General features: G+C 72.4%; 53 protein-coding genes (2 of these 53 cut by a window edge). 14 read left to right on the plus strand and 39 right to left on the minus strand.

Annotated features, from left to right (window positions below; translation table 11 throughout):
* From recO to ACFVYX_RS00755, 3 genes are all read right to left on the minus strand, one after another.
* A protein-coding gene (gene recO, locus ACFVYX_RS00745; RefSeq protein WP_389679102.1) for a DNA repair protein RecO crosses the window boundary here: on the minus strand, positions 1 to 352 show its 5' end (the start). 398 nt of this gene lie to the left of the window's left edge; only the first 352 of its 750 coding nucleotides appear in the window; it begins with the start codon at positions 350 to 352; its stop codon lies off the left edge, out of view.
* Positions 353 to 455: 103 nt separating this feature from the next.
* On the minus strand, positions 456 to 674 hold the full coding sequence (locus tag ACFVYX_RS00750; RefSeq protein ID WP_389679103.1) for a hypothetical protein: 219 nt from the start codon (positions 672 to 674) through the stop codon (positions 456 to 458).
* Positions 671 to 892 (minus strand): hypothetical protein, encoded by a 222-nt coding sequence (locus tag ACFVYX_RS00755; RefSeq protein WP_389679104.1) that lies wholly within the window; start codon positions 890 to 892, stop codon positions 671 to 673. Before ACFVYX_RS00755 ends, ACFVYX_RS00750 begins: the two co-directional genes overlap by 4 nt.
* 420 nt (positions 893 to 1,312) lie before the next feature.
* On the opposite strand from ACFVYX_RS00755, the gene ACFVYX_RS00760 reads away from it, so the two are divergent.
* The 4 genes from ACFVYX_RS00760 to ACFVYX_RS00775 all read left to right on the plus strand — a co-directional run bounded on the left by ACFVYX_RS00760 (position 1,313) and on the right by ACFVYX_RS00775 (position 6,316).
* Positions 1,313 to 1,513, plus strand: coding sequence for a hypothetical protein (locus ACFVYX_RS00760; protein ID WP_389679105.1), 201 nt, complete (start codon positions 1,313 to 1,315; stop codon positions 1,511 to 1,513).
* Between the two features lie 146 nt (positions 1,514 to 1,659).
* A complete protein-coding gene (locus ACFVYX_RS00765; protein ID WP_389679106.1) occupies positions 1,660 to 3,030 on the plus strand; it encodes an FAD-dependent oxidoreductase in 1,371 nt (456 codons plus the stop codon).
* Between the two features lie 94 nt (positions 3,031 to 3,124).
* Positions 3,125 to 4,867, plus strand: a complete 1,743-nt coding sequence (locus tag ACFVYX_RS00770) for a LuxR C-terminal-related transcriptional regulator (protein WP_389679107.1) — start codon at positions 3,125 to 3,127, stop codon at positions 4,865 to 4,867.
* Between the two features lie 78 nt (positions 4,868 to 4,945).
* Positions 4,946 to 6,316, plus strand: a complete 1,371-nt coding sequence (locus ACFVYX_RS00775; RefSeq protein ID WP_389679108.1) for an FAD-binding oxidoreductase — start codon at positions 4,946 to 4,948, stop codon at positions 6,314 to 6,316.
* A gap of 6 nt (positions 6,317 to 6,322) precedes the next feature.
* Here ACFVYX_RS00775 and ACFVYX_RS00780 read toward each other — a convergent pair whose 3' ends face one another.
* Positions 6,323 to 7,015, minus strand: coding sequence for a TerB family tellurite resistance protein (locus ACFVYX_RS00780; protein ID WP_389679109.1), 693 nt, complete (start codon positions 7,013 to 7,015; stop codon positions 6,323 to 6,325).
* A gap of 324 nt (positions 7,016 to 7,339) precedes the next feature.
* A complete protein-coding gene (gene leuA, locus ACFVYX_RS00785; RefSeq protein ID WP_389679110.1) occupies positions 7,340 to 9,103 on the minus strand; it encodes a 2-isopropylmalate synthase in 1,764 nt (587 codons plus the stop codon).
* A 294-nt stretch (positions 9,104 to 9,397) separates the two neighbouring features.
* On the opposite strand from leuA, the gene ACFVYX_RS00790 reads away from it, so the two are divergent.
* Positions 9,398 to 10,450, plus strand: a complete 1,053-nt coding sequence (locus ACFVYX_RS00790) for a M4 family metallopeptidase (protein WP_389679112.1) — start codon at positions 9,398 to 9,400, stop codon at positions 10,448 to 10,450.
* A gap of 20 nt (positions 10,451 to 10,470) precedes the next feature.
* Entirely contained in the window at positions 10,471 to 10,734 is a 264-nt protein-coding gene (locus ACFVYX_RS00795; protein WP_389679113.1) for a protealysin inhibitor emfourin, read from the plus strand.
* Between the two features lie 40 nt (positions 10,735 to 10,774).
* On the opposite strand, the gene ACFVYX_RS00800 is transcribed toward ACFVYX_RS00795, so the two are convergent.
* The 9 genes from ACFVYX_RS00800 to ACFVYX_RS00840 form a co-directional block, all read right to left on the minus strand.
* Positions 10,775 to 11,662 carry a hypothetical protein gene (locus ACFVYX_RS00800; RefSeq protein WP_389679114.1) on the minus strand — a complete coding sequence of 296 codons (888 nt, stop codon included), beginning with the start codon at positions 11,660 to 11,662 and terminating at the stop codon, positions 10,775 to 10,777.
* 4 nt (positions 11,663 to 11,666) lie between these two features.
* Complete coding sequence (locus ACFVYX_RS00805) at positions 11,667 to 12,023, minus strand: peptidase inhibitor family I36 protein (protein WP_389679115.1); 357 nt, start codon at positions 12,021 to 12,023, stop codon at positions 11,667 to 11,669.
* A gap of 98 nt (positions 12,024 to 12,121) precedes the next feature.
* Positions 12,122 to 13,108 (minus strand): helix-turn-helix domain-containing protein, encoded by a 987-nt coding sequence (locus tag ACFVYX_RS00810; protein ID WP_389679116.1) that lies wholly within the window; start codon positions 13,106 to 13,108, stop codon positions 12,122 to 12,124.
* Positions 13,109 to 13,299: 191 nt separating this feature from the next.
* Complete coding sequence (era, locus tag ACFVYX_RS00815; RefSeq protein ID WP_389679117.1) at positions 13,300 to 14,250, minus strand: GTPase Era; 951 nt, start codon at positions 14,248 to 14,250, stop codon at positions 13,300 to 13,302.
* A gap of 21 nt (positions 14,251 to 14,271) precedes the next feature.
* A complete protein-coding gene (locus ACFVYX_RS00820) occupies positions 14,272 to 15,240 on the minus strand; it encodes a WxL protein peptidoglycan domain-containing protein (RefSeq protein WP_389679118.1) in 969 nt (322 codons plus the stop codon).
* Positions 15,241 to 15,303: 63 nt separating this feature from the next.
* Positions 15,304 to 16,635: a beta-xylosidase gene (locus tag ACFVYX_RS00825; protein ID WP_389679119.1), complete on the minus strand. Its 1,332-nt coding sequence runs from the start codon at positions 16,633 to 16,635 to the stop codon at positions 15,304 to 15,306.
* Positions 16,636 to 16,826: 191 nt separating this feature from the next.
* On the minus strand, positions 16,827 to 17,306 hold the full coding sequence (locus tag ACFVYX_RS00830) for a hypothetical protein (protein ID WP_389679120.1): 480 nt from the start codon (positions 17,304 to 17,306) through the stop codon (positions 16,827 to 16,829).
* 229 nt (positions 17,307 to 17,535) lie between these two features.
* Positions 17,536 to 17,898 (minus strand): cytidine deaminase, encoded by a 363-nt coding sequence (locus ACFVYX_RS00835; protein WP_389679121.1) that lies wholly within the window; start codon positions 17,896 to 17,898, stop codon positions 17,536 to 17,538.
* Positions 17,899 to 17,965: 67 nt separating this feature from the next.
* The gene (locus ACFVYX_RS00840) at positions 17,966 to 18,787 is read right to left on the minus strand and encodes a helix-turn-helix transcriptional regulator (protein ID WP_389679484.1); all 822 of its coding nucleotides are present in this window, start codon (positions 18,785 to 18,787) and stop codon (positions 17,966 to 17,968) included.
* A 157-nt stretch (positions 18,788 to 18,944) separates the two neighbouring features.
* Here ACFVYX_RS00840 and ACFVYX_RS00845 point away from each other — a divergent pair, with 157 nt between their 5' ends.
* Positions 18,945 to 20,351 (plus strand): MFS transporter, encoded by a 1,407-nt coding sequence (locus ACFVYX_RS00845; protein ID WP_389679122.1) that lies wholly within the window; start codon positions 18,945 to 18,947, stop codon positions 20,349 to 20,351.
* 43 nt (positions 20,352 to 20,394) lie between these two features.
* Here ACFVYX_RS00845 and ACFVYX_RS00850 read toward each other — a convergent pair whose 3' ends face one another.
* The 5 genes from ACFVYX_RS00850 to ACFVYX_RS00870 form a co-directional block, all read right to left on the minus strand.
* Positions 20,395 to 20,748 (minus strand): MmcQ/YjbR family DNA-binding protein, encoded by a 354-nt coding sequence (locus ACFVYX_RS00850; protein WP_389679123.1) that lies wholly within the window; start codon positions 20,746 to 20,748, stop codon positions 20,395 to 20,397.
* Positions 20,745 to 22,040: a hemolysin family protein gene (locus tag ACFVYX_RS00855; protein WP_389679124.1), complete on the minus strand. Its 1,296-nt coding sequence runs from the start codon at positions 22,038 to 22,040 to the stop codon at positions 20,745 to 20,747. The genes ACFVYX_RS00850 and ACFVYX_RS00855 overlap by 4 nt, the downstream gene beginning before the upstream one ends.
* Before the next feature lie 4 nt (positions 22,041 to 22,044).
* Positions 22,045 to 22,542 carry an rRNA maturation RNase YbeY gene (ybeY, locus tag ACFVYX_RS00860; protein ID WP_388896603.1) on the minus strand — a complete coding sequence of 166 codons (498 nt, stop codon included), beginning with the start codon at positions 22,540 to 22,542 and terminating at the stop codon, positions 22,045 to 22,047.
* A gap of 13 nt (positions 22,543 to 22,555) precedes the next feature.
* On the minus strand, positions 22,556 to 24,658 hold the full coding sequence (locus ACFVYX_RS00865) for a PhoH family protein (RefSeq protein WP_389679125.1): 2,103 nt from the start codon (positions 24,656 to 24,658) through the stop codon (positions 22,556 to 22,558).
* Positions 24,659 to 24,764: 106 nt separating this feature from the next.
* On the minus strand, positions 24,765 to 25,889 hold the full coding sequence (locus ACFVYX_RS00870) for a carbohydrate kinase family protein (protein ID WP_389679126.1): 1,125 nt from the start codon (positions 25,887 to 25,889) through the stop codon (positions 24,765 to 24,767).
* A gap of 270 nt (positions 25,890 to 26,159) precedes the next feature.
* Here ACFVYX_RS00870 and ACFVYX_RS00875 point away from each other — a divergent pair, with 270 nt between their 5' ends.
* Entirely contained in the window at positions 26,160 to 27,497 is a 1,338-nt protein-coding gene (locus ACFVYX_RS00875) for an MFS transporter (RefSeq protein WP_389679127.1), read from the plus strand.
* 100 nt (positions 27,498 to 27,597) lie between these two features.
* Here ACFVYX_RS00875 and ACFVYX_RS00880 read toward each other — a convergent pair whose 3' ends face one another.
* A complete protein-coding gene (locus ACFVYX_RS00880; protein ID WP_389679128.1) occupies positions 27,598 to 28,029 on the minus strand; it encodes an RICIN domain-containing protein in 432 nt (143 codons plus the stop codon).
* Positions 28,030 to 28,150: 121 nt separating this feature from the next.
* Here ACFVYX_RS00880 and ACFVYX_RS00885 point away from each other — a divergent pair, with 121 nt between their 5' ends.
* Positions 28,151 to 28,456, plus strand: coding sequence for a hypothetical protein (locus ACFVYX_RS00885; RefSeq protein ID WP_389679129.1), 306 nt, complete (start codon positions 28,151 to 28,153; stop codon positions 28,454 to 28,456).
* A 145-nt stretch (positions 28,457 to 28,601) separates the two neighbouring features.
* On the opposite strand, the gene ACFVYX_RS00890 is transcribed toward ACFVYX_RS00885, so the two are convergent.
* The 9 genes from ACFVYX_RS00890 to hrcA all read right to left on the minus strand — a co-directional run bounded on the left by ACFVYX_RS00890 (position 28,602) and on the right by hrcA (position 37,531).
* Positions 28,602 to 29,609, minus strand: a complete 1,008-nt coding sequence (locus ACFVYX_RS00890; protein ID WP_389679485.1) for an adenosine deaminase — start codon at positions 29,607 to 29,609, stop codon at positions 28,602 to 28,604.
* Positions 29,610 to 29,611: 2 nt separating this feature from the next.
* Positions 29,612 to 30,517, minus strand: a complete 906-nt coding sequence (locus ACFVYX_RS00895) for a ribonuclease Z (RefSeq protein WP_389679130.1) — start codon at positions 30,515 to 30,517, stop codon at positions 29,612 to 29,614.
* 3 nt (positions 30,518 to 30,520) lie between these two features.
* Positions 30,521 to 30,880, minus strand: coding sequence for a histidine triad nucleotide-binding protein (locus tag ACFVYX_RS00900; protein WP_389679131.1), 360 nt, complete (start codon positions 30,878 to 30,880; stop codon positions 30,521 to 30,523).
* A 72-nt stretch (positions 30,881 to 30,952) separates the two neighbouring features.
* Positions 30,953 to 32,047, minus strand: coding sequence for a tetratricopeptide repeat protein (locus ACFVYX_RS00905; protein ID WP_389679132.1), 1,095 nt, complete (start codon positions 32,045 to 32,047; stop codon positions 30,953 to 30,955).
* On the minus strand, positions 32,044 to 33,387 hold the full coding sequence (locus ACFVYX_RS00910) for an ATP-binding protein (RefSeq protein WP_389679133.1): 1,344 nt from the start codon (positions 33,385 to 33,387) through the stop codon (positions 32,044 to 32,046). Before ACFVYX_RS00910 ends, ACFVYX_RS00905 begins: the two co-directional genes overlap by 4 nt.
* A gap of 28 nt (positions 33,388 to 33,415) precedes the next feature.
* Positions 33,416 to 34,159, minus strand: a complete 744-nt coding sequence (locus ACFVYX_RS00915) for a 16S rRNA (uracil(1498)-N(3))-methyltransferase (RefSeq protein WP_389679134.1) — start codon at positions 34,157 to 34,159, stop codon at positions 33,416 to 33,418.
* Positions 34,156 to 35,247, minus strand: a complete 1,092-nt coding sequence (locus tag ACFVYX_RS00920) for a nitronate monooxygenase (RefSeq protein ID WP_389679136.1) — start codon at positions 35,245 to 35,247, stop codon at positions 34,156 to 34,158. Before ACFVYX_RS00920 ends, ACFVYX_RS00915 begins: the two co-directional genes overlap by 4 nt.
* 124 nt (positions 35,248 to 35,371) lie before the next feature.
* Complete coding sequence (gene dnaJ / locus ACFVYX_RS00925) at positions 35,372 to 36,511, minus strand: molecular chaperone DnaJ (RefSeq protein WP_389679137.1); 1,140 nt, start codon at positions 36,509 to 36,511, stop codon at positions 35,372 to 35,374.
* Entirely contained in the window at positions 36,512 to 37,531 is a 1,020-nt protein-coding gene (gene hrcA, locus ACFVYX_RS00930; protein WP_389679138.1) for a heat-inducible transcriptional repressor HrcA, read from the minus strand.
* Positions 37,532 to 37,678: 147 nt separating this feature from the next.
* Between hrcA and ACFVYX_RS00935 the strand changes: the two genes are divergently transcribed.
* From ACFVYX_RS00935 to ACFVYX_RS00945, 3 genes are all read left to right on the plus strand, one after another.
* Complete coding sequence (locus ACFVYX_RS00935) at positions 37,679 to 38,407, plus strand: MBL fold metallo-hydrolase (RefSeq protein ID WP_389679139.1); 729 nt, start codon at positions 37,679 to 37,681, stop codon at positions 38,405 to 38,407.
* A gap of 10 nt (positions 38,408 to 38,417) precedes the next feature.
* Positions 38,418 to 39,221, plus strand: a complete 804-nt coding sequence (locus ACFVYX_RS00940) for a DUF3097 domain-containing protein (protein ID WP_389679141.1) — start codon at positions 38,418 to 38,420, stop codon at positions 39,219 to 39,221.
* 383 nt (positions 39,222 to 39,604) lie between these two features.
* Entirely contained in the window at positions 39,605 to 40,792 is a 1,188-nt protein-coding gene (locus ACFVYX_RS00945; protein ID WP_389679142.1) for a Cmx/CmrA family chloramphenicol efflux MFS transporter, read from the plus strand.
* Between the two features lie 72 nt (positions 40,793 to 40,864).
* Here ACFVYX_RS00945 and hemW read toward each other — a convergent pair whose 3' ends face one another.
* The 3 genes from hemW to lepA all read right to left on the minus strand — a co-directional run bounded on the left by hemW (position 40,865) and on the right by lepA (position 46,165).
* On the minus strand, positions 40,865 to 42,097 hold the full coding sequence (hemW, locus tag ACFVYX_RS00950) for a radical SAM family heme chaperone HemW (RefSeq protein ID WP_389679143.1): 1,233 nt from the start codon (positions 42,095 to 42,097) through the stop codon (positions 40,865 to 40,867).
* Positions 42,098 to 42,176: 79 nt separating this feature from the next.
* On the minus strand, positions 42,177 to 44,054 hold the full coding sequence (locus ACFVYX_RS00955; protein WP_389679144.1) for an AMP-dependent synthetase/ligase: 1,878 nt from the start codon (positions 44,052 to 44,054) through the stop codon (positions 42,177 to 42,179).
* A 245-nt stretch (positions 44,055 to 44,299) separates the two neighbouring features.
* Positions 44,300 to 46,165 (minus strand): translation elongation factor 4, encoded by a 1,866-nt coding sequence (gene lepA, locus ACFVYX_RS00960; RefSeq protein ID WP_389679146.1) that lies wholly within the window; start codon positions 46,163 to 46,165, stop codon positions 44,300 to 44,302.
* Positions 46,166 to 46,349: 184 nt separating this feature from the next.
* On the opposite strand from lepA, the gene rpsT reads away from it, so the two are divergent.
* Positions 46,350 to 46,616 (plus strand): 30S ribosomal protein S20, encoded by a 267-nt coding sequence (gene rpsT, locus ACFVYX_RS00965; RefSeq protein WP_030217470.1) that lies wholly within the window; start codon positions 46,350 to 46,352, stop codon positions 46,614 to 46,616.
* 483 nt (positions 46,617 to 47,099) lie between these two features.
* Here the strand turns inward: rpsT and holA are convergent, their stop codons facing one another.
* A complete protein-coding gene (gene holA, locus ACFVYX_RS00970; protein WP_389679147.1) occupies positions 47,100 to 48,089 on the minus strand; it encodes a DNA polymerase III subunit delta in 990 nt (329 codons plus the stop codon).
* A 33-nt stretch (positions 48,090 to 48,122) separates the two neighbouring features.
* Here holA and ACFVYX_RS00975 point away from each other — a divergent pair, with 33 nt between their 5' ends.
* The gene (locus ACFVYX_RS00975) at positions 48,123 to 48,383 is read left to right on the plus strand and encodes a hypothetical protein (RefSeq protein ID WP_389679148.1); all 261 of its coding nucleotides are present in this window, start codon (positions 48,123 to 48,125) and stop codon (positions 48,381 to 48,383) included.
* Positions 48,384 to 48,502: 119 nt separating this feature from the next.
* Here ACFVYX_RS00975 and ACFVYX_RS00980 read toward each other — a convergent pair whose 3' ends face one another.
* The 6 genes from ACFVYX_RS00980 to ACFVYX_RS01005 form a co-directional block, all read right to left on the minus strand.
* Entirely contained in the window at positions 48,503 to 49,768 is a 1,266-nt protein-coding gene (locus ACFVYX_RS00980; RefSeq protein WP_389679149.1) for an MFS transporter, read from the minus strand.
* Positions 49,769 to 49,772: 4 nt separating this feature from the next.
* Positions 49,773 to 50,417: a winged helix-turn-helix domain-containing protein gene (locus ACFVYX_RS00985; protein WP_389679150.1), complete on the minus strand. Its 645-nt coding sequence runs from the start codon at positions 50,415 to 50,417 to the stop codon at positions 49,773 to 49,775.
* A 29-nt stretch (positions 50,418 to 50,446) separates the two neighbouring features.
* The gene (locus ACFVYX_RS00990; protein ID WP_389679151.1) at positions 50,447 to 52,951 is read right to left on the minus strand and encodes a ComEC/Rec2 family competence protein; all 2,505 of its coding nucleotides are present in this window, start codon (positions 52,949 to 52,951) and stop codon (positions 50,447 to 50,449) included.
* Positions 52,948 to 53,937: a helix-hairpin-helix domain-containing protein gene (locus ACFVYX_RS00995; protein ID WP_389679152.1), complete on the minus strand. Its 990-nt coding sequence runs from the start codon at positions 53,935 to 53,937 to the stop codon at positions 52,948 to 52,950. The genes ACFVYX_RS00990 and ACFVYX_RS00995 overlap by 4 nt, the downstream gene beginning before the upstream one ends.
* Before the next feature lie 108 nt (positions 53,938 to 54,045).
* Positions 54,046 to 54,891 (minus strand): DegV family protein, encoded by an 846-nt coding sequence (locus ACFVYX_RS01000; protein ID WP_389679153.1) that lies wholly within the window; start codon positions 54,889 to 54,891, stop codon positions 54,046 to 54,048.
* A 49-nt stretch (positions 54,892 to 54,940) separates the two neighbouring features.
* Positions 54,941 to 55,573, minus strand: the 3' portion of a protein-coding gene (locus tag ACFVYX_RS01005) for a hypothetical protein (protein WP_389679154.1). Its footprint extends 129 nt past the window's final position; the window shows 633 of its 762 coding nt (coding positions 130-762); its start codon lies off the right edge, out of view; its stop codon occupies positions 54,941 to 54,943.

Raw genomic sequence — 55,573 nt, forward strand, 5'->3', positions numbered from 1 at the left:
CGGCGGGCTCGCCCTCGTGGTCGGTGAACCGCTCCGCCGTCTCCAGCATGGCGGTGCCGGCGGTGTAGCGGGCGTAGTCGGTGACGATGCCGCCGCCGTACGGGGCGATGGTCTCGCTCTGTGTGCAGAGCGGCAGGCCACGCCCGACGAGCTCGCTCCCCCGGGCGAAGAACTGCACGTCCACGTGGGAGAACGGTTCGAGCCGGGCCCCGAACTTGGACTTCGTCCGCCTCACCCCGCGCGCGACAGCGCGTACGCGCCCGTGACCGCGCGTGAGGATCGTGATGATGCGGTCCGCTTCACCCAGCTTCTGGGTGCGCAGCACGATGCCGTCGTCGCGGAACAGACTCATGGGCCCATTCTCCCGTACGCCGGGGGCGGGCCGACCACCGGCGGGACGTCATCGGTATGACGGCCGGGCGGTGCGCGCCGCCGCGTCCACGGGCGCGGAGGGTTCAGGGCACCTCGCCCCTGCTGCGGGCGTTGACGTGCGCCGTGGCGGCGCTCAGCCGCTCGGACGTGGTCGCCTCCCGGACCTCCCCGGGCTCCACGTCCCACTCCCGTCCGCCTCCGAGCGGGCGGATCTGGACGTACGGCCCTTCGTGTCCCATCACTCTCCCGACCCGCCCGGTGCGGATCTCCACGACGTACGACCCGATGGGCAGTGCGGTCATGACCGGTTCTCCTCCCCCGGCAGTAGGGCGGCGGCGATGAGCCGAGCCGTTTCCGCCGTGCAGCATCCCAATTCGACGAGCGGCCTCGGAGGATCGGCGGCGAGGGTGACGGCGTCGAGTCCGAGCGAGGGGAGTGTGATTCCCGCCCTCGCGAGTGCCTCGCGCAATTCCGTCACTGCCTCTTGTGCGGCTTCGATGGCCCCCGTGGTCGTCTTCATGATGTCTTCCTTCACCAACGTATGCCTTTCTGAATCCATTTCCTGCTTCGCCTCACCAGGGTGGCCCCGGATCCGTAGAATCGGCAGACACGCGGTCCGTGCAACTGCTGGGTGGGCTTGGGGAGTTAATCCATGGCCAGAGGCAAGCGGCAGGCCGCGCGGGCGCCCTTCGGGGAAGTTCCGAAGGAACGCGGGGAGGCGGGCCTCCCCCGCGGTAACCGGGCGCACGGGTGTTCGCGTCGGATGCGTACATCGGCCGGTTTGAGCGGCGAATTCGAAAGCCGCAGCGGGGTGGGGCGGAACGAATCGATGAAGTCCTACAAACCGGCGGTATTTTCGAACGCACATGGCGCAAGCACATCAACAAGTCGCCGTACGTGACTTATTTCGGCTGCGCGGCCCACCGGGCCGAGGCGCGACGTGAACTCGACCGACGCCGCGTGGAGCATCGACGTCGCCTACGATCCCCAGGACCCCGGGCGGGTGACCACCATCGGGAAGCGGGCCCGGCTGCGGTTCGACGGCATTCCGGCGGCGCTCCGCCTCGGCCTCGGCCTGCTCTTCACGGCCGGGGTGATCGCGCTCGTCGTCACCAGCCTTCTCGGCATCGGTGATTTCTGACGCCGACATCTTCACTTATGGAAGTCATAAGTTCACCTTATGGGTCCATAGGTCGGGGGCGGGTAGCGCTCCGCCGAACGTGTTAATTAGGGTGACCTAAGTGTCGGTGGCTTCGCCGCCACGTCGTATGCGAAGGGAACCCAGTCATGCCCCGCCCCCTCCGGGTCGCGATCGTCGGCGCCGGCCCCGCCGGAATCTATGCCGCCGATGCGCTGCTGAAGTCCGAGGCCGCCGCCGAGCCGGGTGTGTCCATCGACCTCTTCGAGCGGATGCCCGCCCCGTTCGGCCTCATCCGCTACGGCGTCGCCCCCGACCACCCGCGTATCAAGGGCATCATCACCGCCCTCCACCAGGTCCTCGACAAGCCGCAGGTCCGTCTCTTCGGCAACATCGACTACGGCACCGACGTACACCTGGACGACCTGCGCGCCTTCTACGACGCGGTGGTCTTCTCGACCGGCGCCATGGCCGACCGCCCGCTGGACATCCCCGGCGTGGAGCTCGACGGCTCGTACGGCGCCGCCGACTTCGCCTCCTGGTACGACGGCCACCCGGACGTGCCGCGCACCTGGCCGCTCGAAGCGGAGAAGGTCGCCGTCCTCGGCGTCGGCAACGTGGCCCTCGACATCGCCCGGATCCTCGCCAAGACCGGCGACGAGCTGCTGCCGACCGAGATCCCGGCCAACGTCTACGAGGGCCTCAAGGCCAACAAGGCCCTGGAGATCCACGTCTTCGGGCGGCGCGGCCCGGCCCAGGCCAAGTTCAGCCCCATGGAGCTGCGCGAGCTGGACCACTCCCCCACCATCGAGGTCATCGTCAACCCCGAGGACATCGACTACGACGACGGCTCGATCGCCGAGCGCCGCAAGAACAAGCAGACCGACATGGTCGCGAAGACCCTGGAGAACTGGGCGATCCGCGACATCGGCGACCGCCCGCACAAGCTCTTCCTCCACTTCTTCGAGTCGCCCGTCGAGATCCTCGGCGAGGACGGCCGGGTCGTCGGACTGCGCACCGAGCGCACCGAGCTGGACGGCACCGGGAACGTGAAGGGCACCGGCGCGACCACGGACTGGGACGTGCAGGCCGTCTACCGCGCGGTCGGCTACCTCTCCGACGAGCTGCCCAAGCTGCCCTGGGACACCGCGAGCGGCACCGTCCCCGACGCGGGCGGCCGGGTGATCGAGGAGACCGGCGAGCACATGGCCTCCACGTACGTCACCGGCTGGATCCGGCGCGGTCCCGTGGGCCTCATCGGCCACACCAAGGGCGACGCCAACGAGACCGTCGCGAACCTCCTGGACGACTTCGCGAACGGTCGCCTGCTGACCCCCGAGGCCCCGGAGGCGGACGCGGTCGTCTCCTTCCTGGAGGGCAAGGGCCTCACGTACACGACGTGGGAGGGCTGGTACGCCCTGGACGCCGCCGAGAAGGCGCTCGGCGAGCCGCAGGGCCGCGAGCGCGTGAAGATCGTCGAGCGCGAGGACATGCTGCGCGCGAGCGGCGCCATCCAGTAGCGGACTCTCCCCCACCGGGCCCTCACCCCTTCGCGGCAGGCCCTCACCCCTCCCCGGTCCTATCCTGAAAGGGCCGGGAAAGGGGTGAGCGGCCATGTCCGCACCCACCACGATCGACGCCGTCGAACGAGCCAGGGACGCCGCGGCGCGTGAGTCCTGGGCCGAGGCGTACGCCCTGCTGCACGCCCACGACCAGCACCCCTCGCGCGGTCTGACCGCCGACGACCTCTCGATGCTCGCCGACGCCGCCTGGTGGTCGGGGCACGTCGACGAGTCCGTCACCGCCCGGCTCAGGGCGCACGCCGCCTGTCTCGCGGCCGACGACCACCGGGGCGCCGGGCTCGCCTCCTGGTGGCTGCACTACGAGTACCTGGGCCTCGGGCGCCCCGCGGCGGCGGCCGGCTGGCTCCACCGGGCCCGGCACCACCTGGAGGGCCTGCCGGACTGTCCGGAGCAGTGCTTCCTGGCCTGGAGCGACGCCGAGGAGGCCCGGGCGCGCGGCGACCACGAGGCCGCCCTCGCCGCCGCCCGCCGGATGACCGCCCTCGCCCTCGGCTCCGGCAGCCCCGACCTCCTCGCCCTCAGCCGGCAGGCCGAGTCCGGTGTCCTCCTCGCGGCCGGCCGCAGGGCCGAGGCCCTCGCCCTCCTCGACGACGCCATGTGCGCGGTGTCGGCGGGCGAGCTGAGCGGCATGTTCACGGGCTGGCTGTACTGCCTGGCCCTCACCCAGTGCATGGAGGCGGCCGACTTCGGCCGGGCGGTGGAGTGGACGAACGCCGCGATGGAGTGGTGCGCCCCGCCGTGGCCCGGCCACCCGTCGGAGGACGATCGGGGAACCCGTACGGAACCGGCCGACGTGTCCGGCTCCACGCCGCTCCCCATGACCGTGCCCTCGGACGAGAACCCGTTCCGCGGGGTCTGCCGGGCCCACCGGGTGGAGGTTCTCGACCTTCTGGGGGTCTGGGCGCTCGCGGAGGCGGAGGCCCGGCAGGCGTGCCGTGAGGTGCCGGTGGACTGTCTGGAGTCGGCCGCCGCCGCGTACTACGCCGCCGGTGACGTCCAGCGGCGCCAGGGCCGCCTGGACGAGGCCGCCGTGTCGTACGGGCACGCCCACGAGCTGGGCAGGATCCCGCAGCCCGGCCTCGCGCTGCTGCGCCTCGCGCAGGGCAGGGCCGACGCCGCGGTGGCCGGCGTCGACCTGGCCCTGGCCTGCCGGAGCGAACCCCACCACGACCTCCTCGGCCGGGCCCGGCTGCTCGCCGCCCGCGCCGAGGTGGCCCTCGCCGTCCGTGACGTGCCGGGGGCGGCGGACGCGGCGGCGGAGCTCGACGCCCTGGCCGGGGACGTACCGCTGCTGCGGGCCCTGGCCGAGACGGCGCTCGGCTCGGTGGCCCTGGCCGAGCGGAGCGGCGAGGCGCCGCGGCTGCTGCGGCGGGCGCTCGCCGGGTGGCTGGAGCTCCGGGTGCCGTACGAGGCCGCGCAGGTACGGATGCTGCTCGCGGCGGCCGACCGCGCGGGCGGCGACGAGGAGGCCGCCCGCCTCGAACTGGCCGCCGCGCGGGCCGTGTTCGAGCGGCTCGGTGCGGTGCCGGACGCCCGGCGCGCGGCGGCGCTGCTCTCCGCCGGGGCGCGGCGGCGGCTGCCGGGCGGGCTCACCGCGCGGGAGGCCGAGGTCCTGCGCCTCGTGGCCTCGGGCGGGACGAACAAGGACATCGCCCGCGCCCTGGTGATCAGCGAGCACACGGTCGCCCGGCACCTGAACAACATCTTCGCCCGGCTGGGCGTCGGCTCCCGCGCCGCGGCCACGGCCTACGCGTACGCCCACGGTCTGGTCTGAACGGCCCACGCGGGACCGTCGCCGGCATGGGCGGTTCGGGCGATGCGGGCGCCGGAGCCCGGGGGCTACACCGGAGACATGACCACCATCACCGATCCCCTGGACACGCTCCGCGGTGCCGTGCGCGGCACCGTCGTGACCCGCGGCGACCCGTCGTACGACGTGTCCCGCCGGGTCTACAACGCCCTGCACGACCGCCGCCCGGCCGTCGTCGTCCACGCCGTGGACGCGGCCGACGTGATCGCGGCGGTGCGGTACGCCCGGGAGCACGACCTGCCGCTCGCCGTGCGCGGCGGCTCCCACTCCGTGGCCGGGTTCGGCACCGTGGACGACGGGCTCGTCGTCGACCTGTCCCGGATGCGGGGCGTCCGGGTCGACCCGGAGGCCCGGACCGCGCGGGCCGATGGCGGCGCCACCTGGGGCGACTTCAACCACGCCACCCACGCCTTCGGGCTCGCCACCACCGGCGGGGTGATCTCCACGACCGGCGTGGGCGGTCTGACGCTCGGCGGCGGCATGGGCCACCTCGCCCGCCGCTCCGGACTGAGCTGCGACAACCTGCTCGCGGCCGACGTGGTGACCGCCGAGGGCACGCTCGTGTCCTGTGACGCGGAGCGGGACCCGGAGCTGTTCTGGGCGCTGCGGGGCGGCGGCGGCAACTTCGGTGTCGCCACCTCGCTCGTGTTCCGGCTGCACCCGGTCGCGGACGTCTTCGGCGGCCTGACCTGCTATCCGCTCGACGCGGACGTGATCGGCGCCTGGCGGGACATGATCCTGGCCGCGCCCGAGGAGCTGAACGTGATCCTGGTCCTCGCGCTCGGCCCGGAGGAACCGTTCCTGCCGGAGCGCTGGCACGGCCGCCCGATCTGCGCCGCGTTCACCTGCTTCAGCGGCCCCGCGTCGGAGGACGAGAAGGTCCTCGCCCGCCTCGACGGACTCGGCCCGGTGATCGGCCGGTTCATGGAGCGGATGCCGTACCCGGTGATCAACACCATCTTCGACGAACAGCTGCCGGCGGGCCTGTACCACTACTGGAAGGGCAACTTCAGCCGCGGCCTCACGGACGGGGCCATCGCGGCCCATGTGGAGTACGGCGCGACCATGCCGTCCCTGGAATCGGACACCGCGATCTTCCCGATCGACGGCGCCTGCCACCGCGTGGGCCCGGAGGAGACCGCGTTCGCCTACCGGGACGCGTGCTTCTCGCACTCCTTCGGCGGTACCTGGACCGACGCGGCGGACTCCGAGCGGAACATCGCCTGGACCCGCGCCTACGACACGGCGCTGCGCCCGCACACCCAGGAGGGCGGCTACGTCAACTTCATGGACACCGACGACCAGGACCGGGTGCGGGTCAACTACCGCCAGAACTGGGACCGGCTGCGGACGGTGAAGCGCAGGTACGACCCCGACAACGTGTTCCGGCTCAACCAGAACATCGCCCCGTAGGGGTCTCTACGACACGGTCCTCGCCGAGGCGAGCAGCCGGACGGTGTCGTCGGGGGCGAGCGCGAGCGCGTTCCCGACGGTGCCGAGGACCTCGCGCTCGGCCGGGCTGTAGACGCCGTCGGCGAGGGCGATCCGGGCGGCCTGGAGCAGGATCGACTCCCGCCCGGCGGCCGCCAGGTGCGGGGTGAGCGGCTCCAGGGCCTCGTGGAGCTCGATCGCGAGGAGCGTCCCCTCGGGGTTCACCTCGGGCATGAAGCGCCCGGTGTCGGCCTCCAGGGCCTCGACGAGGTCGACGAGCTGGACGGCCGTGCACTCGGCGAAGCCGGCGGACCTGACCGCGCTCACGGCCTGGTCGAGGGCGGCGCGGGAGTCGGTGCCGCCGGCCGCGAGGACGGCCAGGGCGACGGTGTGCACGGCGTCGCGCAGCATCGCGGAGAAGCGGCTCGTCGTCGGATGGTCGAGGACCTCCGTACCGAAGTGCGTGTGGCAGGCCGCGCACTCGACGACGGGGCCGGTACAGCCGCGGGGCAGGACCGGGACGCCCAGGACGGCGAACCTGCGGCGGCCGGTGCGCCGCCGGTAGTTCCGGTCGCCGCCGCACTCCTCGCAGAAGAACTCGCCGTCTCCGACCGTGTTCCAGGAGGTACGAATTCCGCAGACGGCCACTTTCCCACCACGTGAATTCCGGGCAGACGGCATACGCACCTCCTCAACGGCCCGGCTGCACTGCCGGCGTTGGCGTGATGTTAGCCACATCCTTGATGTGGCGTCAGCACCCCGTCAGGAGTTCACCACGGAGTTGGCCGAGACACGTCATCGTCCCGGGACGGCCGGGAGGCGCCCCGACGACGCTTTCCGAAGGCCAGGAAGCCTCCGCCGGCGAGGACGGCCCCCACGGTGGCACCGGTCGCCCCGGATCCGATGGCCGAACCGGTCGTCGCGAGATCACCCTCCGGGGTGGCGGACGCGGACCGCCCCGCCCCCCGGGGAGAGGCGGGGCGGGGCGGTCCGGTGGCAGGCGGGTCAGCGCGCGGAGCGGTTGACCGCCGAGATGACCGCCTTCAGAGAGGCGCGGGTCGTGTTGGCGTCGATGCCGATGCCCCACAGGACCTTGCCGTCGATGGCGCACTCGATGTACGAGGCGGCCTGCGCGGAGGCGCCCTCGCTCATCGTGTGCTCCTGGTAGTCCAGCAGGCGGGCGTCCACGCCGATCGCCTGCAGGGCGGCGAAGAAGGCGGAGATCGGGCCGTTGCCGGAGCCGGTCAGGACGGTCTCGACACCGTCGACGACCGCCTCGACGGTCAGGGTGTCGGTGCCGTCGGTGTCGGAGGTGGTCTGGCCGGAGCGCAGCTGGATCCGTCCCCAGGCGTTCCCGGGGTTGGGCAGGTACTCGTCCTGGAAGGCGGCCCAGATCGCGGCGGGCGTGACCTCGCCGCCCTCGGCGTCCGTCTTCTGCTGGATGATCTTCGAGAACTCGATCTGCATCCGGCGGGGCAGGTCCAGCTTGTGGTCGTTCTTCAGGACGTACGCGATGCCGCCCTTGCCGGACTGCGAGTTGACCCGGATGACGGCCTCGTAGGAGCGGCCGACGTCCTTCGGGTCGATCGGCAGGTACGGCACGGCCCACTCGATGTCGTCGACGGTGACGCCCTTGGCGGCCGCGTCGGCCTCCATCGCGTCGAAGCCCTTCTTGATGGCGTCCTGGTGGGAGCCGGAGAAGGCGGTGTAGACCAGGTCGCCCGCGTAGGGGTGGCGCGGGTGGACCTCCATCTGGTTGCAGTACTCGCTGGTCCGGCGGATCTCGTCGATCTGCGAGAAGTCGATCTGCGGGTCGACACCCTGGCTGAACAGGTTCATGCCCAGGGTCACCAGGTCGACGTTGCCGGTGCGCTCGCCCTGGCCGAACAGACAGCCCTCGATGCGGTCGGCGCCGGCCATGATCGCCAGCTCGGCGGCGGCCACGGCCGTGCCGCGGTCGTTGTGCGGGTGGACCGACAGGCAGACGTGCTCGCGGCGGGTCAGGTTCCGGGACATCCACTCGAACCGGTCCGCGTGCGTGGACGGCGTCGAACGCTCCACGGTGGCGGGCAGGTTGAGGATGATCTCGCGGCCCGGGCCGGGCTGCCAGACGTCACAGACCGCCTCGCAGACCTCCAGGGCGAAGTCCAGCTCGGTGTCGGTGAAGATCTCGGGGCTGTACTGGTAGCCGAAGACCGTGCGCTCGTCGAGCAGCTTCTCCGCGTACTCCATCACCAGCCGGGTGCCGTCCACGGCGATCTGCTTGATCTGCTCCTTCGAGCCGCGGAAGACGACCCGGCGGAAGGTGGGCGCGGTCGCGTTGTACAGGTGGACGGTGGCGCGCTTCGCGCCGACCAGGGACTCCACGGTCCGCTCGATCAGGTCCTCGCGGGCCTGGGTCAGTACGGAGATGGTGACGTCGTCCGGGATCGCGCCCTCTTCGATGATGGAGCGCACGAACGCGAAGTCGGTCTCGCCGGAGGACGGGAAGCCGACCTCGATCTCCTTGTAGCCCATGCGCACCAGCAGGTCGAACATCTCGCGCTTGCGGGCCGGGGACATCGGGTCGATCAGGGCCTGGTTGCCGTCACGCAGGTCGGTGGACAGCCAGCGGGGGGCCTTGGTGATGCGCTGCTCCGGCCAGGTGCGGTCGGGGATGGCCACGGCCTCGTAGCGGCCGTACTTGTGGATCGGCATCCCGGACGGCTTCTGCAGCTGCGTGGCGTTGGTGACGGGCGTGGGGCGCTCGATGAACGGCGACTGGGACATGCGTAGGGCTCCTCGGGTCCAGCACGGGAGGGACGGCCGACTGTCGAACGCAACACCAGGTCCCGCGGGGAGGGGGTCGGCCTACGACTACAGGCCCTCGCCGCGGCAGCTAAGGAGAAGCAGCCCGAAACGCATGATGTGCCGCAGCTTAGCCCAGGGACGATGGAGGCGGACGTCCCGTTTCAGTATGCGGGACGGCCGCGCCGTCAAGCCCGAACAGTGACACATCACTCCATTTCGCCAATCCTCGTCCCATCCCGTGACAGTGCCCTCACGCAGTGCCACATTGCGAGGATGACTCCCCAGACTCCTGTCTTCTGCTCGATCGTCCCCCCGCACCTCCTGGAGCACCTGGCGCACTCCTCGAACCCGGCCGTCGCCGCCGCCGCCCGCCGCACCCTGATCGCGGACGCCTCCGCCCGTACGTTCCGCGTGCTGCCGCTGCCCGGCGCCACGCCCACGCTCGCCCCCGCCGAGGCCGGCCGGCCGCACCGCACCGTCTACGACTGCCGGCAGGGGACCGACCTGCCGGGCGAGCGGGTCCGCGCCGAGGGCGAGGAGGCGACCGGGGACGCCACCGTCAACCGGGCGTACGCGGGTCTCGGCGCCACCTTCGACCTGTTCCTGAACGCCTTCGGGCACGACTCCATCGACGGCGCCGGGCTGCCGCTGCACGCCTCCGTCCACTACGACGAGAACTACGGCAACGCCTTCTGGAACGGCGAGCAGATGGTGTTCGGCGACGGCGACGACGAGATCTTCCTCGACTTCACCCTGCCCGTGGACGTCATCGGCCACGAGCTGGCCCACGGCTTCACCCAGTACTCGGCGAACCTGGAGTACTTCAGCCAGTCGGGCGCCCTCAACGAGTCCGTCTCCGACGTCTTCGGCTCGCTGGTCAAGCAGTACGCGCGCGGGGAGAGCGCCGAGCAGGCCGACTGGCTCATCGGCGAGGGCCTCTTCCACCCGAACGTGGAGGGGACGGCGCTGCGCTCCATGAAGGCCCCGGGGACCGCGTACGACGACGACGTCCTCGGCAAGGACCCGCAGCCCGCCCACATGGACGACTACGTCCGCACCGGCCGCGACAACGGCGGGGTGCACATCAACTCCGGCATCCCCAACCACGCCTTCTACCTGGCCGCGACCGAGCTCGGCGGGAACGCCTGGGAGCGGGCCGGACGGATCTGGTACGACGTGATGACCGGCGGGACCCTCACCCCGGAGGCCCGCTTCTCCGAGTTCGCGGCGGCGACGGTGGCGGCGGCGCGGGCCCGGTTCGGCGACGGGGAGGAGATCCAGGCGGTCCTGAAGGCCTGGGCGGCGGTGGGGGTGCCCACCGACTGACCGGCTGGTAGACAGGGCCCATGCGGATTCGAGTGCGGCGCACGGGCGGTTTCGCTGGCATCGAGCGGTCGGCGGAGGTGGACACCTCCGGCCGGCCGGACGCCGACGAGTGGCACGCCCTGGCCGTGGCGGTCCTCGACGGGGGCGGCGACGAGGGCCGGGGCGTGCCGGACGGCTTCTCGTACGAGATCACCGTCGACGGTGAGACGGTCCACTGCGGCGACCCGCACCTGACCGGGGCCCAGAGGACCCTCATCACGAGGGTCCTCAAGGAAGGCGCCTGAGCCCTGGGGGCTGTCTGAGCCCCGGGGCCCGTTTCCCGGATCAAGCGCCCGTACGGCGAAGGGCCTGCTCGCGCAGCTCCCTGACCTGGGTGGCCTTGGCCCAGGAAGTCTTCGGCAGCCGGGCCTGGACGCGTTCCTGGGCCGTACGCGTGACCCCGGCGAGGTCACCGCGGTCCTGGCAGAGCGCGTCCCGCACGGCGAGTTCCTGTTCGCGCCGGCCCGTCCGCAGCAGGGCCTCGCGGTCGTCGCCGGCCTTGGACAGCGCGTCCTGGACGAGGCCCCGGGCCTCCTGGAGCGTGGTGACGGTCTCCCCCTGCTCCGCCATGCACGCGGCCCACGTCCGCTGCGCCGCCAGGAACTCGGGGGCGGCGGCGACCCGGGAGACGACCTCCGTGCTCACTCCGGTGGCGTCGACCTCCGCCTGCTCCCACCCGCCGCCGTACACCTCGCGGCGGGCCAGGTAGACACAGCCGTCGGTGTTGACGCGCAGCGAGGGCGCCCCCTTCGCCGTCAGGGTGATCTGCCGCTCGCCCGAGCCGGTCAGTGCCTTCTGCCAGGCCGTCCGCCGGGTCTCGTCGAGCCGGGCGACCGCGGTCGCGTTGGGGTCGTCGGGGCGGCCGGCGAGCGCGACGGACGCCAGGCCGTACCCGTCGGTCCTGGCGGCGTCCTCCGTGAGCAGGCCGTAGGGGTTGACGGGGACGTACCGGCCGGCCCGCACCGGTTCGTAGGCGAATCCACGCCTGTGCATGCACGCGCCGACCGCACGTTCCTCGGCCTCGTACAGCGTCCCCGCCTGCCGCTCGGGGACGACGGTGGCCCCGTCCAGGGGGACGGGGAGGCTGCTCGCGTCCCGGTGGGCGGGTGCCGAGGAGCACCCGCCCACTGCCAGCAGGCACAGGACGAACAGGGCTGCTGGTCGCAGGTTCACGGCATCAGCACCAGCGGTTCGAGGCGACGTTCTTGTAGTAGGCCGTGCCGGCGAGGTTGCCGATGCCGTAGCCGCGGGGGATGACCACCGAGGACCCGGTGTAACCCGTGCCGCTGTAGATGCGGACGCTGCAGTCCCTGCCCGAGTTCGACACCGACACCGCGTTGTTGAACTTGTTGTACTGGAGCAGGTTGGTGTTGTTGAACTCGACCGTGCCCGGGTCGCCCACGTAGTTCGTGTACAGGTACGCGCAGAGCATCCCGGACGGACACGGGCTGGCGGCGGCCGGTGAGGCGGCGGCGCCGAGGCCGATCCCCGCCGACGCCATGACGGCCACACTCGCGATGAGCTTCTTCAGCATGCGGTCTTTCCTCCCGTTGCGAACAGCGGTGGTTCCACCGCCGGGCAGGACGCTAACCACCCCGGGCCGCCGGGGCATTCACACTCCGCGCCCGGCCGTTATCCCTGCGTGCCCGCGCCGGTGAGGACCCTGTGCCGGTACTCCCCCGGCGGCACCCCGTACGCGGTGCGGAAGACCCGGCTGAAGACGGCCGGCCGGGGAAAACCCCAGCGCGCGCCGATCGCGTGCACGGTGAGGTGGCTGAGGTGGCGGGCGGCCAGGTCCCGCCTGCAGTGCTCCAGGCGCTGGCGTCTGATGAACTCGGCCACCGTCGTGTTGTGGTGCCCGAAGAGCCGGTGCAGGGCCCGCAGCGACATCTGGTGGGCGGAGGCGACGGCGGCGGGCGTCAGCTCCTCGCAGCCCAGGTGCGCGCGGATGAACGACTCGATCCGCAGGAACATCACGCGCTGGTGGCCGGGGGCCGGCAGCGCCCGTTCCCGGTCGAGGTGGTGGGCGAGGACCGCGCTCGTCAGGTCGAGGACCGTGCTCCGGAGCCTGTGCGTGTCCTGGGGCGTGCAGTGCGCCGCCTCCTCGCCGAAGCCGGTGAGGAGATGGGCGAGGATCCTGCCCACGCCGTGGCGTGCGGGCAGCGGCACCGCGAGGATCCGGGAGAGCTGGGCGTCCCGGAGCGGCAGCAGCCGCTTCGGGAGGTTCACGAGGAGCGAGCCGGCCCCTGACCCGTCAGCGGCGACGGAGGCCTCGTAGGGCCGAGAGGTGTCGCACAGGACCATCTCGCCCCGGCTGAGGGAAGCGCTCCGGCCGCACTGCTCCAGGTACTGCCGGCCGCCGGTGATCAGGGCCAGCTGGTACAGCTCGGGGTCCGACCGTCTGATCAGCTCGGGCGTCCGGCGGCAGGCCAGCGAGTCGTAGGCCAGCGCCGAGAGCTGTACGCCCTCCCCCAGGGCCGTCGACGCGAGCCGGACCCGCAGCCTGCCCTCGTCGGGGAACCGGACCTGGGTGGTGCAGAGGGCCTCGGCCGTGAGCTCCTGCCAGGCAGCGGCCCGCGCCGCTTCGGGTAACGCGTCACTGTCGAAAACAACGTCCATGTGTCGCCCCCATGTTCGACCGGTCGGCCGGTCGGGCCGGCCGTGTCCAGACGTGTGGGACAGGATGCTCGTGCCGATGGCACGGGGGGACAACACGGCGCTCCGCGCCTCGCGTGGCCGGACTGCGCGGACGGGCTCCGGGGCGTGTCCGACAAGGGGCGCCGGACCCGACGGGAATGGTCGGACAGGCCCTAGAAGCCGAGCTTCCGCAGCTGCTTCGGGTCGCGCTGCCAGTCCTTCGCGACCTTCACGTGCAGGTCGAGGAAGACCGGCGTGCCGAGCAGTGCCTCGATGTGCTTGCGGGACTTCATGCCGACCTCCTTCAGGCGGCTGCCCTTGGGGCCGATGATGATGCCCTTCTGGCTGGGGCGCTCGATGTAGACATTGGCGTGGATGTCGAGCAGCGGCCGGTCCGCCGGACGGTTCTCGCGCGGGATCATCTCCTCGACGACCACCGCGATCGAGTGCGGCAGCTCGTCCCGTACGCCTTCGAGCGCGGCCTCGCGGATCAGCTCCGCGACCATGACCATCTCCGGCTCGTCCGTGAGGTCGCCCTCCGGGTAGAGCGGCGGGGACTCCGGAAGCAGCGGGATCAGCAGGTCGGCGACGAGCTGGACCTGCTTGTCGCCGACGGCCGAGACCGGGACGATCTGCTGCCACTCGAAGCCCAGCTCCTTGCCGAGCTGGTCGACGGCGATGAGCTGCTCGGCGAGCGTCTTGGAGTCGACCAGGTCGGTCTTGGTGATGATCGCGACCTTGGGGGTCTTCTTGATCGCGGCGAGCTCCTTGACGATGAACTTGTCACCGGGGCCGAGCTTCTGGTCGGCGGGCAGGCAGAAGCCGATCACGTCGACCTCGGCCCAGGTGGTGCGCACGACGTCGTTGAGCCGCTCGCCGAGGAGGGTGCGCGGCTTGTGGAGGCCGGGGGTGTCGACCAGGATCAGCTGCGCCTCCGGGCGGTGCACGATGCCCCGGACGGTGTGCCGGGTGGTCTGCGGCCGGTTCGAGGTGATGGCCACCTTCTGGCCGACCAGAGCGTTCGTGAGGGTGGACTTGCCCGCGTTGGGGCGGCCGACGAAGCAGGCGAAGCCGGCCCGGTGGACGGCTTCGGTTTCTTGGTTGCGAGCGCTCATGGGGGCCATTGTCCCCGATGCGCGCCCGCCTCACGTACCTCCGTACGTATCCGCGGCCGTCCGGGCCGCCCTGCGCCGCCGTATCCGCAGGCCGGAGAGGCCCGCCGCACCCCCGACGAGCAGGGTCGCGGCGGCGAGCCAGGGCAGGGCGAGGAAGGACACGGCGCCGGTCTCCCGCACGCCCTTCGCGGTCGCGGTGAGGGTGACGTCGCCCCAGTCGAACTGCGGGGAGCCGGTCCACCGCTCGGTGAGCCGGATCTTCTGGCGGGGCAGCAGCTCGGCCGGCACCTTCGCCAGATCGCGGGCGAGAAGGGTGCGGCCGAAGAGTCCTTCCGCGCGGAGCGCGACCTTGGGGCTGAGGGTGACGTTGCCCCGGTTGTGCAGGGTGTACGAGACGACGGCGCTGCTCGTCCGGGTGCCGGGGACCAGCGGCCGGTCCTGGTCGAGGGTGACGTCCTCGACGGCGAGGGCGGGGACGGCCGGTCCGCTGACCCGCAGATAGAGACGGGCGGCGACCGCGCGCTGGACGCCGACGGCGACGGAGCCCCGCGTACCGGCGCCGACCCGCTCGTCGAGGGCGACAAGGGCCCCGGGGTGGTCGCCGGGGTCGGCGTCGGCGGGGACGGTCAGGGTGTACGGGACGGTGACGGCGGAGCGCGGCGGGACGGTGATCCGGGTCCGCTCGGGCGTGATCCAGGCACCGGCGCCGGTCTGCCTCTCCCGCTGGGTGCGGACGGCGAAGCCGCCGTCCCGGTCGGTGTTGTAGGCGTCGGCGCCGTAGAGCCGGAAGGTCAGCGGGGCGGCCGTCTTGTTGGCGACGGTGACCCGGTCGGTGTGGGTGCTGCCGGGGTCGGCGGTGAGGAAGAAGTAGGGGCGGCTGCCCAGCCGGGCGGCGGCCGGGTAGACGGCCCACTCGCCGTTCTCGGCGGCCTGCGCGTGCGGGGCGGGGACCAGGAGGAGGAGCAGGACGCTCAGGAGGAGTACGTACAGCCTGCGCACGAGTCGAAAACCCCCGGGGGTGCGGAGCGGGCCGGCCGGGTGCGCGCCCGGCCCGCACGGTGGTCAGGACAGGGTCAGTGTCAGCACGCCCGCGTACGAGCCGGGCGCGGTGAACGCCGGGACGTCGAGGGAGAGCCCGGCGCCGACGGTGAACTCGCCGCCCGTGAGGGTGCCGTTGGGGGTGGAGGCGAGGGTCGCGCCGCCGCTGCCGACGGGGCCGGACGAGCCGGCCGCGCAGGCGCTGGGGCTGCCGGCCTTGGCGGTGCAGGCCGGGGTCCAGCTGAGGTTCCCGGCGCCGATGGAGCCGCCGGGTCCGGTGAAGTCGGTGACCTTGCCGGTGAGGGACCAGCCGGCGGGGCCGCCGCGGAAGTCCTTCACTGTCACCGTGTTGAGGTCGCCGGTGGCGGCGCCGCCCTGGCCGAAGTCGACGGAGGTCAGCTGGACGGCGTCCCCGGCCTGGGTCATGGACAGCTCGCCCGCCGTGACGGCCGCGGTGATCGTCTGGCTGTCCGGCGGGGCCGGGACGACGACCTTGTACGCGGCGGGTCCCGCACCCTTGCCGGGATCCCAGGCCGCGCCCTCGTACGCCACGATCCCGGTGGTCGCCACGTCGTTGACCTTCAGCCGCGCGGCGAATCCGCCCTCGCTGTCGGTCGTGACCGTCATCCGGTCGGCGGTCTCCGCGGCTCCGGCGCGGCCGGCGACGGTGACCTCGGTGAGCGGGGTGAACTTCGAGCCGTTGACGGTGACCCGGACGCCGGGGTCCCCCGAGGCGCTGTCGAGCTGGAGCGCCCGGGTGTTGGGGCTGGTGACGGGGCTCGCGACGACCGTCTCGGAGACGGGGGCGGGCGGGCTGAGCACCGTACAGGGGGTGTCGAGCTCCATGAGGTAGCCGGTGTGGATGTTGTAGTCGCCGGGCGAGAGGGTGATCGATCCGGCCTGGGCGACCGTGAAGGTGCCGGTCATGGAGAAGGCCGGGAAGGAGCCCTTGCCGGGGACCGGCGGGTTCTTCTTGGGGCCGGTGACGCTGACGGCGCCGGTCTGGGCGCCGCCGAGGACGACCTTGCCGCTGGGCGTCATGATGTCGGCCGGGAGCGCGAGGTCGACGGGGTTGGACGCGGCGGGCTTGGTGATCGTGTAGGTGACGGTCACGGTGTCGCCGACCTTGGGGCTGCTCTTGTCGACCGTGATCGCGGCGGTCGTGGTGCCCTCGATGGGCGGGATGCCGGCGATCGGCGGCGGGACGCAGCGCGTGGGAAACCGCACCTCCGCGGAGCTGCTGGTCGCGCCGGCCGGGGCGGCGAGCGCGCCGCCGCCGACCGCGAGGGCGGTGGCGCCGAGGACGGCGGTCCAGCGCCGTCTTCGGGCCGCCGCCCGGGATCGGGTGAGTGCCATGGGTGTGCCCCCTCCTGAGGGATGAGTGGGCGCCATTGACGGCCGCGCGCTTCGATAAGTCAATGCACGCGAAAGACATCGACTGATGACCCATCAGATACTGTCAAGATCGGTACATGGCGGGCATTTCCCCAGGTCACGGCAGAGACCGGTGCCGCCTGTGGCGACACCGGTCCGGGGTGGCTCGGGACTCAGCTGAAGACGAACGGACCCGGCGACTGCGAGGTCACCGCGTCACAGTTCACCGTGACCCCGAAGATCACCATCTTGAGGGCGACACCCGCGAAGTACGAGTTGAGGCTGTCACCCGAGGCCGCGGTCCCGCTCAGGGGGCCGATGACAACGGACTGCCCGGCACCGAGCGCCGGGTTCTTCTTGCCGGTGAAGACCCGGGTGCCGCCACCCGCCTTGGCCATCGTCAGCGTGGCGTTGATCTGGTCCGCGCCGACCGCGATCGGCGTCGTCACGGCGGAGGTGACCTTGATGGTCGCGGCGGTGCCGCTCTGTGTGGCCGTGAGGGTGGCGGTGCCACCGCCCCAACTGCCGCAGTCGTACGTCGCCGTGGCGGTCCCCGGCGAGACGGCGGCGGCCGTCGGCGCGAAGGCGAGTCCGGCGGCGGCGAGCGCCGCGGCGAGCACCGCGGCCGCTCCTGAGCTGCTTCTGGTTCTCATGGGAGGTCGTACCCCTTCCATCGAAGAACGCAGGGGTGCGGGCGCTGCGTGGATGACGAGAGATCTGACGGTCCGTCGGACCGGTCGCTGCCATTGATGCGCAGACCGCCGGGGAAGGCAAGAGAAGCCACGGTGATCCCTCACAAACGCGCAATCACGAACGCGCGAGGGCCCGGCGCGCCACGCGCCGGGCCCCTCCCTCTGTGTGCCGCGAGCCGGGTGCCGCTCGTCAGCCGGCGGTGACCGCCGCGCGCAGCTGCCCGTCGGGGCCGGCGAGCAGCACCGGGGTCCCCGGACCGCCGAGGTCCCGGACCGCCGCCCGGTCCTCGTCCGTGGCGGCCTCCGCGCTCGACACGACGGCCGCCGCCTCCAGGGACTGCGCCCCGCTGGCCACCGCCATCGCGACCGCGGTCCGCAGGGCGCTCAGCTTGAGCGACTCGAGCTCCACGGTTCCCGCGACATAGGTACGACCGGTCTCGTCCCGCACGGCGGCCCCCTCGGGCACACCGTTGCGGGCGCGGGCGCTCCGCGCCAGGGTGATGATCTTGAGGTCCTCGGCGCCGAGGTCGCCGTGCTCGCTGCTGAGTGTCATGCCCCCGAGCATAGGTCGGGGCCCGGACACCCCCGGACCGCGTCTCAGCCCGCGACCGGTCCGGGTCTCATCCCGCGACCGGGTACATCGCCCCGCGCCGCCCCTCGGGGGAGACCAGCCACTCCAGCTTCTCCGCCGTGTCGGCCTCCGGCAGCGGCGTGTGCATCACGATCACCAGGTCCGGACGGGCCGGGACCCGGAGCTGTGTCGCCTCCACGACCAGCGTGCCGACCAGCGGATGCTCCAGCTCCTTGCGGTTCTGGCCGCCCGGCAGGATGTCCCGCCGTTCCCACAGCTCCGCGAACTCCGGGCTGAGCTCCTTGGCCTCCTCGACCACCGCCCGGAAACCCTCGTCGTCCGGGCACTCCGAGCAGGCCGACCGGAACTGCGCGACCACCTTCGGCGCGAGCTCCTCCCAGTGCCCCACGCGCGAGCGGTAGAGCGGATCGGTGAAGAAGTTCACCAGGCAGTTCTGCGAGATCTCCGGCCGCATCCCGAGCACGATCGCCGCCGCGTCGTTGTAGAGGACCGTGTTCCAGTACACGTCCATGATGTGCGCCGGGAACGGCATCCACGCGTCGATGAGCCGCCGCAGCCCCTGGCACATGTCCCGGTCCTCCGGAGCCGCCTCCAGGGCCGGCGGGTTCAGCGCCGCGAGGACGTACAGATGACGCCGTTCCGCCGGGCTCAGCCGCAGCACCCGCGCCACCGAGTCGAGCACCTGCGGCGAGACCGTGATGTCCCGGCCCTGCTCCAGCCACTGGTACCAGGAGACCCCGACCCCCGCCAGGACCGCGACCTCCTCCCGCCGGAGCCCCGGCGTGCGGCGCCGCGCGCCACCGTCCGGCAAGCCCGCGTCGGCCGGGCTCACCCGCGCCCGGCGGCTCATCAGGAACTCGCGCAGTTCGGCCAGTCGGTGCTGCTTCGCCGTGGTGCTCTCGAGAGCGGTGGCCACGTGTGCTTCCTCCCCCTGGATGCCTGGTGGTACGACCAACAGGATAAGTTCCCGCTCCCCAGTGTTGTTCCCGCGCGCCGAGGGTGGGGTCATGGCAACCCTGACCCCACCGCCCGCCCCGGCCGCCTCCCCGGCCGCTCCCCCGACCACTCTCACCGGCCGCACCCGGCTCATCCTCTTCGTGCTCTGCGCCGCCCAGTTCATGGTCGCGCTCGACTTCTCCGTGCTGAACGTGGCCCTGCCCGTCCTCGGCGCCGACCTCGGCCTCGGCCACTCCGCCCTCCAGTGGGCCGTCACCGCCTTCGCGCTGCCCTCCGGCGGGTTCCTGCTCCTCTTCGGACGCGTCGGCGACCTCTACGGACGCAAGAAGCTGTTCCTCGCCGGGCTCGCCCTCTTCGGCGCGGCCTCGCTGCTCGCCACCTTCGCCTGGAACCCGGCCGCCTTCCTCACCGCACGCGCCCTCCAGGGCCTCGGCGCCGCCGCCATCGTGCCCACCGGCATGTCCCTCCTGACCACCACGTTCCCCGAGGGACCGCTGCGCGACCGGGCACTCGGCATCTCCGGCACCCTGCTCTCGCTCGGCTTCACCGTCGGCATGATCCTCGGCGGCGTCATGACCGACACCCTCGGCTGGCGCTCCACCATGGGCCTGCTCGCCCTCTTCAGCGTGATCGTGCTGCCGCTCGCCCCCGGCCTCCTCCCCGAGTCCCGCACACCCGAGCGGCCCCGGCTCGACGTGCCCGGCGCGGTGACCGTCACCGGTGGTCTGCTCGCCCTGATCTACGCCCTGTCGACGGCGGCCGAGCGCGGCTTCGGCGGGACGGACGTGCAGGTCACCCTGGTGGCGGGGGTCCTGCTGCTCGCGGCGTTCGTACGCGTCGAGTCCCGGCACGCGGCCCCGCTGGTCTCGCTGCCGATGCTGCGGCGGGGCACGGTCGCCTTCGGCAACCTGGGCGGACTCATCACCTTCTCGATGATGTCGACGGTCGTCTTCGTCCTGACCCTGTACCTCCAGGAGACCCTGGGCCTCTCGGCCTTCCTGACCGGCCTCGTCTTCGGCGTGCAGGGCGCGGCCTCGGTCGTGGCCGGGCTCTTCGCACCGAAGCTGATCGGCCGGATCGGTGCCCGCCGCACCCTCGTCGGCTCGCTCGCCGGACAGGGCCTGCTGACGGCCGGACTGCTCGGAGTGAGCGAGGAGTCGGGCGTGATCCTGGCGACCGTCCTCGTCTCGCTGGCCTCCATGTGCCACCTCGGCGCGATCATCTCGTACGGGCTGACCGTCACCTCCGGCGTCCCGGACGAGGAGCAGGGCCTGGCGACCGGCCTGGTGACCACCACCCAGCAGGTGGGCCTCACCGTCGGCATCCCGCTGCTCGGCGTGCTCGCCACCACGGGCGGCGATCTGTTCGGGGGCGTCCGCACGGTGCTCGCCCTGGACACGGCGATCGTGCTCGGCACGGCGGCCCTGGTCGGCCTCGGCCTGCGGCGCCGGTCCTGAGCCCCGCGCCGGCGGTCCCGGCCCCCGCCGCGACGGGCGGGGGTCAGGGCCTGTCGAGGCGGAGCCGTACGGCCTTCGGCAGACCCGCGACCACCAGGTCGTACGAGTCCTCGACGAGCTCCCGGACCATCCGGTCCGGGAGCTCTCCGACGGTCACCGTGTTCCAGTGGCGCTTGTTCATGTGATAGCCGGGGGCCACCGCCGGATGCTCCTCACGGAGCCGTACCGCCTCGTCCGGATCGCACTTGAGGTTGACCCGCAGCGGCCGGCCGTCCAGCCACGACAGCGCGAACATCTTCCCGGCGACCTTGAAGACGGAGGCCTCGGGACCGAACGGGAACTCCTCCGTCGCGTCGTTGAAGTCCAGGCAGAGGGCGCGCAGCTCGTCGGGGGTCATTCCGGCTTCTCCTCCGGTTCCAGCGGTTCCACGAGGACGGTGACGATCTTGTTCCGCCGGCCGGCCGGGGACTCGGCCGTCAGCCGCAGCGAACGCCCGTCCGGCAGCTCCACGACCGCCTTGGCGCCCGCGATCGGGACCCTGCCCAGGGCCTTCGCGAGCAGACCGCCGACGGTCTCCACGTCCTCGTCGTCGTACTCGTCGGGCCCCAGACCGTACAGCTCGCCCAGATCCCCGATGTCGAGACGGGCCGTGACCCGGTGACGGTCCTCGCCGAGGTCCTGGACCGGCGGCAGCTCACGGTCGTACTCGTCGGTGATCTCACCGACGATCTCCTCCAGGATGTCCTCGATGGTGACGATCCCGGCCGTGCCGCCGTACTCGTCGATGACGACGGCGACGTGGTTGCGCTCCTGCTGCATCTCACGCAGCAGGTCGCCCGCGTTCTTCGTGTCGGGCACGAAGGCGGCGGACCGCATCGCGGTCGCCACCAGGTCGGCCTCGGAGTCCCGGTTGATGTGCGTCTTGCGGACCAGGTCCTTCAGATACACGATGCCGACGATGTCGTCCTCGTTCTCACCGGTGACCGGGATCCGGGAGAAACCGGAGCGCAGCGCGAGCGTGAGGGCCTGACGGATCGTCTTGTACCGCTCGATGCAGACCAGATCGGTACGGGGCACCATCACCTCCCGCACCAGCGTGTCACCCAGCTCGAAGACGGAGTGCACCATGCGGCGCTCGTCGTCCTCGATCAGCGACTCCTGCTCGGCGAGGTCCACCATGGCCCGCAGCTCCGCCTCGGAGGCGAACGGGCCCTTGCGGAAGCCCTTTCCGGGGGTCAGCGCGTTGCCGATGAGAATGAGCAGCTGCGGGATCGGCCCCATGATCCGGGCCAGCGGCAGCAGCACGTACGCGGCGGCCGTCGCGGTGTTCAGCGGATGCTGGCGGCCGATCGTACGGGGCGAGACACCGACGGCCACGTACGAGACGAGGACCATGACGGCGATGGCGATGAGCAGCGCCTCCCAGGTCTCGGGGAACGCCTCCAGGCAGGCGTACGTGACGAGGACGCCGGCCGCCATCTCGCACGCGACGCGCACGAGCAGCGCCACGTTGAGATAGCGCGTCGGATCGGCGGCGACCTGGGCGAGCTTCGCCGCTCCCCGCCGCCCGGACCGTACGGCCTCGGCGGCGCGGAAGCTGGAGACACGGGCGAGCCCGGCCTCGGCGCAGGCGGCGAGCCAGGCCACGACGACCAGGGCCACCGCGCCGAGGATCAGCGACATGTCCATCGGGTCAGGAGACGGTCGGCGCCGGGGACGGGCCGGTCAGGCCCCTCTCCTCGCGCCAGCCGTCGACGATCGCCGCCTGGAGACCGAACATCTCGGCCTTCTCGTCGGGCTCCTCGTGGTCGTACCCGAGGAGGTGGAGCACACCGTGGACGGTGAGGAGCTGGAGCTCCTCGTCCATGGAGTGCTCCGTCGGCGCGTCCTTGCCCTGCTGGGTGGCGACCTCGGGGCAGAGCACGATGTCGCCGAGGAGCCCCTGCGGGGGCTCGTCGTCGTCCTTCGCCGGCGGACGCAGCTCGTCCATCGGGAAGGACATGACGTCCGTCGGCCCCGGCAGGTCCATCCACTGGATGTGGAGCTGCTCCATCGCCTCCGCGTCCACGACGATCACCGAGAGCTCGGAGAGGGGGTGGATGCGCATGCGCGCCAGGGCGTAGCGGGCGATGTCGAGGATCGCCTGCTCGTCGACCTCGGTACCGGACTCGTTGTTGACGTCGATCGACATGGTGTTTCTGTGACTACTTCCCGTTGCGGCCGTTACGGCTGTCGTACTGCTCGTACGCGTCGACGATACGGCCGACGAGCTTGTGCCGGACGACATCCTGCGACGTGAGCGTCGAGAAGTGGACGTCCTGGACCCCGTCCAGGATGTCGCGGACCTGCCGCAGACCGCTCTTCGTCCCGTTCGGCAGGTCGACCTGGGTGACGTCACCGGTGATGACGATCTTCGAGTCGAAGCCGAGGCGGGTGAGGAACATCTTCATCTGCTCGGGGTTCGTGTTCTGCGCCTCGTCCAGGATGATGAACGCGTCATTGAGGGTGTTGTGCGTCAGCAGGTAGTCCTGCGTGACGTACAGCGAGTCCTCGGCCGCGACCTGGATGCAGACCGTCTCCTCGCGCCCGGCGGGCTCGATGGAGTCGATGAACCGCATCGGCCGCCCGCCGCCACCGGCCGCGTGGTACGTGTCCCGCTTGCGGGCGAGCCGGAAGGGCTCGATGCCCTCGGGGAGCCGGATGTCGACGATGTGGGCGTCGTAGCGGTGCTTGCCCAGCGCGTTCCCCTGCGGACGCCCCTCGGCCGTACGGCGCCGGGTGTAGGCGACACCACCGAGCGACTGGACCAGCGCGATCACGTCGTCGCGGAGCACGATGGAGGCGGTCGTGTACTGGATCCGGCACGTGCGGTCGGCCTGCGTGACGGGGCCGCCGTCGGAGTCCAGGAGCCCCTGAAGGACCGCGAGCCTGACCTCGGCCGCGTTGTACAGGTAGTCGTCCGGGACGAACTTCGAATGGGACCGGGTGCCGACGAGGTCGAGCGCGCGGAGCATCCCCGTCACGGGGTTCTCCAGTGTGACGACGTCACCGGGAGACTTGACACGGTTCAGAACGTAATCCGGACCGCTCTTCGCCCGGACAACGACCCCGGGCAGCGCCGCTTCCAGTGCCTCGGCGAGCTCGTGGTCCTCGCTGGAGAACGAGGGCGTGGTGGAGCCGGTCAGGCAGCCGTCCCCGAGCAGCAGACCCAGCGCGTACGGGTCCATCGGGACTTCACGCTCGGGCAGTGCCACCGGCGCGGTGAGCAGCGGCAGCTCGTACCGGCGAGCGTGCGCGGCGCGCAGGTTGCCGATCATCTCCTGGGTCTCAAGGACCCGCCACGGCTTGTCTCGGCGCTTGTCCGAGGCCGTACGGACCGTCCACAGGTGCTCGCCGCAGCACAGGGTCCAGGAGCCGTCCTGGGCTGAGACCCGGTAGATGTCCTTCTCGCCCTGAGGGAAGACACCCAGGACGGGGGTCGGCTCACCATTGGAGCCGATGACCAGGTCGCCGACTTCGAGGTCACCGATCGGGCGCCATCCGTCCGGCGTCAGGACGTTCGTGAAGCGCGGCTGCGCCCTACCCCTCATGTATGCGAGCGGCGCCACCTCGATCGTCCCGCTCGCCATGAGCTTGGGGATCGAGTCCGGGTCGAGCATGTCGTGCAGGGCGTCGTACAGCGGGCGCAGGTACGGGTCGATCTTCTCGTAGAGCGTGCCGGGCAGGAAGCCGAGGCGCTCGCCGGCCTCGACGGCCGGGCGGGTCAGGATGATCCGGGTGACCTGCTTGGACTGCAGGGCCTGGACCGCCTTGGCCATGGCGAGATAGGTCTTGCCGGTGCCGGCGGGGCCGATGCCGAAGACGATCGTGTGCTTGTCGATCGCGTCGACGTACCGCTTCTGGTTGAGCGTCTTGGGGCGGATCGTGCGGCCCCGGTTGGACAGGATGTTCTGCGTGAGGACCTCGGCGGGGGTCTCCTCGCCGCCCTCCGCCGATCCGTTCTCGCTCGCCCTGAGCATGGCGATCGAGCGTTCCACTGCGTCCTCCGTCATCGGCTGACCGGTGCGGAGCACCAGCATCATCTCGTCGAACAGGCGCTGGATCAGAGCGACTTCCGCCGCGTCGCCGACCGCGCTGACCTGGTTGCCCCGGACATGGATGTCGGCCCGCGGGAACGAGCGCTCGATCACGCGGAGCAGCGCGTCACCGGAGCCGAGCAGGGTGACCATCGGGTGCTTGGCGGGGACGGTGAAGTGGGCGCGGGCTTCGCCGGGCGCACCGTTGGGGGATGCGGGTGTCTGAGTCATGGGCCGGCACTGTGGCCTGCACACACCTCCCGTTGCAGGGCTGTCGCCGCTCGACGGCCTCTGGGTTATCAAGCCTACGACTCAGGTCCGACAAGCCTGTAGCGGTTTACGGGTGGGCCGCGCGGAAGCCGATCGTAGGCACCGCGCGGCGCAGCGGCCAGGCCCTGGCGGGGGCGGGCAGGAGGCGTTCCAGGAAGGCGTAGCGGTCGCGCAGGGTCTCGGGGTCCTGCATGGCATGGCCCTGGACCTGCTGCCACCAGGCGGCGATCTCGCCCCAGGTGGGGGCGGAGAGGGAGCCGCCGAACTCCTGGACGGAGAGGGCGGCGGTGAGGCCGGCGAAGGCGAGCCGGTCGGCGAGGGGCCAGTCGGCGAGGGTGCCGGTGACGAAGCCCGCGACGAAGACGTCACCGGCGCCGGTGGGGTCGAGGGCGGAGACCTGGATGGCGGGCACCTCGGCGGTCGCACCGGTGGCGCCGTCGACGGCGTAGGCGCCTTCGGAACCGAGGGTGACGACGGCGTAGCGGACCTTGTCGGCGAGGGCGCGGGCGGCGGCCCGCGGGCAGTCGGTGCGGGTGTAGCGCATCGCCTCGGCGGCGTTGGGCAGGAAGGCCTCGCAGTGTTCCAGGTCGGCGAGGCCGGCCAGGTCCCAGCGACCGGTGTCGTCCCAGCCGACGTCCGCGAAGACCTTGGCGCCGCCGCGGGCGGCCCTGGCGACCCATTCCTCGGTGCGGCCGGGGACCAGGGAGGCGACCGCCGCGCGCGCGTGCGGCGGGTAGGCGGGCAGGGCGCCGGCGGCATCGTCGGGTGGGGCTTCGTGGCCGTGGGAGACCATGGTCCGTTCTCCCTCGTAGGCCATGGAGACGGTGACCGGGGAGTGCCAGCCGGGGACGGTGCGGGAGAGGGAGAGGTCGATTCCCTCGCCCTGTTCCAGGGCGTCCCAGCAGTACTCGCCGTAGTGGTCGTCGCCGAAGGCCGCGGCGAGGGAGGTGCGCAGGCCGAGGCGGGCGAGGGCGGTGGCCATGTTGGCGACGCCGCCGGGGCTCGATCCCATGCCGCGGGCCCAGGACTCGGTGCCCCGTACGGGTGCGCTGTCGAGCCCGGTGAAGATGATGTCGAGGAAGACCGTGCCGGTCAGGAAGACGTCGCAGGCCGGGTCGGTGGGTTCACGGAGGCATACCAGCGGGTCGACCCCGGTGTCGTGTGGCGGCTGCTCTCCCCTTGCTGTGGTCACGGCGGACTCCCCGGTCGTGGTGAGGCGGATCGGCACCGTGGTGCTGATCTGGACAGTGTGCCCGATGGGGGTGGGGAGACGGGGGTGGCGCCACATGACCTTCGCGCGTTCCCCCGTCGCACCCGTCCCAAACCGATCGTGACCCGTATCACAGACCGAATCGGGGGACAGTGCCTTCTCCGCCCACTCCGATGCTTGATACACATGGTGCCGCGACCCCGTGGATCACCGGGCGCCGTCTCATTTCCCTGTTCAGTTCCTGGAACGCCCATGTCGTCGCGCCCGCGCGTCCCGGGGGCTCTCGTCGCCCTCGTCGCCCTCTTCACGGCCGGTTACCTCGCCCCGTATCTGCTGCCGACCGTCGTCGGACGGCTCTCCGCCGGGCTTGGTCTCACCTCCTCGCAGGCGGGCCTCGTCGGCTCCGTGCTGCTGCTCGGTTCCTCGTCCGCCGGTTTCACGCTCGCCGCGCGCGGTGAGCGTTTCGGGCCGCGCCGGGCGGCCCGTGCGGGCCTGCTCGCGATGGCCGTCGGTTACGGCTCCGCCGCCGCGAGCGGCGCTGTGCCCCTGGTGGTCGCGGGTGCCGTCCTCGGCGGCGTGGGCTCGGGCACGGCGACGGCGGTGGCCGCCGCGGGGATCGCCGGGCAGCGGGATCCGCACCGGGCCTCCACGCTGGGGCTGCTGTCCGTGTCGGCGACGGCGGGCGCCCTCTATCTGGCCCTTCCGCATCTGGCCGGCGGCCACGCGCCGCCGCTGCTCGCGATCACCTGCGCGGCGGCGCTCGTCTGGCCGCTCACGGGCCGCCTGCCGGGCGCCACGCGCGCGGTACGGGAGGCCCCGGCGGTCTCGGGGCCTCTCCCCCACCGGCGGGCCGGGGCCGTCCTCGCCGCCGGCATCCTGTGCTGGTCCCTCGCGCAGAACGCGCTGTGGGGGGTGAGCGGCCGTATCGGGCTCACCCAGGCCGGGCTCTCCGAGGTCACCGTCGGCGCGGTCTTCGCGGCGGCGCTCGGCGCAGGGCTCGCGGGGGTCGCGGTGGCGGGTGCGCTCGGCTCGCGTCTGGGCCGGGCGGTGCCGATCGGGGTGGGGACGGTCCTCATCGCGGGGTGTGTGCTGCTCAGCTCGGCGGCCGGGGGCCTGGCGTCGTTCGCGACCGGCGAGATCCTGTGGAACGCCGTCTACCCGGTGGTCCTGTCGTACCTCCTGGGCCTGGCGGCCTCGCTCGACCCGCGCGGCCGCTGGGCCGTCCTGGTCGGCTCGGCGTCCTCGTTCGGTGTGGCCTGCGGTCCGGTGGCGGGGAGCCTGTTGTCGGAGGGTGCCGGGTATCCGGGCATGGGCGCCGTGCTGTGCGCCCTGCTCCTGGTCGTCGCGGTCCCGATGACGGCGGTGGCCCGCCATGTCTCCGGCCGTCCCCTGGTCCCGGGCTCGGTGCGCCGCAGGGGCGGCGCGCCGGCGGCGGTCCTGGCGGGCACGGCCGCGGCGACCCCGGCGCTCGTCCCCCAGATGGGCGCTCCGGAGCAGGAGGTGGCCGCGATCACGGTCCCGTCCCCGGCGGGCCGCCGGAGCCTCGCGAAGTCGGCGTTCCGGCTGGCGAGGCCGAGCGACCGGGGGTAGCGAGCCCGGCCTGATCCGACGGGAAGGTCGGACAGTGCCCAGGGCGTGGTGTCTGTCCGCCGCGCCGGTCCGTCGGGGCGGGCCGAAGCGGCCGGTCCCGTCAGGGCGGGCCGAAGCGCCAGAAGTGGTCGGGGTAGGGGCCGCAGGGGAACTGGTTGACGTCCGTCGCCTGCCGGGTGCTCGCCTCGGGGACGGCGAGGCAGAGGCCGCTGTTGCCGTTCACGATCCGGTAGAGCGGGCGTCCGTCCGCGTCCCGCTTCTGGTACTCGACGCGCCAGAAGTGGTCCGGTTCCGGGCCGCACGGGTACTGGTTGACGTTCACCGCCGGTGCCTTGCTGGCGCCGGGAACGGCCGCGCAGAAGCCGCTGTTGCCGTTGACGATCCGGTACCGGGTCCGTCCGGCGGGGTCCGTGCCCGAGGGCGTCAGCCGCCAGAGGTGGTCGGGGTGGTCGCCGCAGCCGAACTGGTTCAGGTCGACGATCTCCCTCGACGCGCCGGGGACGGCGAGGCAGAAGCCGCTGTTGCCGTTCATGATCCGCACGGGCGTGTCGGCCGGGGGCGGGACCCGGGCCGGGAGCTCCGGCGGGGGCTCGTCGGGCGGGGCCGCGGGCGGGGCGGTCCGCGGGGACTGCGAGGGGCGGCGAGGGGGCTGCGTGGCCGCGGAGGGCGGCGCCGGCCGGGCCGGGTCCGTCGTCGGGGGCGGCACCGAGGACGGCGGTGCGGAGGAGGGTGCCGTGGAGGACGGCGACGGGGCCGGGGCGGCGGTCACGGTGGACGGCGCCCCGGACGGTAAGACCTGGGCGGGTGGCTGCACCACACCGCCCGCGCGGTGCGTCTGGGCCAGGACCGTCGCCAGGACACCGGCCAGCGGTACCAGCACTCCGACCACCCACCAGGCCCACCGGGGCGGTTGGTGGGCGGCGGCGGCCGGGGAGGCCGGGCTTCCCGCGGTGGCGTGATCCTGCTGCCTGGCCGTGGGGTCCCCAGCGGGACCGGGCGTGTCTGACACCGTGCTGCTCCCCCCGAAACAACTGCCGTCGCCCAAGTATCGCCACACGGCCGCCCCTGGGGACCCCGTACGCCGAGAAACCCGTACGTCAGGCCTCAGGCGCCCTGCGCGTCGCCGAACACGTACGCGTCCACCTCGGCGAGGTAGCGGGCCCTGCGCGGTTCGTCGTCCTCCAGGAAGGAGGCCTCGAAGGAGTTGCGGGCGAGCTCGCGGAGCTGCTCCGGCGTCAGGCCGAGGGCGTCCCGTACGGCGTCGAAGTTGTCCCCGGCGTATCCCCCGAAGTACGCGGGGTCGTCGGAGTTGACGGTGACCAGGAGGCCCTCCGCCATCATCGTCCGCAGCGGATGGTCGGCGAGCACGTCGATCGCGCGGAGCCGTACGTTCGACAGGGGGCAGAGGGTGAGCGGCACCCGCTCCCTGACGAGGCGGTCGACGAGCTCCGGGTCCTCCAGGCAGCGCAGGCCGTGGTCGACGCGCTCCACGCCGAGGACGTCCAGGGCCTCGCGGATGTACGCGGCCGGGCCCTCCTCGCCCGCGTGGGCGACCTTGCGCAGTCCGAGCGCCCCCGCGGCCTCGTACACCTCGCGGAACTTCGCCGGCGGGTGGCCGACCTCGGCCGAGTCGAGGCCGACACCGGTGATCCGGTCCAGGTACGGCTTCGCGGCGTCCAGGGTGGCGAGCGCCGACTCGGCCGACTCGTCGCGCAGGAAGCACATGATGAGCCGGGTGGAGATCCCGTACCGCTCCTCGGAGCGTTCGAGGGAGGTGCTCAGGCCTTCGATCACGGTACCGACGGGGACGCCGCGGGCGGTGTGCGCCTGCGGGTCGAAGAAGATCTCGGCGTGCCGGACGCCCTGGGCTGCGGCCCGCTCCAGATAGGCGTCGGTGAGCTCCGTGAAGTCCTCGGCGGTCCGCAGGACCGCCATCAGGCCGTAGTAGAGGTCGAGGAAGGACTGGAGGTCGCTGAAGCGGTACGCCTCACGCAGGGCCTCGGTGTCCGCGAAGGGCAGCGTGACGCCGCCCCGCGCAGCGAGGGCGAAGGCCAGCTCGGGTTCGAGGGTGCCCTCGATGTGGAGGTGCAGTTCGGCCTTGGGTACGGGCATGTTCACGTTCGTTTCGGTATGGGGACCCTCATGAGGTCCTGGGCGATGCTCAGTTCGCCGTCGAACCCGGCCGCCCGCGCCTGGCGCTCGAACTCGGCCGGATCGGAGTAGCGCTGCGAGAAGTGGGTCAGGACGAGGTGCCGCACCCCTGCGTCCCTGGCGACGGACGCGGCCTGTCCGGCCGTCAGATGGCCGTGGTCGGTGGCGAGGCGGACGTCCTCGTCGAGGAAGGTCGACTCGATGACGAGCATGTCGGCGCCCTCCGCGAGGGCGTGCACCCCCTCGCAGAGCCGGGTGTCCATGACGAAGGCGAAGCGCTGCCCGCGACGGATCTCGCTGACCTCGTCGAGGGTCACGCCGTCGAGGACGCCCTCGCGCTGGATCCGGCCCACGTCGGGGCCCTTGATGCCGTGCGCGGCCAGCTTCCCGGGCAGGATGCGGCGCCCGTCGGGCTCGGTGAGCCGGTAGCCGTACGACTCGACGGGGTGCGAGAGCCTGTACGCGTCGAGGGTGAACGTGTCGGTGACGGCGAGCGGCCCGTCGGCGGCGACGGGCGACTCGGTGAGTTTCACGGTCTCGCGGTAGGCCGTCGCGTACCGCAGGCGCTCGAAGAAGCGCTGCCCGCTCGCCGGGTAGTGCGCGGTGACCGGGTGCGGGACCTGGTCGAGGTTGATCCGCTGGATCACCCCGGCCAGGCCGAGCGAGTGGTCGCCGTGGAAGTGCGTCACGCAGATCCGGTCGATGTCGTGCGCGGCGACCCCGGCCCGCAGCATCTGGCGCTGGGTGCCCTCACCGGGGTCGAAGAGGAGGCCCTGTCCGTCCCAGCGCAGCAGATAGCCGTTGTGGTTGCGGTGCCGGGTCGGGACCTGGCTGGCGGTCCCGAGGACGACGAGTTCGCGTACGGACACCGGTTATCCCGGGGGCCAGTTGAGGCCGCGGCCGCCGAGTACGTGCGCGTGGGTGTGGAAGACGGTCTGGCCTGCGCCCGCACCGGTGTTGAACACGATGCGGTAGCCGGTGCCGTCGGCCTTCTCCTGGGCGGCGATCTCCCCGGCCTCGCGCAGTATGTCGGCGGCGACGGTCGGCGCGGCGGCGGCGAGCGACGCGGCGTCCGGGTAGTGGAGGCGCGGAATCACGAGGACGTGGGTCGGCGCCTGCGGGTTGATGTCGCGGAACGCGACGGTCGTCTCCGTCTCACGCACGATCGTCGCCGGGACCTCACCCTCCGCGATCTTGCAGAACAGGCAGTCGCTCTGCGGCTCTCCGGCCATGGCCCTGGGCCTCCTCGCCTCGTCGGTCACTTCACGCGCATGCTATCCGCCGCCTCCGGCATCCCCGCGCCCTCAGTCCTTGGGGGCGCGCCGGTTCAGGGCCGAGCGGCTCACCCAGTACGTGATGATCACGGCCCAGAACAGCGGGGACCCGAGCCCGCCGGCCACGCCCGCGCCGAACGACCACAGGGCCATCGTCACCACCGAGTAGAGGCCGAGCAGCCCCACGGCCGCGGCCATCGCGATCACCGGCCGGCAGGAGCGCGCCACGAGGAACAGCGGGCGGCGCAGACGGGGCGGCACCCGGCGGCCCATCCACAGCACCCAGCCGACCCAGGCGCCGAGGAGCACGGCCGCGCCGATCACGAAGGGGACGACCGCCTCTGCGCCGGTGGCTCCGCTGCGGACCGGGGCGGAGCCGAACGTGGAGGCGAGGAAGCCGAGCAGGGCCACCCAGCGGGCTCCCGCGACGGTGTTCCAGGCCATGGCCTCCAGGTTGTAGCGGGCCTTGCGGTCCTGGAGGTCGAGCGCGGCGGAGGCGACGAAGCCCTCGGCCGCCTGCGTCCAGGCCCCGCGCCGGAACCAGCGGCGGCGCAGCCGCAGCAGCGACAGGTTGTTGTGGGCCTCGCTGCTCTGCGGGTTGAGCCGCAGCGTCGTCTCGTACGCCCGCTGCGCGGTGGCGTGGTCGCCCCGGCGCTGGGCGGTGAGCCCCACGAGGAAGTGGGCCGCGTCCTCCTCGGGGGCGAGGCTGACGGCGGCCCGTGCCGCCTCGTACGCCTCGACGGCACGCGCGGGCGTGCGCGCGTGCTCCCCGGACTGGGCGAGGGCCGTGCCGAGGGCGTAGTGGGTGCCCCAGTACTGCGGGGCGAGCCGGACGGCGTACCGGGCGGCGGTCTCGGCGTCCTGGAACCGTCGCAGGCCGAGCAGGATCTGGACGCGCATCAGCCAGGCCATGAGCATCTCGGGTTCGGCGGCGAGCGCGCGGTCCACGGCGGCGAGGGCGGCCGGGTGGTCCTCGGCCTGGTGGTGGCAGCGGGCGAGCAGGACGAGCGCCGCCGCGTCCTCCGGTTCGGTGGCCAGATGCCGGGCGACGAGCTCGCCGGCCTGCGCGTACCTTCCCGTTTCGTACAGGGCCTCGGCGCGCAGGAGGGAGGTCGGGGCGGTCACAGCTTGCGCTTCCGCTTGAGGTGGGCGAGGAGGTCGTCGTACAGGCCGCCCTCGTTGGCGAACATGGCGACGTTCCGGGCGGCGGCGAACCACGGTTCCGTGGACGGCTTGATCTGCTTGGCCGCGCCGAGCAGGTCCTTGGTGGTGATGAGGCGGACGGAGCCGCTGCGGGCGGAGTCGAGGAGCGCGGTCTCGGCGGCGCTCTCGCAGACGTGGGCGAGGTCGGCGCCGGAGAAGTCCTCGGTGGCCTTGACGAGCTTGCCGAGGTCGACGGCCTCGATGGGGCGCTCGCGCAGGTGGTAGCGGAGGATCGCCTCGCGGGCGGTGGCGTCCGGCGGGAGCACGAGCAGGGTGCGGTCGAGGCGGCCGGGGCGGCGCAGCGCGATGTCGACGTCCCAGGGGACGTTGGTGGCGGCGAGCACGAAGACGCCTTCGTTGCCGGCGCCGCTCGCGATGCCGTCGAGCTCGGTGAGGAGCTGGTTGACGACGTTGCGCAGGCCGCTGTGGTGGGTGCGGGAGCGCTTGGCGCCGAGGGCGTCGAGCTCGTCGAGGAAGACGACGCAGGGGGCCTGGCGGCGGGCGGTCTCGAAGATGTCGTGGATGTTCTTCTCGGAGGCGCCGATCCACATGTCGAGGACGTCGGAGAGCGAGACGGTGAGGAAGTTCGCGCCGAGTTCGCCGGCGACGGCCCGCGCGATGAAGGTCTTGCCGCAGCCGGGCGGCCCGTAGAGGAGCAGTCCGCCGCGGAGCGACTTGCCGTACAGCCGGCGCAGCTCGGGGTTGCGCATGGGAGCGAGGAACGCGGCTTCGAGCCGGTCCTTGACCTCCTCCATGCCGCCGACGTCGGCGAGGCGTACGGAGCCGGGGGCGTCGACGTCCCAGGCCGCCGCGTCCCCGGCGGGCCCCTCGCCGTCGGCGGCCTGCGGGTCCTCGAGGAAGCGGGGGCCGACGAGGTCCTGGACCTGCTGCTCGGCGGCGTCCCAGTCGAAGGAGGTCCGGTCGCCGACGGGGCGCGGGTCCCCGGGCTGTTCCAGGGGCTGCTCCGCGGACTGCTGTGCGGACTGTCCCACGGACTGCTCGACGGGCTTGTCGGCCGGCTTGTCGAGGGGCTTGCCGACGGGCTTGTCGGCCGGCGGCACGCCCATCGCCCGCATCATCAGGGCACGCGCCTCCGCGTCCCCCGGCGCGTGCTGGAGTGCGACCGCCGCCTCCGCGACGGCCTCGTCGTTCCGGCCCTCGGAGAGGAGGAGTTCGGCGAAGTGAAGACGCAGGGGTACGTCGCCGGGCGCGGCGGCCACGGCGGCGCGCAGACTGCGGATCAGGGGGGACTCGTCGGCCATGCGGTCAGCCTAAGGCGGGCCGTCCCGGCTAGCTCCAGCGCCCCGTACGCCCCAGGACGAGCGCCGCCGCCGCCGTGCCCGCCGTCGAGGTGCGCAGCACACTGCGGCCCAGCCGGTACGGCCTCGCCCCGGCCTCCTCGAAGACCGCGAGCTCCTGCGGCGAGACACCGCCCTCGGGTCCGACGATCAGCACGATGGAACCCTTCGCGGGGAGTTCGGCGGTGGCGAGCGCGCCGCTCGGGTGGTCGCGGTCCTCGTGCAGGACGGCCGCGAAGTCGGCGTCCGCGAGCAGCGCGGCGACCTGCTTGGTCGTCATCAGCTCGGAGACCTCGGGGAACCGGGTGCGGCGCGACTGCTTGCCGGCCTCGCGCGCGGTGGAACGCCACTTGGCGAGCGCCTTGAGGCCCCGGTCGCCCTTCCACTGGGTGATGCAGCGGGAGGCGGCCCACGGCACGACGGCGTCCACCCCGGTCTCCGTCATGGTCTCGACGGCGACTTCGCCCCGGTCGCCCTTGGGCAGCGCCTGGACGACGGTGACGCGGGGCTCCTCCTGGGGGTCCTCGTGGTCGCGGGAGACCTGGACGGTCAGCCGGTCCTTGCCCTCGGCGGTGAGCACCACGCAGTCGGCCCAGCGGCCCCGGCCGTCGGTGAGGACGACGTCCTCACCGCCCTGGAGCCGCTTCACGGAGACGGCGTGCCGCCCCTCGGGCCCTTCGAGGACGAAGGTGCCGGTGCCGGGGACGGCGTCGACGACGAAGACGGGGGCGGTCATGAGGCGCTCCTGTGGGCGGGCCCGGAGAGGTCGGAGAGGGCGGTGTCGAGTTCGGCGGCCAGCACCTCGACCAGCTGTCCCGCGGGGAGTTCGCGGGCGAGCCGGTGGCCCTGGCCGGCCCACAGGGCCATGCCCTGGGCGTCGCCCGCGGTGGCGGCGGCCTTGCGGACCGGGGCGGTGAGGTGGTGGATCTCGGGATACGCGGAGGGGGCGTACGGCCCGTGCTCGCGCATGAAGCGGTTGACGAGGCCGCGGGCCGGGCGTCCGGTGAACGCGCGGGTGAGGGCGGTCCTGGTGAACAGGGGGTCGGTCAGGGCCCGTTTGTGCAGCGGGTGGGCGCCCGACTCGGGACAGCAGAGGAAGGCGGTGCCGAGCTGGGCGGCGTCGGCTCCGGCGGCGAGGACGGCGGCGATCTGCGCGCCCCGCATGATCCCGCCGGTGGCGACGATCGGCAGGGCGACGCTCTCGCGGACCCGGGTGAGGAGGGTCAGCAGCCCGGTGCCCGGGGCTCCGTCGTCGGCCGGGTCGTCGCGGTACGTGCCCTGGTGGCCGCCGGCCTCGAAGCCCTGGACGCACACGGCGTCGGCGCCGGCCCGCTGGGCGGCGAGGGCCTCGTCGGCGGAGGTGACGGTGACGATCGTGAACGTGCCGACGCGGGCGAAGGAGGCGAGGACCTCGGGCGAGGGGCAGCCGAAGGTGAAGGAGACGACGCGGACCGGGTCCTCAAGGAGGATGGCCAGCTTGGCGTCGTAGGCGTCGTCACGGCCGGCGTCGGTCTCGCCGAGGGGGGTGTCGTACCAGGTGGCCTCGCCGGCGAGCTGGTGGCGGTAGACCTCGACGGCGGCGGGGTCGGCGGGCCGTCCGCCGGGCGGCAGGAAGAGGTTGACGCCGAAGGGGCGCCCGGTGAGCCCGCGTACCTGCTTGATCTCCTGGTACAGGCCTCCGGCCGTCTTGTACCCGCCGGCCAGGAAGCCGAGCGCCCCGGCCTCGCAGACGGCTCCGACCAGCTCGGGACAGGAGGCGCCACCGGCCATGGGGGCCTGCACGATCGGATACCGAGAGAGATCGTTCAGTGCGGTGGTGGACATATGGGCATCGTGCCATGGCCCTGCTGCGGGGCCGAATCCGTACGTCAGGTCATGGAAGGGGCGGCTCCGGAAAGCTGGAAGGGGCGGTACCCGCACACGCGGGTACCGCCCCCTCCGGGTCGGATCAGGTCCGCCCGTTGAACGCGTCCTTGAGCCGCGAGAACAGCCCCTGCTGCCCCGGCTGGAACTGGCCTGTGGGCCGCTCCTCGCCGCGCAGCTTGGCCAGTTCGCGCAGGAGCCGCTCCTGCTCCGCGTCGAGCTTGCTCGGCGTCTGCACCTCGACGTGCACGATCAGGTCACCCCGGCCGTTGCCGCGCAGGTGGGTGACACCACGGCCGTGCAGCGGGATCGACTGGCCGGACTGGGTGCCCGGACGGATGTCGATCTCCTCGAGGCCGTCGAGGGTCTGCAGCTGCACCTTGGTGCCGAGCGAGGCCGCGGTCATCGGAAGGGTGACCGTGCAGTGCAGGTCGTCGCCGCGCCGCTGGAACGTGTCGTGCGGGGTCTCGTGGATCTCGACGTACAGATCGCCGGCGGGGCCGCCGCCGGGACCGACCTCACCCTCGCCCGCGAGCTGGATCCGGGTGCCGTTGTCGACACCGGCCGGGATCTTGACGGTGAGCGTGCGACGGGACCGGACCCGGCCGTCGCCCGCGCACTCGGGGCACGGGGTCGGGACGACGGTGCCGAAGCCCTGGCACTGCGGGCAGGGGCGGGAGGTCATGACCTGGCCGAGGAAGGACCGGGTGACCTGGGAGACCTCGCCGCGGCCGCGGCACATGTCACAGGTCTGGGCGGAGGTGCCGGGAGCGGCGCCCTCGCCCGAGCAGGTCGTACAGACGACCGCCGTGTCGACCTGGATGTCCTTGGTGGTGCCGAAGGCCGCCTCGTTGAGGTCGATCTCCAGACGGATCATGGCGTCCTGGCCGCGGCGGGTCCGCGAGCGCGGTCCACGCTGCGAGGCCGTGCCGAAGAAGGCGTCCATGATGTCGGAGAAGTTGCCGAAGCCACCGGCACCGAAGCCGCCCGCGCCGCCTCCGCCGGAGGCCGAGAGCGGGTCGCCGCCCAGGTCGTAGACCTGCTTCTTCTGCGGGTCCGAGAGGACCTCGTAGGCGGCGTTGATCTCCTTGAAGCGTTCCTGCGTCTTCGGATCGGGATTGACGTCCGGGTGCAGCTCGCGGGCGAGCCTCCTGAAAGCCTTCTTGATCTCGTCCTGGGACGCGTCGCGGCGCACGCCGAGTACGGCGTAGTAGTCCGTGGCCACTTACGACTCCGCCAGGATCTGTCCGACGTAACGTGCCACTGCGCGTACCGCTCCCATCGTTCCGGGGTAGTCCATGCGGGTCGGTCCGACCACGCCGAGTTTGGCGACTGCCTCGCCGCCCGAACCGTAGCCGACCGAGACGACGGACGTGGAGCTCAGCCCCTCGTGGGCGTTCTCGTGCCCGATGCGTACGGTCATGCCCGATTCCTTGGCCTCGCCCAGCAGCTTGAGGAGCACGACCTGCTCCTCCAGAGCTTCGAGGACGGGCCTGATCATCAGGGGGAAGTCGTGTCCGAAGCGGGTGAGATTGGCGGTGCCGCCGATCATCAGCCGCTCCTCGTGCTCCTCGACCAGGGATTCGAGGAGGGTCGCGAGCACGGTCGAGACCGTGGCGCGGTCCTCGGTCTCCTCGAAGGACTCGGGGAGGTCCTGCACCAGCTGCGGCACGTCGGCGAACCTGCGGCCGACGACCCGGCTGTTGAGCCGGGCCCGCAGATCGGCGAGCGAGGTCTCGCCGAAGGGCGCGGGGCAGTCGATGAGGCGCTGCTCGACGCGGCCGGTGTCCGTGATGAGCACCAGCATCAGGCGGGCGGGGGCCAGCGAGAGCAGCTCCACGTGCCGGACGGTCGAACGGGTCAGCGAGGGGTACTGGACGACGGCGACCTGACGGGTCAGCTGGGCGAGCAGCCGGACCGTGCGGCCGACGACGTCGTCCAGGTCCACCGCGCCGTCGAGGAAGTTGTGGATGGCCCGGCGCTCGGGCGTCGACAGCGGCTTGACGCCGGCGAGCCGGTCGACGAAGAGCCGGTAGCCCTTGTCGGTCGGGATGCGGCCGGCGCTGGTGTGGGGCTGGGCGATGAAGCCCTCTTCCTCCAGAACGGCCATGTCGTTGCGCACGGTGGCGGGCGAGACGCCGAGCTTGTGGCGTTCGGTGAGCGCCTTGGAGCCGACGGGCTCCTCCGTCCCGACGTAGTCCTGAACGATGGCGCGCAGGACTTCGAGTCTGCGTTCGCTGAGCATCGTGCGCACCTCCAGCTGTCGTCGTCGTTCCGGTTGCTCCGCTTTTGGCACTCACCCTGTCCGAGTGCCAGCGATCCCCCGGCCAGTGTACGGCGGCGGGCGTCGCTCCTGGCAAGGAGGCGGCGCCCCACCGGCTAGCGTCGCCCCATGGACGTGGATTGGGAAGCGTACGGGTGGGAGCGGCTCTCGGACGGGGTGGGCCGGCGCCGACTGCCCCGCTGGGACGCCACGGTGGGACTGGTACTGGGCGAACGGGCGGCGCTGCTGTACGACACGGGCTCGTCGCTCGCCGAGGGCGGCGAGCTGCGGACCCAGGTGGCGGAGCTCACGGGCGGCCGGAGAGTGACGCACATCGCACTCAGCCATCCCCATTTCGACCATGTGCTGGGCACGGCGGCCTTCGCGGGCGCGGAGGTCTTCGGCGCGGTCGGCTCGGACGAGCTGCTCGGCCGGACGAGGGACCGGGAGGAGCTGCGCACGGACGCGGTACGACAGGGCCTCGACGAGACGGCGGCCGCGGAGGCCGTGGACGTCCTGGTGGCGCCGCGGCACGTGGTCTCCGGCGAGTGGACGCTCGACCTCGGCGGCCGACAGGTCCTCCTGGCGAACGTCGGGCCCGGTCACACGGGGCATGACCTGGTGCTCCTGGTACCGGGAGAGCGGGAGGTGGTCTTCTGCGGCGACCTGGTGGAGGAGTCGGGAGAGCCGCAGGCGGGCCCGGACGCGATCCCCTCCCGCTGGCCGGACGCGCTCGACCGGCTGCTGCGGCTGGGCGGCGAGGAGGCGCTGTACGTACCGGGGCACGGTGCGGTGGTGGACGCCACGTTCGTGCGGGCACAGCGCGATGAGCTGGCACACCGCTTCGGGGTGTCATAACGTCGCGCAAATGCGCAGCTACGACCCGGACCTGACACCCTCTTGGAAGCGCTCGGCGCCCGTCCCGGAGATCCCGGCCGACCGTGACCTCGTCGTCGAGGAGGTCACGACGGGCTTCTGCGGGGCGGTGATCCGCTGCGAGGCGGGCACAGTGACCCTGGAGGACCGCTTCGGCAAGCATCGGGTCTTTCCGATGGAACCGCGCGGTTTCCTCCTGGAGGGCCGGGTGGTGACCCTGGTGCGACCGGTCGCCGCTCCCGCCCGCCCCACCCGTACGGCCTCGGGCTCGGTCGCGGTGCCGGGCGCACGCGCGCGCGTGGCCCGGGCGGGCCGGATCTATGTCGAGGGCCGCCACGACGCCGAGCTCGTGGAGCGGGTCTGGGGCGACGACCTGCGCATCGAGGGCGTGGTCGTGGAGTACCTGGAGGGCGTCGACGACCTGCCGTCGATCGTGGCGGAGTTCGGCCCGGCGCCGGACGCCCGCCTGGGCGTCCTGGTGGACCACCTGGTCCCGGGCTCGAAGGAGTCGCGCATCGCCGCGCAGGTGGTGTCCCCGGACGTGCTGGTCGTCGGCCACCCGTACATCGACGTCTGGGAAGCGGTGAAGCCGTCGTCCCTGGGCATCCGGGCCTGGCCGACGGTCCCCCGGGGCCAGGACTGGAAGACGGGCGTCTGCCGGGCCCTCGGCTGGCCTCACGACAACACGGGCGCGGTGTGGCGGCACATCCTGTCGAAGGTCACCTCGTACAAGGACCTGGAACCGGAGCTGCTGGGCCGGGTGGAGGAACTGATCGACTTCGTGACGGCGCCGTAGGGGGTGCCTTGCCCTTTCCCGCTCGCCCCCTCCCGCCCCCGTGCGAACCGGGGTGCCTCGGCGGGCGCGGTCGGGTAGCGTGCGCGGCATGTCGAGCCCCGAGTCGGACACGTCGGGGGCTTTCGGTCACGCCGTCAGCCCCCTGAACCCCTGACTTCTCACGGACCACTGGGTTCGTCGCGTACGGACCGCCGGGTTCGTCGCGTACGTACGCCGGATTCGTCGCGTACGTACGCCGGATTCGTCTCCTACGGACCACTGGGTTCACAGTCCTGCCGCCATGCCGTCCCGCCGCACTCCGCGGCCGGACGCGGGTGCCCGTGGGTGCTGACCGCGGTGACGAGATGCCTCTGTCGTCATTCTCCTCACCCCGGAGCCACTCGATGCCTCTCCCGCTCTTTCTGCTCGCCCTGGCGGTCTTCGCCATGGGCACCTCGGAATTCATGCTCGCCGGCCTCGTGCCGGACATCGCCTCCGACCTCGGCGTCACGGTCGGAAGCGCGGGTCTGCTCACCTCGGCCTTCGCCGTCGGAATGATCGTCGGCGCCCCGCTGCTGGCCGCTCTCGCCCGCGCCTGGCCGGTGCGGGCGAGCCTGCTCGGGTTCGTCCTCGTGTTCTCGGCGGCGCACGTCCTGGGCGCCGTCACCACCAGCTTCACCGTCCTGTTCGCCACCAGGATCGTCGCGGCCCTCGCGAACGCCGGATTCCTCGCCGTGGCCCTGACCACCGCCACCCGGCTCGTGCCGCCGGACCGGAAGGGGCGCGCGCTGGCCGTTCTGCTGTCGGGCACGACGGTCGCCACGATCGCCGGAGTCCCCGCCGGCTCGCTGCTCGGCACACTGCTCGACTGGCGGGCCACGTTCTGGGCCGTCGCCGCTCTCTGCCTGCCCGCGGCCCTCGGTGTCCTCCGGGGAGTCCCGGCGCGGCCCGCGGGGGAAGGCACGGCCGAGGGGCCGGACCTGCGCTCGGAGCTGGCGCGGCTCGGGCATCCGCGGCTGCTCCTGGTGATGCTGCTCGGCGCCCTGGTGAACGCGGCGACCTTCGCGAGCTTCACCTTCCTGGCACCCGTCGTGACCGGTTCCGCCGGGCTGGGCGAGCTGTGGGTTCCGGTCGCCCTGGTCCTCTTCGGGGTGGGTTCCTTCGCCGGGATCACCCTCGCGGGACGGTTGTCCGACCGGTACCCGGGCCTGGTCGTCGCGGTCGGCGGTCCGCTGCTGCTCGTCGGCTGGCCCGCTCTGGCCGTGCTGGCCGAGGAGCCCGTCGCGCTGCTCACCCTCGTGTTCGTGCAGGGCACGGCGTCGTTCGCGCTGGGCGGCACCCTGATCGCCCGGGTCCTCTACGAGGCCGCGGGAGCCCCCACCATGGCCGGCTCCTACGCGACCGCGGCGCTCAACGTCGGGGCCGCCGCCGGACCGCTCGTCGCCGCCGTCTCCCTCCGCACCGGGGCGGGGACGCTCGGACCGCTGTGGGCGAGCGGCCTGCTCGTCCTGAGCGCCCTGCTCATCGCCCTGCCGTCACGCGGGGTGCTCACGGTCCCGGCCACGATCCGCCGGACAGGCCCCGGAACCTGACGGGCCCGAGCGGGGGAAGGCAAAAAGGCCGGGCGGGCCGGACCCGGCCTGATCGACTCGACAAGACACCCCCTAGTCCACGAGGTCCCGCACCACCGCGTCGGCGAGCAGCCGTCCGCGCAGGGTCAGAACGGCCCGCCCGGCGGCGTACGGTCCGGCGTCGAGCAGTCCGTCGGTGAGGGCCTTGCGGGAGGCCGCGAGGCCCTCCGGCTTGAGGAGGGACAGCTCGACGCCCTCCTTGAGCCGCAGCTCCAGGAGTACGCGCTCGACTCTGCGGTCCTCCTCGGAGAGCAGCTCCCGTCCGGCCCCCGGCGACGTCCCGGCTGCCAGCGCGGCGGCGTACGCCCCGGGATGCTTCACGTTCCACCAGCGGACGCCGCCGACGTGGCTGTGGGCGCCGGGGCCCGCGCCCCACCAGTCGGCCCCCCGCCAGTACAGCTCGTTGTGAAGGCAGCGGCCGGCTTCCGATGTGGCCCAGTTGGACACCTCGTACCAGTCGAATCCGGCGTCGGCGAGAACGGAGTCCGCGATGAGGTAGCGGTCGGCGTGCACGTCGTCGTCGGTCATCGGCACCTCGCCGCGCCGGATGCGGCGAGCGAGCTGCGTGCCCTCCTCGACGATGAGGGCGTACGCGCTGACGTGGTCGGGCCCGGCGCCGATCGCCGCGTCGAGCGAGGCGCGCCAGTCGTCGTCGGTCTCCCCGGGGGTCCCGTAGATCAGATCCAGGTTCACGTGCTCGAAGCCCGCCGCCCGCGCCTCCGCGACGCACGCCTCGGGCCGCCCCGGCGTATGCGTACGGTCGAGGATCTTCAGGACGTGCTGCTTGGCGCTCTGCATGCCGAAGGAGATCCGGTTGAAGCCCCCGGCCCGCAGCTCCTCCAGGTACGCGGGGGTCACGGACTCCGGGTTCGCCTCGGTCGTGACCTCGGCGTCGTCCGCGAGCCCGAACTCGTCCCTGACGGCCTTCAGCATCCGTACGAGGTCTCCGGCGGCGAGCAGCGTGGGCGTACCGCCGCCGACGAACACGGTCCGCACCGGCCTGGGGTCGTCCCCGAGCACCTTCCGGGCGAGCCGGATCTCGTCGGCGACCTGGTCGGCGTAGTTGTCGCGGGAGGCCAGCACGCCCCCGGTGCCGCGCAGCTCGCTCGCCGTGTAGGTGTTGAAGTCGCAGTAGCCGCAGCGCGTGGCGCAGTACGGCACGTGCAGGTAGAACCCGAGCGGCCGCTCACCGGCCCCTTCCAGGGCGTGCGGGGGCAGCGCCCCGTCGTCGGGAACGGTCTCACCATCGGGCAGTACGGAAGGCATGAGCCCCATTGTCCCGTACTGCCCGAGGTGGACGTCCGGCCTGTGGACGACGGCCTGTGGAAAAGGTGGCGCGCGGGGGTCAGGACTCCCGGGAGCCCGCGTACATCTCCTCGATGAGGTCCTTGTACTCGCGCTCCACCACCGGCCGCTTCAGCTTCAGCGACGGGGTCAGCTCGCCGTGCTCGATGTCGAGGTCGCGCGGCAGCAGCCGGAACTTCTTGATCGTCTGCCAGCGCTGGAGGCCGGCGTTGAGGCGGTCGACGTAGCCCTGGATCATCGCCACGGTCTGCGGGGCGGCGACGATCTCGGCGTACGACTTGCCCGCGAGGTCGTGCTCGGCGGCCCAGCCGAGGAGGGAGGGCTCGTCGAGGGCGATCAGCGCGGTGCAGAAGTTCCGGTCGGCGCCGTGGACGAGGATGTTCGAGACGAACGGGCAGACGGCCTTGAACTGGCCCTCGACCTCGGCGGGCGCGATGTACTTGCCGCCGGACGTCTTGATCAGGTCCTTCTTGCGGTCGGTGATCCGCAGGTAGCCGTCGGCGGACAGCTCGCCGATGTCACCGGTGTGGAACCAGCCGTCGGACTCCAGGACCTCGGCCGTCTTCTCGGGGAGGCCGTGGTAGCCCTCCATGATGCCGGGGCCGCGCAGCAGGATCTCGCCGTCGTCGGCGATGCGGACCTCGGTGCCGGGGAGCGGCTTGCCGACGGTGCCGGTGCGGTAGGCCTCGCCGGGGTTGACGAAGGAGGCGGCGGAGGACTCGGTGAGTCCGTACCCCTCCAGGATGTGGATGCCCGCGCCGGCGAAGAAGTAGCCGATCTCGGGGGCGAGCGCGGCGGATCCGGAGATGCACGCGCGCAGGTTGCCGCCGAAGGCGTCACGGATCTTGGCGTAGACGAGGGCGTCGGCGACCTTGTGCTTGGCGGTGAGGCCGAAGGGCGCGGAGGCGGTGCCGGTGCGGCGGAAGTTGTCCTGGCTCGCCTTGGCGTACGCGCGGGAGACACCGGCCGCCCACTGGAAGATCTTGTACTTGGCTCCGCCGGCCGCACGGGCCTTGGCGGCGACGCCGTTGTAGACCTTCTCGAAGATGCGGGGCACGGCTGCCATGTACGTCGGCTGGACCACCGGCAGGTTCTCGATGATCTTGTCGACGCGGCCGTCGACGGCGGTGACGTGCCCGACCTCGATCTGGCCCGAGGTGAGGACCTTGCCGAAGACGTGCGCGAGCGGCAGCCACAGGTACTGGACGTCGTCCTGGGTGACGAGGCCGGTGGCGGCGATGGCCTTCGCCATGTACGACCAGTTGTCGTGCGGGAGGCGGACGCCCTTGGGGCGGCCCGTGGTGCCCGAGGTGTAGATGAGGGTGGCGAGCTGCGTCGCGGTGATCGCCGCGACCCGCTCCTTGACGGCCTCGGGGTGCTTCTCCAGGTAGGCCTTGCCGCGCGCTTCCAGCTCGGCGAGCGTGAGGACGAACTCGCCGTCGCTCTCCACGCCGGTGGCGTCGACGACGACCACCTGGCGGAGGTTCGGCAGGTCGGCGCGGCGCTCCACGGCCTTGGCGAGCTGCGCCGCGTCCTCGGCGATGAGGACCTTCGACTCCGAGTCGGAGAGGATGAACGCCGACTCCTCGGCGTTGGTCTGCGGGTAGATCGTGGTGGTCGCCGCGCCGGCACACATCACGCCGAGGTCGGCGAGGATCCACTCGACGCGGGTGGAGGAGGCGAGGGCGACGCGCTCCTCGGGCTGCACGCCGAGGTCGACGAGACCGGCGGCGATCGCGTAGACCCGCTCGGCGGCCTGGCCCCAGCTGAGCGACTTCCAGTCGTCCGGACCGGCGCCGGAGGCGGCGGGCACGGGGTAGCGGTAGGCCTCCGTGTCCGGAGTCCGCTCCACGCGCTCAAGGAAGAGGGTCGCCACGGAAGGCGGCCGGTTCTCGATCTGGGTCTGTGTGTCGCTCACGACGTCCTCCGGGCGGCGGCGGTGCCTGCTGGTGGTTCGTAACTAACTGGCGAGTAACCTTCGAGCCGGGATCAGAGTAAAGCGCCGAGGACCGGCGCGTAAGGGGCTACAGGGCGTCGCTTCACGTCGCTTCCATAACGAACGGGCCCTCCTGTGGTCGCGGGAACCGGCCCTCGTGCGGTCGCGAGAACGGGCCCACGCGCGCGTGGCGCGTGGACCCGTTCGTCGAATGCCTCTTCCGGCCGCTACTTCTTCTTACCGGAGGACTCGTCGCTCGACAGGACGGCGATGAAGGCCTCCTGCGGCACCTCCACCGAACCGACCATCTTCATGCGCTTCTTGCCTTCCTTCTGCTTCTCCAGCAGCTTCCGCTTACGGGAGATGTCACCGCCGTAGCACTTGGCGAGGACGTCCTTCCGGATCGCGCGGATGGTCTCGCGGGCGATGACCCGGGAGCCGATCGCGGCCTGGATCGGCACCTCGAAGGCCTGCCGCGGGATGAGCTCGCGCAGCTTGGCGACGAGCCGCACACCGTAGGCGTACGCGGCGTCCTTGTGGGTGACGGCGGAGAACGCGTCGACCTTGTCGCCGTGCAGCAGGATGTCGACCTTGACCAGGCTGGAGGCCTGCTCGCCGGTGGGCTCGTAGTCCAGGGAGGCGTAACCGCGCGTCTTGGACTTCAGCTGGTCGAAGAAGTCGAAGACGATCTCGGCGAGCGGCAGGGTGTAGCGGATCTCGACCCGGTCCTCGGAGAGGTAGTCCATGCCCATGAGGGTGCCGCGACGGGTCTGGCAGAGCTCCATGATCGCGCCGATGAACTCGCTGGGGGCGAGGATCGTGGCGCGGACGACGGGCTCGTACACGTCGTTGATCTTGCCCTCGGGGAACTCGCTCGGGTTCGTGACCGTGTGCTCGCTGCCGTCCTCCATGACCACGCGGTAGACCACGTTGGGGGCGGTGGCGATCAGGTCGAGCCCGAACTCGCGCTCCAGGCGCTCCCGGATCACGTCGAGGTGGAGCAGACCCAGGAAGCCGACGCGGAAGCCGAAGCCGAGCGCGGCGGAGGTCTCCGGCTCGTAGACGAGCGCGGCGTCGTTGAGCTGGAGCTTGTCGAGGGCCTCGCGGAGGTCCGGGTACTCCGAGCCGTCCAGCGGGTAGAGGCCCGAGAACACCATCGGCTTCGGGTCCTTGTAGCCGCCGAGGGCCTCGGTGGCTCCCTTGTTCAGGGAGGTGATCGTGTCACCGACCTTGGACTGACGGACATCCTTCACGCCGGTGATGATGTAGCCGACCTCGCCGACGCCGATGCCGTCGGCGGGCGTCATCTCCGGGGACGAGACACCGATCTCGAGCAGCTCGTGGGTGGCGCCGGTCGACATCATCTTGATGCGCTCGCGCTTGTTGAGCTGACCGTCGACCACTCGTACGTACGTCACCACGCCCCGGTACGAGTCGTACACGGAGTCGAAGATCATCGCGCGCGCGGGGGCGTCCGCGACGCCGATGGGCGCGGGGACGTCCCGGACGACCCGGTCGAGCAGGGCGTCGACGCCGACACCGGTCTTCGCGGAGACCTTGAGGACGTCCTCCGGCTGGCAGCCGATGAGGTTGGCGAGCTCCTCGGAGAACTTCTCCGGCTGCGCGGCCGGCAGGTCGATCTTGTTCAGCACGGGAACGATGGTGAGGTCGTTCTCCATCGCCAGGTACAGGTTGGCGAGGGTCTGCGCCTCGATGCCCTGGGCCGCGTCGACCAGCAGGACGGTGCCCTCACAGGCCGCGAGCGAACGCGAGACCTCGTACGTGAAGTCGACGTGCCCGGGGGTATCGATCATGTTCAGGATGTGCGTGGCGCCCTGAGCCGGCCCCTCGGTCGGCGCCCACGGCAGCCGGACCGCCTGGGACTTGATCGTGATGCCGCGCTCCCGCTCGATGTCCATCCGGTCGAGATACTGGGCACGCATCTGCCGCTGGTCGACCACACCGGTCAGCTGGAGCATCCGGTCGGCGAGCGTGGACTTGCCGTGGTCGATGTGCGCGATGATGCAGAAGTTGCGGATCAGAGCCGGGTCGGTACGGCTCGGCTCGGGCACGTTGGTAGGAGTCGCGGGCACGCAGGGTCTCGTCTCGGGGCGATGTCGGATCGATACGTAGGCTCCATGGTCCCATGCCCGTCGCCCTGCGCCCGGTTTGGGCGGGCGTGAGGGTGACTGATACTGTGGACAGCTGTGTCTCGTGCGCCCTCTCAGCCTCGAGTCACACTCCAGAAGGAACATCGAACCTGTAAAGGCTCTTTTCGTGGCGAACATCAAGTCCCAGATCAAGCGGAACAAGACCAACGAGAAGGCGCGCCTGCGTAACAAGGCCGTCAAGTCGTCGCTCAAGACCGCGATCCGCAAGGCCCGCGAGGCCGTCGCCGCGGGTGACGTCGAGAAGGCCGTCGTGGCCACTCGCGCCGCCTCCCGCGCGCTCGACAAGGCTGTCTCGAAGGGTGTCATCCACAAGAACGCCGCCGCCAACAAGAAGTCGGCGCTGGCCACCAAGGCTGCCGCTCTCCAGGGCTGAGCTCTGATGTAACCGGCCGTACGGGACCCAGCGGGCCCTCTCTCCCGCTCCCGCCCGGCCACCCAGGACTCGCACGCGGACGCGTTCGCCACGCGGGTGCGAGCCCACCCAGCTTGTACGACGAAGGCCCCGCCGCCTCCTTCCCCAGGAGCCGCCGGGGCCTTCGCCGTACCCGGGGAACCGGGAACGAACGGGCACAGGGGGGCGGGGCCGGTCAGGCACCGGCCACGAACCACGCAGCACGGCCCGACCCAGCACAGCCTGCCACCGCCCGACCCACGGGCCCGGGCACCGCCCAGCACGGCCCGACCCACCACGGCCCGGAACCGCCCGGCCAGTCCCGACCCACCACGGCCCGGAACCGCCCGGCCAGTCCCGACCCACCACGGCCCGGAGCCGCCGGCCAGGCCCGACCCATCACGGTCGGCACCGCCCAGCGCGGCCCGGCACCGCCCGGCACCGCCCGGCCACCCCGCCCCCGGGCTACTCCCGCCGCATCCTCGCCGCCCGCGCCACCGCGACCACCGCCTTCTCCAGGGCGTACTCCGAGTCGTCCCCGCCGCCCTTCACCCCCGCGTCCGCCTCCGCGATCGCCCGCAGCGCCACGGACACCCCGTCCGGCGTCCAGCCACGCATCTGCTGCCGCACGCGGTCGATCTTCCACGGCGGCATGCCCAGCTCCCGCGCCAGGTCGGCGGGCCGGCCGCCCCGCGCCGACGACAGCTTGCCGATCGCCCGCACGCCCTGCGCGAGCGCGCTGGTGACGAGCACCGGCGCGACGCCGGTCGAGAGCGACCAGCGCAGGGCCTCAAGGGCCTCCGCCGCCCGGCCCTCGACCGCGCGGTCCGCGATGTTGAAGGAGGAGGCCTCGGCGCGGCCCGTGTAGTACCGCCCGACGACGGCCTCGTCGATCGTCCCGTCCACGTCGGACGTGAGCTGCGCGACCGCGGACGCGAGCTCCCGCAGATCGCTGCCGATCGAGTCCACGAGCGCCTGACAGGCCTCCGGCGTGGCCGCCCGCCCGAGGGCCCGGAACTCCTGCCGTACGAACGTCAGCCGCTCCGCCGGCTTCGTCGTCTTCGGACAGGCCACCTCCCGCGCCCCCGCCTTGCGCGCGGCGTCGAGCAGGCCCTTGCCCTTGGCTCCGCCCGCGTGGAGCAGGACGAGCGAGATGTCCTCGACCGGGTCGTCGAGGTAGACCTTGACGTCCTTGATCGTGTCGGCGGAGAGGTCCTGCGCGTTCCGCACGACGAGCACCTTGCGCTCGGCGAAGAGCGAGGGGCTGGTGAGCTCCACCAGCGAGCCGGGCTGGAGCTGGTCCGGCGTGAGGTCGCGCACATCCGTGTCGGCGTCGGCGGCACGGGCGGCCGCCACCACCTCCTGGACGACGCGGTCGAGGAGCAGGTCCTCCTGGCCCACGGCGAGCGTCACGGGGCCGAGGAGGTCGTCGGGGGAAGTCTTTCTGGTGGCCATCGCGATCCAGCATCCCACGGGGCACCGACAGCGATGCCCGAGAATGGCGGGGTGAGCGAACGACACGTACTGGTACTCCCCGACCGCGACGCCGCCGAGGAGGTCGCGGGGGAACTCCCCGATCGTTTCGGCGTCGCCGAGGAACCGCAGCTCGTACGGGACTCCCTCGCCGGGGAGGACGACGCCGAGGACGCCCAGTGGCTGGTGGTCGTCGAGGATCCGGAGGGCCGGCTCGACCCGGCGGCGCTCGACGGACTGGCCGCCGAGTACGACGGCTGGCTGGAGGCCCCGTAGCGCGTCCCTCGGCCCCCGGCCGCCCTCCTGGGCACTCGAATCGGAGGTTCCGCAGCGCCTCCCCGCCCGCCTCACCATCCGCCCCCGCCCGCCTTCCCGCCCGGGACGATCCCTCACGCCTATCCGACGACCGGCGCCGGCTCCCCCTCCCGCGCGGGCAGTTCCCGCATGCGCGGCAGGGGCGAGGGCAGCACCCACAGCACGGCGAGCACCGCGCCCACGGTGGCGATCCACAGGGTCGGGCGCAGCCCGATCGCGGTGCCGAGCAGACCGCCGACGAGCGCGCCGATCGGGCGAAAGCCGTGGTTGAGCGTCCGGTACGCCCCCATGACCCGGGCCCGGACGGCGTCCGGTATCAGCGCCATCTGGAACGACCCCGCGGCGATGTCCACGATCATCACGCCCACGCACGACAGGAACTCGGCGAGGAACATCACGAACACCACCAGCGGAAGCGGGCCTTCGGCGAGGGGTATCAGAAGCAGGGGCAGCGTGAATCCGAGGAACCCGGCGACGAGCGAGCCCCCGATGCCGATCCGCCGGACGACCGCCCCGCTGAACATCGCCCCGAGGAGACCGCCCACGGCCCCGGCTCCGAGGATCAGACCGAGCAGGCCCGCGCTGATGCCGAGCTCGGTGGTCACGTAGAGCACGAAGAGGGTGTGGAACATGTAGTTGAAGAACTGGACCGTGCCGGATGCGGCGAACAACGCGCGCATCGAGCGGTCCCGGAGCACCCAGCGCAGGCCCTCGGTGAAGTGGCCCTTCACCACGGGCGCCGGCGGGGGCTCCACCGGCTTGATCCGCGCCAGATATCCGGCCGACACCAGATAGGTCAGGGCGTCCGCGAGCAGGGCGAGGGGAGCGGTGAGGAACTGCACGAGCAGGCCGCCGATCCCCGGCCCCGCCAGCCAGGCCGTCGAACGGCTGCCGTTGACCAGAGCGTTCGCCTGCACGTAGCTCTCGGTGGGGACGAGCGCCACGAAGAGCGTGGTGTTGCAGACCTCGAAGAGCACGGTGAGCGCGCCGATCCCGAAGGCCACCACGTACAGCTGGGTGAGGGTCAGCGCGTCGAGGGCGTAGGCCACGGGAAGGGTCAGCACCAGCGCCGCCCGCCCGAGGTCGGCCGCGATCATGGCGCGTCTGCGGCTCGCCTGCCGGTCGGCCCAGGCGCCGAGCGGCAGGTTGAGCAGGAGGGCGGGCAGGAGCTCGGCGGCCTTGAGCCAGCCCATCGCCGCCGCGTCCGCGCCGAGGACCAGGACGGCCGCGAGTGGGATCGCCATCAGAGATATCTGGTCCCCCGCGAGGGAGATGGTCTGCCCGGTCCAGTAGCGGCGGAAGGACCGCTCGCGCAGCAGGGCCGGTACGCGTTCCACGAGGGCCACGTCGCTACTCCTCTTCGCTTTCGGGGAGGTCCTGGGGGGTGTCATGGGGAGCGTCCTGATCCAGGTAGGCGATCCGCAGGACGGTGACGGGCCGGGCGCCTTCCGGCCGGAGGGAGGGATCCGACTGACGGGCCTCGTAGGGCCGCAGCAGCGCGTGGATCTGCTCGCCGAGGCGGAGCAGTTCCTCGGGCGTCAGGTGGAGCAAGGAGTCGCCGAACTCCTCCGCCTCCCGCCACTCCTTCGGCAACCGGTGCCGGTTCTCCATGGCCCGGGTGACCCGCTCGAAGTAGCGCTCGGCGACGGCGACGCTGAGGGCGTCGGCCGCTTCCGCGACCGTCGGGTCCTCGCTGTACTCCGGCCACTCCGTGTACCGGGCCGTGGCACGCCAGGGCTTCTCCCGCCCCCGGCCCCCCGGCGCCTCCTCCACGAGCCCGTACTTGGCGAGTATCCGCAGGTGATAGGAGCAGCTGGCCACGGACTCCCCGGTCAGCTCGGCGGCCCGGGTGGCGGTGAAGGGTCCGTTGCCGCGCAGCAGGCCCACCAGGGTCATGCGCAGGGGGTGGGCGTAGGCCCGCAGAGCGCGCGGGTCGGTGAGTCGGATACTGCGGGGCTGCTCGTCCCCGTGCTGCGGTTCGCTGTTCTCCGGCATGATGAAAAGGTATCTTTAGAAAGGCTCCTTTACAAGCGTCCTCTCGGTACGGCCACCAGCCCCGCCCCCGCTCCCGTCACGGCGATCGCCCCGTCCTGATCGGTCCGCAGCACCCGCGCCCCACCGCCCCGCAGAGCCTCCATCGTCCGGGGCGAGGGATGGCCGTACGGGTTGTCGCGCCCCGTCGACACGAGCGCGAGCCGCGGCCGTACGGCCCGTATCAGCCCGGGGTCCTGATGGGCCGAGCCATGGTGGGCCACCTTGAGCACATCCACCGGCGCGAGCTCCGGACGGGCCCGCAGCAGGGCCCGCTGGGCCGGCGGTTCAAGATCGCCGAGAAGCAGCAGGGTCACTCCCCCGGCGGTCCGGACGAGCAGCGTGACACTGGCGTCGTTCGGTCCTTCGGACGACACCCCGAAACCCGGACCCTCCGTCGGCCACAGCACCTGCCATTCCAGCGCCCCTGCCCGCCGCCGCTCCCCCGGCCCCGCGACGATCACCGGCACGCGCGCAGCCGCGGCCGTCCGCCGCACGAACCGGGCCTGTGCCGGCGGCTCCTCCAGCCCCGTCGTCTGGATCGCCCCCACCGACCGCCCCCGCAGCACCCCCGGCAGCCCGGCCACATGGTCCGCGTGGAAGTGGGTCAGCACCAGCAACGGCACTCGTCTCACCCCGAGTTCACGCAGGCAGCGGTCCACCGACACGGGGTCGGGACCCGCGTCGACCACGACGGCCTCATCCCCGCCCGCCGCGAGCACCGTCGCATCCCCCTGACCCACCTGGCACATCGCGAACACCCAGCCCGGCGGCGGCCATCCGTTGGCCCACCGGACCAGCGGAACCGGCCGCACCACCACGAGGAGGAGCAGTACGGCGACGAGCGCGCCGACCAGCCGCCGGTACGGCAGCTTCCGCACGGCGAGCACCACCAGCGCGGTGAGCAGCGCGAGGGCCAGTCCGCCCCACCACCCGCCGGGCCACGTGAGCTCCGCCCCCGGCAGAGCGGCGCCGGTACGGGCCACCCGCGCGATCCACCCGGCGGGCCAACCCGCCACCCAGGCCAGGCACTCCGCGGCCGGCGTCCAGACCGGGGCCAGGGCGAGCGCGGCGAAGCCGAACACCGTCGCGGGCGCCACCGCCAGCTCGGCGAACAGATTCGCCGGGATCGCGACCAGGCTCACCCGGGCGGCGAACACCACCACGACCGGAGCGCACACCGCCTGCGCCGCCAGAGAGGCCGCCAGCGCCTCCGCCAGCCTGCCCGGCACCCGGCGCCGTCGCAGTGCCTCGCTCCACCTGGGGGCGACCGTGAGCAGCGCCCCGGTGGCCAGGACCGAGAGCAGGAATCCGTAACTCCGCGCGAGCCAGGGGTCATAGAGCACCAGGAGGAGGACGGCGGCGGCCAGCGCGGGGATCAGCGATCTCCGGCGGCCCGTACCGATCGCGAGCAGCACGACGAGCCCACAGGCCGCGGCGCGCAGCACACTCGGGTCGGGCCGGCAGACGACCACGAAGGCGAGCGTCAGCGCTCCCCCCGCCAGCGCGGTGGCCCGCAGCGACATCCCCAGCCGGGGCGCCAGCCCGCCCCGCTCCACCTGGTGTGCCCGCCCGGGCCGGCCGACGAGCAGGAGCAGGACGATGGAGAGGTTGCTTCCGGAGACGGCGAGCAGGTGCGTGAGATCGGTTGCTTCGAAGGCGTCCCGTAGCTCGGGCCCGATCCGGGAGGTGTCCCCGACCACCAGGCCGGGCAACAGGGCCCGCGCGTCGGGATCGAGCCCCTCGGTCGCCCGCCGCAGCCCGGCGCGGAGCTCCCCCGCCGTCCGCTGCGTCGCGCTCGGCAGGCCGATGACGTGCGGCGGGCCCGCCCCTGCGACCTTGAGTACGGCCGCGAAGGGCTCGCCCGGATGCGACGGCGGCGCGAGCCGGGCGCCGAGCCTCAGCCGGGTGGAGGGCAGGAGCCGCAGCCACTCCTCCCGGCCCTCCCCCGGCGGCACGATCAGCAGGACCGGCGCCCGGGTCCGGTGGACCGTACCGTCGGGCTGCTCGGCCCGGGTCACCTCGCCGTCCAGGACGACCGAGACGGGGACCGTCTCGCTGCCCCGCACGCGCGGCCGGGTGAGCCGGGGATCGGAGGTCACCGTCACCTCCAGCTGCGCCCGCGCGTACTCCCGCGCGAGCGCCGGTACGGGGCCCCGCCGCAGGTCCGCCGCGTGCAGTCCCGCCGAGGTGGCCCCCGCCGCGGCACACAGCAGGACCCCCGCGCAGGCGGTCGCCCGCAACCGCCATCCGGGCGCGCCCCGAGCCGCGTTCTCGCCGCCGAGCCACCGCCCCACGGCCGGTGCCGACAGGGCGGCGGCTCCGGCCAGGCAGACCACGACACCGGCCACCGTCCACCACCCGGGAACACCCACCGCGCAGGCCGCCGCCACCCAGGCCGCCACGGCGAGCGGGACGAGCCGGAGATCGGTGGGCCCCTCGCGCCACGGGGGCCCCGAGGCCTCCCGATCCGCGCTCGTCGTCCCGTCGCCGTTCATGGCCGGACCAGGGGTTCGAGGTCGGCGAACCTCCGCTCACCGATGCCGTTGACCTCGCGCAGCTCGCCGACCGACCGGAAGCCCCCGTGCTCCGTGCGATGGTCGACGATGTGCCGGGCGAGGACCGGGCCGACGCCCGGCAGGGTGTCGAGCTGCTCGACGGTGGCCGTGTTGAGGCTCAGCGGGATTCCCGGACCGGCCCCGCCGGCTCCGGTCCCCGGACCGGAGCCGCCGACCGGCGTCCCCGGCAGGCCGACGAGGACCTGCTCACCGTCGAAGAGGACACGGGCCCGGTTGAGCCCCGTGAGATCGGCGCCGGGCTTCGCCCCGCCCGCGGCGCGCAGGGCGTCCGCCACACGCGAGCCCGCGGGCAGGGTCAGCACTCCGGGCCTGCGCACCTTGCCGCCGACGTCGACGATCACCTTCCCGCCCGCCGCCGGCCCGGGACCCGGTCCCGCCCCTCGTCCGGCCGGTGTGGCGGGCGCGGCGGCGACGGGGGCCGCGCGGACGAGTTCGGGCGCGCGCACCGGCTCCGGCCGACCCGTCCAGAAGTAGCCGCCCGCGAGGACCGCTGCCACCACCAGGACCACCGACAGCGCGGCCAGTGCCCTCGGTTCGAGCCCGCACCGGGTCTGCACCCACACCGGCGTGCGCTCGCGCAGCGTCGCCGCCATCCGCTTCCACGCGCCGGGCGGGGACCCCCGCTCCACCTCCTCGGGAGCCCCTGGAGACTCCGCCGGAGCCGCCGGTACCACCGGTGCCGCCGGTGGGAACAGGGCGTCCCCCCGCCGCCGTGCGACGCCCCCGGGAACCGTCGCGGCCGTCCTGACCCGGGCCCGCCTCCTGGCCCGCCCCACGGACGTACCACGCGCCCCGAGGCGGCTCCGCCCGTCGGAACCCGGCGCCCTGCCGGGTCCGCTGGACGGAGCTCCCGCCGCGCCCAGGACGTCGGGAGTGGTCGATGCGATGCGTGTACGAAGAGTCATGCGGGTGACGGTAGGGAGCACCGCTGTGCCGTGCGGGACTCACCTGGCTTCCGTGGACAGGGAGAACCCTGTGGACAACTCCGTCACTCCCGCGAGGGACAGCCCGACTCAGCGCGGCGAGACGACGACCGCGAGAAGCCCGGGCCCCGTGTGGGCGCCGATGACCGCCCCCACCTCGCTGACGTGGAGTTCCCCCATGCCCGGTACCCGCTCCTTGAGCCGGTCGGCGAGGACGGCGGCCCGTTCGGGCGCCGAGAGATGGTGGACGGCGATGTCGACGGCGCCGGAACCGGCGCGTTCCACAGCGATCTCCTCGAGCCGCGCGATGGCCTTCGAGGCCGTCCGCACCTTCTCCCGCAGCTCGATCCGCCCGCCGTCGAGTTCCAGCAGCGGCTTCACGGCGAACGCGGAGCCGAGCAGCGCCTGCGCCGCCCCGATGCGCCCGCCGCGGCGCAGATGGTCCAGGGTGTCGACGTAGAAGTAGGCGGAGGTTCCCGCCGCGCGCTTCTCGGCTGCCGCGACGGCCTCGTCCGGCGAGCCACCCGCCTCCGCGACCTCCGCCGCCGCGAGCACGCAGAAACCCAGCGCCATGCCCATCATGCGGGTGTCCACCACCCGCACGGGCACCGGGGCGTCCCTCGCGGCGAGGACGGCCGCGTCATAGGTCCCCGAGACCTCGGCGGACAGATGGAGCGAGACGACGCCGGGCGCGCCCGCCTCGGCGGCCGCTCGGTAGGCCTCGGCGAAGATCTCGGGGCTCGGCCGCGAGGTGGTGACGGACCGCTTCTTCTGGAGGGCCTCGACAAGGGCCCTGGCCGAGATCTCCGTACCTTCCTCAAGGGCGCGGTCGCCGATGACGACGGTCAACGGGACCGTGGTGATGGCGTGCCGCTCCCTCGTCTGGCGTGGCAGGTAGGCCGTGGAATCGGTGACGATCGCGACATGCCGGGACATGAGCGGGAGGTTACCCGCCGAAGCCGCCGCACGGCAGCCCGGCCCCCCGTCAGGTGGTGGTCTCCGGGCGGGCCGACTTCTCCCAGGGGTAGGTGGTCCGTCGGGGATCGGGCGCCGTGATCGCGGGCGGCTCACCGCCGGCGCCCGGGCCTCCCTGGGCCGACTGCCCTGACGCCCCGGCAGGGCGCGCCCATTCCTCCCCGGCACGGGCATCAGCCCCGGGAGCGGCCGCAGCCCCCGGTACCGGTCCCTGGGTGGTCTCCGGGTCGCTCCAGTGGCGCAGCGCATCCGCCTCGACGTCGATCTGGTCGCTGAGTGCCGACAGGTCGTCCTCGGCGAACTTGAGTGCGCGGTCCCGGGCGGCGCGGCGCAGCGCGTCGGCCGAGCCGGTGATCCGCTGGGTGCGGGCGGTGAGTTCGGGAAGCTGCCTCGCCACGTAGGCCCGGTCGGGCTCCCGCTCGAGGCGCTTGAGGTCCTCGTCCAGTTCGAGTCCGTGCCCGCTGAGCCGGTGGAACAGGTCGAGCGATTCCTTCAGCGAGGCGTCCTCTCCGACACCGGCCTGCAGCGCCTCCTGGGTGGCCCGCATCGAGGTGCGCAGCGACAGCCGCAGTCTGGCCAGCTCGCCGGCGACCCCGGTCTGGCCGAAGCTCTTGGCCCGCAGCGTCGTGTCCTCGACCGTGCG

This window comes from Streptomyces sp. NPDC058326 (assembly GCF_042879855.1).
GTDB lineage: Bacteria > Actinomycetota > Actinomycetes > Streptomycetales > Streptomycetaceae > Streptomyces.

Excerpts from the sequence above, each read along its gene's own strand:
- holA (WP_389679147.1), bottom strand. The coding sequence starts at position 48,089 with ATGGCCACCAGAAAGACTTCCCCCGACGACCTCCTCGGCCCCGTGACG.
- ACFVYX_RS00775 (WP_389679108.1), top strand. The coding sequence starts at position 4,946 with ATGACCACCATCACCGATCCCCTGGACACGCTCCGCGGTGCCGTGCGC.
- ACFVYX_RS00855 (WP_389679124.1), bottom strand. The coding sequence starts at position 22,040 with ATGGACATGTCGCTGATCCTCGGCGCGGTGGCCCTGGTCGTCGTGGCC.
- ACFVYX_RS00750 (WP_389679103.1), bottom strand. The coding sequence starts at position 674 with ATGACCGCACTGCCCATCGGGTCGTACGTCGTGGAGATCCGCACCGGG.
- ACFVYX_RS00780 (WP_389679109.1), bottom strand. The coding sequence starts at position 7,015 with ATGCCGTCTGCCCGGAATTCACGTGGTGGGAAAGTGGCCGTCTGCGGA.
- ACFVYX_RS00880 (WP_389679128.1), bottom strand. The coding sequence starts at position 28,029 with ATGAACGGCAACAGCGGCTTCTGCCTCGCCGTCCCCGGCGCGTCGAGG.
- ACFVYX_RS00900 (WP_389679131.1), bottom strand. The coding sequence starts at position 30,880 with ATGGCCGGAGAGCCGCAGAGCGACTGCCTGTTCTGCAAGATCGCGGAG.
- ACFVYX_RS00985 (WP_389679150.1), bottom strand. The coding sequence starts at position 50,417 with ATGCCGGAGAACAGCGAACCGCAGCACGGGGACGAGCAGCCCCGCAGT.
- ACFVYX_RS00805 (WP_389679115.1), bottom strand. The coding sequence starts at position 12,023 with ATGCTGAAGAAGCTCATCGCGAGTGTGGCCGTCATGGCGTCGGCGGGG.
- ACFVYX_RS00835 (WP_389679121.1), bottom strand. The coding sequence starts at position 17,898 with ATGACACTCAGCAGCGAGCACGGCGACCTCGGCGCCGAGGACCTCAAG.
- ACFVYX_RS00795 (WP_389679113.1), top strand. The coding sequence starts at position 10,471 with ATGCGGATTCGAGTGCGGCGCACGGGCGGTTTCGCTGGCATCGAGCGG.
- ybeY (WP_388896603.1), bottom strand. The coding sequence starts at position 22,542 with ATGTCGATCGACGTCAACAACGAGTCCGGTACCGAGGTCGACGAGCAG.
- hrcA (WP_389679138.1), bottom strand. The coding sequence starts at position 37,531 with ATGCTCAGCGAACGCAGACTCGAAGTCCTGCGCGCCATCGTTCAGGAC.
- ACFVYX_RS00945 (WP_389679142.1), top strand. The coding sequence starts at position 39,605 with ATGCCTCTCCCGCTCTTTCTGCTCGCCCTGGCGGTCTTCGCCATGGGC.
- ACFVYX_RS00755 (WP_389679104.1), bottom strand. The coding sequence starts at position 892 with ATGAAGACGACCACGGGGGCCATCGAAGCCGCACAAGAGGCAGTGACG.
- ACFVYX_RS00875 (WP_389679127.1), top strand. The coding sequence starts at position 26,160 with ATGTCGTCGCGCCCGCGCGTCCCGGGGGCTCTCGTCGCCCTCGTCGCC.
- ACFVYX_RS00975 (WP_389679148.1), top strand. The coding sequence starts at position 48,123 with ATGCCCGAGAATGGCGGGGTGAGCGAACGACACGTACTGGTACTCCCC.
- ACFVYX_RS00770 (WP_389679107.1), top strand. The coding sequence starts at position 3,125 with ATGTCCGCACCCACCACGATCGACGCCGTCGAACGAGCCAGGGACGCC.
- ACFVYX_RS00995 (WP_389679152.1), bottom strand. The coding sequence starts at position 53,937 with ATGACTCTTCGTACACGCATCGCATCGACCACTCCCGACGTCCTGGGC.
- ACFVYX_RS00915 (WP_389679134.1), bottom strand. The coding sequence starts at position 34,159 with ATGACCGCCCCCGTCTTCGTCGTCGACGCCGTCCCCGGCACCGGCACC.
- ACFVYX_RS00845 (WP_389679122.1), top strand. The coding sequence starts at position 18,945 with ATGGCAACCCTGACCCCACCGCCCGCCCCGGCCGCCTCCCCGGCCGCT.
- ACFVYX_RS00790 (WP_389679112.1), top strand. The coding sequence starts at position 9,398 with ATGACTCCCCAGACTCCTGTCTTCTGCTCGATCGTCCCCCCGCACCTC.
- ACFVYX_RS00840 (WP_389679484.1), bottom strand. The coding sequence starts at position 18,787 with ATGAGCCGCCGGGCGCGGGTGAGCCCGGCCGACGCGGGCTTGCCGGAC.
- ACFVYX_RS00825 (WP_389679119.1), bottom strand. The coding sequence starts at position 16,635 with ATGGCACTCACCCGATCCCGGGCGGCGGCCCGAAGACGGCGCTGGACC.
- ACFVYX_RS01000 (WP_389679153.1), bottom strand. The coding sequence starts at position 54,891 with ATGTCCCGGCATGTCGCGATCGTCACCGATTCCACGGCCTACCTGCCA.
- ACFVYX_RS00865 (WP_389679125.1), bottom strand. The coding sequence starts at position 24,658 with ATGACTCAGACACCCGCATCCCCCAACGGTGCGCCCGGCGAAGCCCGC.
- hemW (WP_389679143.1), bottom strand. The coding sequence starts at position 42,097 with ATGCCTTCCGTACTGCCCGATGGTGAGACCGTTCCCGACGACGGGGCG.
- leuA (WP_389679110.1), bottom strand. The coding sequence starts at position 9,103 with ATGTCCCAGTCGCCGTTCATCGAGCGCCCCACGCCCGTCACCAACGCC.
- era (WP_389679117.1), bottom strand. The coding sequence starts at position 14,250 with ATGGCCCCCATGAGCGCTCGCAACCAAGAAACCGAAGCCGTCCACCGG.
- ACFVYX_RS00810 (WP_389679116.1), bottom strand. The coding sequence starts at position 13,108 with ATGGACGTTGTTTTCGACAGTGACGCGTTACCCGAAGCGGCGCGGGCC.
- ACFVYX_RS00990 (WP_389679151.1), bottom strand. The coding sequence starts at position 52,951 with ATGAACGGCGACGGGACGACGAGCGCGGATCGGGAGGCCTCGGGGCCC.
- ACFVYX_RS00765 (WP_389679106.1), top strand. The coding sequence starts at position 1,660 with ATGCCCCGCCCCCTCCGGGTCGCGATCGTCGGCGCCGGCCCCGCCGGA.
- ACFVYX_RS00920 (WP_389679136.1), bottom strand. The coding sequence starts at position 35,247 with ATGTCCACCACCGCACTGAACGATCTCTCTCGGTATCCGATCGTGCAG.
- ACFVYX_RS00830 (WP_389679120.1), bottom strand. The coding sequence starts at position 17,306 with ATGAGAACCAGAAGCAGCTCAGGAGCGGCCGCGGTGCTCGCCGCGGCG.
- ACFVYX_RS00890 (WP_389679485.1), bottom strand. The coding sequence starts at position 29,609 with ATGCCCGTACCCAAGGCCGAACTGCACCTCCACATCGAGGGCACCCTC.
- ACFVYX_RS00940 (WP_389679141.1), top strand. The coding sequence starts at position 38,418 with ATGCGCAGCTACGACCCGGACCTGACACCCTCTTGGAAGCGCTCGGCG.
- ACFVYX_RS00850 (WP_389679123.1), bottom strand. The coding sequence starts at position 20,748 with ATGACCCCCGACGAGCTGCGCGCCCTCTGCCTGGACTTCAACGACGCG.
- ACFVYX_RS00935 (WP_389679139.1), top strand. The coding sequence starts at position 37,679 with ATGGACGTGGATTGGGAAGCGTACGGGTGGGAGCGGCTCTCGGACGGG.
- ACFVYX_RS00910 (WP_389679133.1), bottom strand. The coding sequence starts at position 33,387 with ATGGCCGACGAGTCCCCCCTGATCCGCAGTCTGCGCGCCGCCGTGGCC.